The organism is Streptomyces sp. AC1-42W (genome assembly GCF_003248355.1).
In the GTDB taxonomy this organism is placed as follows: domain Bacteria; phylum Actinomycetota; class Actinomycetes; order Streptomycetales; family Streptomycetaceae; genus Streptomyces.
Genome location: NZ_QKWY01000002.1, coordinates 1 through 57671 on the forward strand (window position 1 = coordinate 1; position 57671 = coordinate 57671).

The 57671-nt window shown below is 70.7% G+C and carries 29 protein-coding genes, 2 tRNA genes and 3 pseudogenes (1 of these 34 running past the window's edge); 13 read left to right on the forward strand and 21 right to left on the reverse strand.

From position 1 onward, the window contains the following. Positions 1-1666 (reverse strand): annotated as a pseudogene (locus DNK56_RS18030) (PAS domain-containing protein); the annotation flags it as partial. Between the two features lie 204 nt (positions 1667-1870). Further along, positions 1871-2312: pseudogene (locus DNK56_RS36040) on the reverse strand (SSI family serine proteinase inhibitor). Between the two features lie 196 nt (positions 2313-2508). Between DNK56_RS36040 and DNK56_RS18040 the strand changes: the two are divergent. Continuing rightward, positions 2509-2599: transfer RNA gene (locus DNK56_RS18040), tRNA-Ser, on the forward strand. A 160-nt stretch (positions 2600-2759) separates the two neighbouring features. Then, positions 2760-2830, forward strand: a tRNA-Arg gene (locus tag DNK56_RS18045). A 255-nt stretch (positions 2831-3085) separates the two neighbouring features. Here DNK56_RS18045 and DNK56_RS36045 read toward each other — a convergent pair. The 11 genes and pseudogenes from DNK56_RS36045 to DNK56_RS18080 all read right to left on the reverse strand — a co-directional run bounded on the left by DNK56_RS36045 (position 3086) and on the right by DNK56_RS18080 (position 8948). Further along, positions 3086-3328, reverse strand: a complete 243-nt coding sequence (locus tag DNK56_RS36045; RefSeq protein WP_241989977.1) for a tyrosine-type recombinase/integrase — start codon at positions 3326-3328, stop codon at positions 3086-3088. Continuing rightward, entirely contained in the window at positions 3325-3450 is a 126-nt protein-coding gene (locus tag DNK56_RS36470; protein ID WP_274578644.1) for a hypothetical protein, read from the reverse strand. Before DNK56_RS36470 ends, DNK56_RS36045 begins: the two co-directional genes overlap by 4 nt. Next, the gene (locus tag DNK56_RS36050; RefSeq protein ID WP_241989978.1) at positions 3426-3683 is read right to left on the reverse strand and encodes a hypothetical protein; all 258 of its coding nucleotides are present in this window, start codon (positions 3681-3683) and stop codon (positions 3426-3428) included. The genes DNK56_RS36470 and DNK56_RS36050 overlap by 25 nt, the downstream gene beginning before the upstream one ends. Next, complete coding sequence (locus DNK56_RS36055) at positions 3680-3931, reverse strand: N-terminal phage integrase SAM-like domain-containing protein (RefSeq protein ID WP_241989979.1); 252 nt, start codon at positions 3929-3931, stop codon at positions 3680-3682. Before DNK56_RS36055 ends, DNK56_RS36050 begins: the two co-directional genes overlap by 4 nt. A 259-nt stretch (positions 3932-4190) precedes the next feature. Continuing rightward, positions 4191-4373 carry a helix-turn-helix domain-containing protein gene (locus DNK56_RS18055; RefSeq protein WP_111329475.1) on the reverse strand — a complete coding sequence of 61 codons (183 nt, stop codon included), beginning with the start codon at positions 4371-4373 and terminating at the stop codon, positions 4191-4193. 214 nt (positions 4374-4587) lie between these two features. After that, positions 4588-5814: pseudogene (locus DNK56_RS36785) on the reverse strand (replication initiator); the annotation flags it as partial. 145 nt (positions 5815-5959) lie between these two features. Next, entirely contained in the window at positions 5960-6736 is a 777-nt protein-coding gene (locus tag DNK56_RS18065) for a DUF2637 domain-containing protein (protein WP_111329469.1), read from the reverse strand. Positions 6737-6778: 42 nt separating this feature from the next. Next, positions 6779-6931, reverse strand: a complete 153-nt coding sequence (locus tag DNK56_RS35015) for a hypothetical protein (protein WP_158558500.1) — start codon at positions 6929-6931, stop codon at positions 6779-6781. Positions 6932-6964: 33 nt separating this feature from the next. Next, positions 6965-8386, reverse strand: coding sequence for a cell division protein FtsK (locus tag DNK56_RS18070; protein ID WP_111329464.1), 1422 nt, complete (start codon positions 8384-8386; stop codon positions 6965-6967). Further along, entirely contained in the window at positions 8383-8592 is a 210-nt protein-coding gene (locus tag DNK56_RS18075) for a hypothetical protein (protein ID WP_111329461.1), read from the reverse strand. The genes DNK56_RS18070 and DNK56_RS18075 overlap by 4 nt, the downstream gene beginning before the upstream one ends. Continuing rightward, positions 8589-8948: a hypothetical protein gene (locus tag DNK56_RS18080; protein WP_111329459.1), complete on the reverse strand. Its 360-nt coding sequence runs from the start codon at positions 8946-8948 to the stop codon at positions 8589-8591. Before DNK56_RS18080 ends, DNK56_RS18075 begins: the two co-directional genes overlap by 4 nt. 186 nt (positions 8949-9134) lie before the next feature. On the opposite strand from DNK56_RS18080, the gene DNK56_RS18085 reads away from it, so the two are divergent. Continuing rightward, positions 9135-9548, forward strand: a complete 414-nt coding sequence (locus DNK56_RS18085; protein WP_111329456.1) for a GntR family transcriptional regulator — start codon at positions 9135-9137, stop codon at positions 9546-9548. Here the strand turns inward: DNK56_RS18085 and DNK56_RS34740 are convergent. Together DNK56_RS34740 and DNK56_RS18095 are read right to left on the reverse strand one after the other, a co-directional pair. Next, a complete protein-coding gene (locus DNK56_RS34740) occupies positions 9517-9702 on the reverse strand; it encodes a hypothetical protein (protein ID WP_146610455.1) in 186 nt (61 codons plus the stop codon). The genes DNK56_RS18085 and DNK56_RS34740 overlap by 32 nt on opposite strands. Before the next feature lie 1185 nt (positions 9703-10887). Further along, positions 10888-12231 carry a tetratricopeptide repeat protein gene (locus tag DNK56_RS18095; RefSeq protein ID WP_241989703.1) on the reverse strand — a complete coding sequence of 448 codons (1344 nt, stop codon included), beginning with the start codon at positions 12229-12231 and terminating at the stop codon, positions 10888-10890. 149 nt (positions 12232-12380) lie between these two features. Here DNK56_RS18095 and DNK56_RS18100 point away from each other — a divergent pair, with 149 nt between their 5' ends. The 4 genes from DNK56_RS18100 (at position 12381) to DNK56_RS18115 (ending at position 16646) form a co-directional block, all read left to right on the forward strand. Further along, on the forward strand, positions 12381-12608 hold the full coding sequence (locus tag DNK56_RS18100) for a hypothetical protein (RefSeq protein ID WP_111329451.1): 228 nt from the start codon (positions 12381-12383) through the stop codon (positions 12606-12608). Positions 12609-13053: 445 nt separating this feature from the next. After that, complete coding sequence (locus DNK56_RS18105; protein WP_241989702.1) at positions 13054-14547, forward strand: asparagine synthase-related protein; 1494 nt, start codon at positions 13054-13056, stop codon at positions 14545-14547. After that, complete coding sequence (locus DNK56_RS18110; RefSeq protein WP_241989701.1) at positions 14544-15287, forward strand: class I SAM-dependent methyltransferase; 744 nt, start codon at positions 14544-14546, stop codon at positions 15285-15287. The genes DNK56_RS18105 and DNK56_RS18110 overlap by 4 nt, the downstream gene beginning before the upstream one ends. A gap of 189 nt (positions 15288-15476) precedes the next feature. After that, a complete protein-coding gene (locus DNK56_RS18115) occupies positions 15477-16646 on the forward strand; it encodes a restriction endonuclease (RefSeq protein ID WP_199563670.1) in 1170 nt (389 codons plus the stop codon). A 716-nt stretch (positions 16647-17362) separates the two neighbouring features. On the opposite strand, the gene DNK56_RS18125 is transcribed toward DNK56_RS18115, so the two are convergent. Beyond that, the gene (locus tag DNK56_RS18125; RefSeq protein WP_111329449.1) at positions 17363-18526 is read right to left on the reverse strand and encodes an IS4 family transposase; all 1164 of its coding nucleotides are present in this window, start codon (positions 18524-18526) and stop codon (positions 17363-17365) included. A 22-nt stretch (positions 18527-18548) separates the two neighbouring features. Continuing rightward, complete coding sequence (locus tag DNK56_RS18130) at positions 18549-19631, reverse strand: IS630 family transposase (protein WP_241989981.1); 1083 nt, start codon at positions 19629-19631, stop codon at positions 18549-18551. 87 nt (positions 19632-19718) lie between these two features. Between DNK56_RS18130 and DNK56_RS18135 the strand changes: the two genes are divergently transcribed. Then, a complete protein-coding gene (locus DNK56_RS18135; protein WP_111330414.1) occupies positions 19719-20048 on the forward strand; it encodes a hypothetical protein in 330 nt (109 codons plus the stop codon). A 47-nt stretch (positions 20049-20095) separates the two neighbouring features. Here DNK56_RS18135 and DNK56_RS18140 read toward each other — a convergent pair whose 3' ends face one another. After that, positions 20096-21262 (reverse strand): IS30 family transposase, encoded by a 1167-nt coding sequence (locus DNK56_RS18140; RefSeq protein WP_446750474.1) that lies wholly within the window; start codon positions 21260-21262, stop codon positions 20096-20098. Between the two features lie 751 nt (positions 21263-22013). Between DNK56_RS18140 and DNK56_RS36065 the strand changes: the two genes are divergently transcribed. Next, positions 22014-23615, forward strand: a complete 1602-nt coding sequence (locus DNK56_RS36065) for an IS1634 family transposase (RefSeq protein WP_241989718.1) — start codon at positions 22014-22016, stop codon at positions 23613-23615. Positions 23616-23801: 186 nt separating this feature from the next. Then, positions 23802-25016 carry a helix-turn-helix domain-containing protein gene (locus tag DNK56_RS18150; protein ID WP_111336015.1) on the forward strand — a complete coding sequence of 405 codons (1215 nt, stop codon included), beginning with the start codon at positions 23802-23804 and terminating at the stop codon, positions 25014-25016. Between the two features lie 433 nt (positions 25017-25449). On the opposite strand, the gene DNK56_RS18160 is transcribed toward DNK56_RS18150, so the two are convergent. The 3 genes from DNK56_RS18160 to DNK56_RS18170 are packed head-to-tail and all read right to left on the reverse strand — an operon-like array spanning position 25450 to position 27975. Continuing rightward, a complete protein-coding gene (locus DNK56_RS18160) occupies positions 25450-26205 on the reverse strand; it encodes a thioesterase II family protein (protein WP_111336018.1) in 756 nt (251 codons plus the stop codon). A gap of 8 nt (positions 26206-26213) precedes the next feature. Further along, entirely contained in the window at positions 26214-26414 is a 201-nt protein-coding gene (locus DNK56_RS18165; RefSeq protein ID WP_111336021.1) for an acyl-CoA carboxylase epsilon subunit, read from the reverse strand. A gap of 1 nt (position 26415) precedes the next feature. Beyond that, a complete protein-coding gene (locus DNK56_RS18170; RefSeq protein ID WP_199564799.1) occupies positions 26416-27975 on the reverse strand; it encodes an acyl-CoA carboxylase subunit beta in 1560 nt (519 codons plus the stop codon). 316 nt (positions 27976-28291) lie between these two features. Here DNK56_RS18170 and DNK56_RS18175 point away from each other — a divergent pair, with 316 nt between their 5' ends. The 3 genes from DNK56_RS18175 to DNK56_RS18185 all read left to right on the forward strand — a co-directional run. Then, positions 28292-44680 (forward strand): SDR family NAD(P)-dependent oxidoreductase, encoded by a 16389-nt coding sequence (locus tag DNK56_RS18175; protein WP_446750469.1) that lies wholly within the window; start codon positions 28292-28294, stop codon positions 44678-44680. 26 nt (positions 44681-44706) lie between these two features. Continuing rightward, entirely contained in the window at positions 44707-55116 is a 10410-nt protein-coding gene (locus tag DNK56_RS18180) for an SDR family NAD(P)-dependent oxidoreductase (protein WP_342211089.1), read from the forward strand. Positions 55117-55356: 240 nt separating this feature from the next. After that, positions 55357-57671 carry the 5' portion of a type I polyketide synthase gene (locus DNK56_RS18185; protein WP_111336027.1) on the forward strand. The gene runs 1048 nt beyond the window's last position, so only the first 2315 of its 3363 coding nucleotides appear in the window; its start codon is at positions 55357-55359; the stop codon falls past the right edge of the window.

Genomic DNA, 57671 nt, shown 5'->3' on the forward strand with positions numbered 1-57671 from the left:
CGCCACCGTCCCCGCACCCGCGCCGATCGGCACCTCCAGCACGTACGCACTGCCGCTCATGCCCGGCATCTCGTGCGTCTGGAGCACCCGCCGTGCGCGCGGACGATGCCGCTCACGATCGGCACATGCACCGGGTCGCCCCCGGCGAACGGCCCGCGCACCTCGATGCGCACGACGTCACCGCGCTGAGCGGCGGCGACGACGATGGGAATCCACATAGCCGCCACCCGGCACGAGCCGGGCCTTGCCGGTCGAATCGACACCGGCGACATCCGCCACGAGATGGGCGACGGCGGTCACCAGACGCCCGGCGTCGACCTCCGCTCGATCGGCGGAGCGTGCACCGCGAACTGCGCGCGGCCGGGCCCGATCAGCTCGACCGCAGCGTCGATACCGGCGGTGACGACCCCGTCGAGCAGCACCCGCGACTTGATCAGCTCTTCCGCGCCGCTGTCGAGGCGCTGGTAGCCGAGAACGTTGTCGATGAGCGTCGTCATGCGCGCATAACCGGCGGCCAGGTGGTGAAGGATCTGGTTCGCCTCGGGCCACAGCTGGCCGGCGGGGTCGGCGGCGAGCGCCGACAGTTCGCCGCGCAGTTCCTCCAGGGGCCCGCGCAGCGACTCGCCGAGCACGGCGGTGAGCTGGGCGTGCCGGGCGGTGAGGTCCGTCAGCCGCTCGGTCTGCTTCTCCAGCTCGGAGGCGTAACGCTCGGTGCGGTCGGCCAGCTCGGCGGCGTGCGCCTCCTTGAGGGCGGCGGTCTCGGCGGCGTGCCGTTCGGTGAGCTCGGCGACGGCGGCGGTGTGGTTCGCGGTCAGCTCGGCGATCTCGTCCTTGCGCCGCTTGTCCAGCTCCTCGTAGGGGCGACGGTCGGTGAACGTCATTACGGCGCCGACGAGCTGGTCACCGTCGCGGACGGGCGCGGTGGTCAGGTCGACCGGCACCTGTTCCCCGCTCTTGGCCCACAAAACCTGGCCGCGCACCCGATGCTTGCGCCCCGACTTGAGCGTGTCGGCGAGCGGCGACTCCTCGTACGGGAAGGGCTCGCCCTCCGCGCGCGAGTGCAGGATCAGCGGGTGCAGCTCCTTGCCGCCGAGATCGCTGGCCCGGAAGCCGAGGATCTGCGCGCGGCGGGGTTGACGAGGACGACGCGGCCGTCCGTGTCCGTGCCGACGACACCCTCGGCCGCGGCCCGCAGGATCATCTCGGTCTGGCGCTGCGAGCGGGCCAGCTCGGCCTCGGTGTCCACGGTGCCCGAGAGGCGCACGACGAGCATCAGCAGCTCGTCGCCCGTATAGCCGCCACCGCCGCCGTACGAGCCCTGGACGTCCTTGTACGCCGCCTGCCCGTCCTCCAGGCTGGCGCTCGTCACCTCGACGGGTACTCGTGGCCGTCGGTGCGCCGCGCGACCATGCGCGTGGGCTTGGTACGGCCGCGCTCGTCCGCAGCCTCCGGCCTGCGCATCGACCCGGGATCAGCTTGGAGTCGAACTCCGGCAGCAGATCGAGCAGCCCGCGACCGACGAGCGCGGTGCCCGGCGTCTCGAACATCTCGAGGCGATGGTGTTGGCGTTGACGACCGTACCGTTGCAGTTGACGAGCAGGAGCCCGTCCGGAAGGGCATCGATATGGCTGCGAGGCGAGCAGCGCTCGGATGGCCTGCTGCTCACGACGACGGTTCCTCCCTGATTACTGCACTTGCCGACAGCGGCCCATCTTGCCCCTCGGGCCCCGGGCTGTCACTGAAGGAGTCTAAAGGCAGGGGCGGGCGCGGGACTGCGGATGAGGGGAGCTCTCACCAAGGTGTGATGCACGGCTTGTACGGCTCCGACCCTCGTCGAACCCGTGCGGACCGGCCGCCGGGTCCGGGACGGTCACCTCACGTTCGGCAGAACCGGGCGGCGCCGTTCCATCGGGCGATCTCGCACCCGTTGGTCCGCGCGAACCGGGCGTCGATGCGGTGCCCGTGCCAGGTGCCGGTGACACGGGCGGTGCTTCCCCGCGTACTGCTGCGTACACATCGCGTTGCGGGAACGGGGCGAACGGGTTCCTGCCCTGCAGCCTCAGCTGCTCCAGCCGCTCGCAGGCCTGCGCCGCGGCCGGGTGGCTCCCGCCGGGCCGCACTCCAGCTCGTACGTCCCGTCCGCTTCGGGTTCCGGAGCCGGCCACGACCACGGTGAGCCGGGTGTCGTCGCCGGGGCCCTGCAGCAGCGGCAGCGACAGAGGCAGCGGCAGCGGCCCGCCGGGAGGCGGCGGGCGCGGCGGCGGACAGCGCGGCGAGGGACGCGACAGCGGTGAGGCGAGACGGCGCATCATTTGCGGACTCCTGTGGCGCTGAACCTGCGGGGGCGCGCCCGCCATGCCTAACGCGCCACTCGGCCCGGCGTTGCGCGCGGCAAACCGCTTTGCCCTCGCGGCCGACTCCCTAGTACCGTAGGCCGCGATTGGTGGCACAGCGTGTTGCTGTGTTCATCATCTGCATGCACCACTCGCGCTCGCGCGGATGTGCGCTGAGGCGTCGCCTAGTCCGGTCTATGGCGCCGCACTGCTAATGCGGTTTCGGGGTAACCCCTGATCGAGGGTTCATAATCCCTCCGCCTCCGCACCACCACCGAAGCCCCGTCCCCCAGGACCGGGCTTCGCCGTTCCCGGCATCTGCCCAGCTCAGGCAGGGTCCGGACAATGGATTTCGCGTCCGGCGCAGGTCATGTAATGTTGTTCTCGCAACGCCGACAGGGCAGAAAAAAAGCCCCGAAAGCACAAGCACTCGTAGCTTAACGGATAGAGCATCTGACTACGGATCAGAAGTTGCAGTTCGAATCCTGCCGAGTGCACAGCAGCCAGAGGCCCTGTGAGTGATCCACAGGGCCTCTGGCTTTTGTCTTGACGCAGTGTTTGACGGCAACCGCTTCGGGAGCCGATCAGACGGCTACGAGGGCACCGGCCGCGCCGTCGTCATCGTCCGGCCCGTTGCCGTCACCCCTCAGCGCGTCCCCGACGCGGTCGAAGCGGAGCGCTGGGAGTCAGCCGCACGAAGGTGTAGATGTCCATGGTCACGCGGATCGAGCTGTGGCCCAGAACCTCCATGATCATGCGGGCGTCGGCGCCTGTTCGTGGAGCAGGGACGCGCACGTGTGACGCAGGTCGTGGAAGCGGACCTTACGGACGCCGGCGCGGACGGACAGGGCCTCGAAGGACCGGTTCAGGTTGCGCGGCTCGATGGGAGTCCCGTTCTTCGTCGTGAAGACGAGCCCTTCCCCGTTCCCTTCCAGTTGTGGCCGCGCCTTCTGGTCGGCGATCTGCTGGACGCGCTGGGCACGGAGCGCGGTCACGCATTCGGCCGCAGTGCCACGCGCCGGGCCGAGCGCTGCGTCTTCGGCGCGACGATCAGCAGCTCGCCGCCCACACGCTGAAGAGCCTGCCGGACGGTCAGAACCCCGTCGAGAAGATCCACGTCCGACCAGCGCAGCCCCAGCAGCTCACCCCGCCGGAGCCCGATACGGACCGCCAGCTCGTACGCGGCCAGAGCCGGTTGTCCCGGGCCGCCGTCAGGAGCCGACGCCCTTCCGCAGCGGTGAGCGGTTCGATCTCGCGTTTGGTACCCATGCTCAGCTCCACGTTCCGGGCCACGTTGCGGGGCAGCTCGTCCTCCCGTACGGCGTGCTGGAGAGCCGCACGCAGGATCACCAGCAGGAAGCGGACGTCCGGTCCGAGGGGAGCTTCTTGCAGCACTTGCCGAGGGCGCAGCAGCGCCGCTTGTGCTCCGGCCGCTTCTTGTCCTTCCCCTGAGCGCAGCACTGGCAGGTCGCCGCCGTCTTCATGAGGAAGGCCCGGATGTCACGGGCGGTGAGCCGGACCAGCTTCTTCTTGCCGAACTCCGGGGTGACGTAGTTCCGGACGAGGGATTCGTAGTTGACGTAGGTCGTCGGGCGCACCTTGGTCTTGGCGACGCTCGCCAGCCAGTACGCCAGTACTCGGCGATCGTCATCTTGTTGGTGGCCACCGGAAGGCCGCTGAGCGAGTCGGCCTTGAGCTTGGTCAGCTTCTCGTGCGCCTCGTCCCAGGTCTTGCCGTAGACGCTGCGCCGCTTGTGCGTGCCGTCCGTCGTCAGGACGTACGCGCTGCCCTCCCAACGGCCGTCCTTGCGCGGGTAGATGGTGCCCTCGTTGTTGGCGTTCTTCTTCGGCTTGGCCATCAGGCGGCTTCCTGTTCGGTGCGGAGGGATACGTAGGCGGCAAGCGCGGCTTCGCTGATGCGGCGGCAGCGGCCGATCTTGAAGGAGGCGAGTTCGCGCGAGCGGATCAGGTCGTGGACCTTCCAGCGGCTGATGCCGAGACGCTCGGCGACCTGGTCCACGGTGAGTACGGCGGTCGTCATGCAGGCACCAGCCTTCGTGCTTGAGGCGTGCGGTGTGGCTATGTCGTGGCGGACATGGCGGCGAGGAGTTCTTCGCCGGGGCGGTAGCCGCTGGCGAGGTAGGTCCAGGAGGAGGTGGTGACGAGGGTGGTCTCGTCGGTGGCGGGTGGCCGGCGCGGGTGCGGGCGGCTTCGGCCTGGGCGAGGCGCCAGTCACGGCGTACGTCGCGCAGGGCGCCGAGGGTGGTGGAGTAGGCGCGGGACTTGCTGGAGAAGTGGCCGCGGAAGCCGAGCATGTGGGCCCACTTCCAGAGCTTGAGGTGGGCGAACTCCGGCAGGCCGCCGAGGTCCCAGGCGGTGCGGATCATCTGCCGTACGTGCTGCTGGATGGGCAGGGCCTTGATGGGTTCGGCTGTCCGGTGCCGTCGCAGTCGGCGCACACGTCGTGGAAGTCGTCGGGCCGCGCAGGTGGCCGCGTCCGGCGCAGGTGCGCACATGAGGGTGCGGTCCACGGTGCCGGTGCCTTCGGCGTTCTTGGTGGCGTACTTGGCGACGTATCCGGCTACGGCGGCGTCGGTGAGTTCGCCGTCGCCCAGGGCGGTGATGGGGTCGACCTTGTACCGGCGGCCCCAGGCGATGACGCGTTCGCCGATGGCGTCGGAGGCGATGGTGAGCCGGGCGCGTTCGACGGCCAGGCCCACGGCGGCGCTCAGGGCGTCGAAGGTGGCCCAGGGCGGGGGCGGCTGGTGTGGCCGTCGGGGCCGTCGAAGCGGATGACGGCGTGGAAGTGGACCAGGCCGCGCTTCTGGTACTCGGCGACCTTGGCGAAGGAGACCCGCAGGGCCGAGTTCAGGCCTTCTGCGTCGTGCCGAGGTGTTCGGCCAGGGCGCGGCGCAGGTAGGTGGTGAAGCGTGCCCAGAGCTGTCCGGCGTGGGCGTTCCAGAGCACGGCGCCGGTGTAGTCGTAGGTGGCCGGGTTCAGTGGGGTGCCGAGTTCGGGGGCGTCTTCGGCGTGGGTGTCGCCGCAGGCGCAGGGGCGGGTCTGTCCTGCGTTGGTGGTGGGCGGTTGTGGACGGGGCCGAAGGAGGGGCGGTGAGGGTGACGAAGGCGCGGGGTGGTCGCGGACGGTTTCGGCGACGTTCTTGCCGCCGGACAGTCCGGCCTTGATCAGGTGGTAGGTGTCGGCGGCGTAGAGGCGGGAGCAGGCGGGCAGCGGGAAGTACGGCGGTTGCCGCAGGTGGTCAGCAGGCGTCCGGAGGGTTCGTCTTCGGAACGGTAGGAGCGGACCACTTCCTTGGTGGCCGTGTCGGTTGTGACGGTGAAGCCGTGGAGGTTGATGGGGCTGGTGCAGCCGCGCAGGTCGCGGATCTGCTGCTGTACGCGGTCGAAGTCGTGGGTGTTGGCCAGCTCGATCAGGTCCCGCAGGCCGGGGCTGATGACGTGGCGCAGGTCGAGGGTGCGCATGAGTGGCGGGGTCTCCCTTCTGGCGCGAGGTGGACCTGCGGGCAGCAGTGATCAGCGCTCGGGCTGCTGCCCGCAGGCATGACGGGTCGGCCCAGGGCCGGGCGAGGGCGGGGTGGTGCCGGGAAGGCCGGCGGAGGGTGCGGAGCTACAGGGCGGTGTAGAGGGCGGTGGCCATAGGCAGGCCGATGCCGAGTCGCCTCTTGAGCTGGGCCGCCGTGATGGGTTCGCCGTGCTCGGCGTGGTGGGACGCGGCGATGGAACGTGCTTCGGCGAGTAGCGGTTCAGGCACGTTGACCGCAGGAGCCGCCGCGACGGGCGCAGGCGCGACGGGGGCCGGCGCGACGGGGGCCGGGGTGGTGACCGGCAGCACGACGGGGGCAGGGTCCGGCGCCACAAGCGGGGTGGGCGACGGGTCGGGTTCCGTCTCGGCCAAGGCCGGCGCAGGTGCGAAGGCCGGTTCCGCGTCGCCGACGGGAGCCGGGGCGGTCACCGGAGCCGGGGCCGGGGACATGGCCGGTGCGGTGACGGCGTGGAAGTGGCGCAGCAGCGCGGGGCCGACGGCACCCCAGCCGAGGAGGAGCAGCGGGGCCACGGCATCGACGCAGGCGCGGCCGTAGTGCCCGGCGATCACGGGTTCGGCGATGTTGAGGGCGAGGGTGAAGAAGCCGGAGGTGTGCATCAGCCTGTTCGCGCCCTTGAGGTCTTCGGCGGCCACGCCGTGCAGGGACAGGTACCGCAGGGCGACCAGGAGGCCGAGGACGGACAGGTCCACCATCGGCGCGATCAGGGGCGCGACCGGGTCGGGGACGCCCAGACGCAGGGCCAGGCTCCAGACGTTGCCGAAGGAGAAAACGAAGGCCAGCAGGGCGATGACCGCCATGACCACGGTCACGGTGCGCTGAGTGATCCGGTCTTCTGACATGAGGCAATTCACCTCCTTCCAGGGGGTGTTGGGGTCGTGGGGTCAGACCTTGGGGGTGAGGCCGGCCCGGCGGGCGACGTTCGGGCCGAGGTAGGTCTGAAGGACCTGGCGTTCGTGGGCGTTGGCGACGCGGTAGGCGGCGATGCCGATCCGCTCGGCGCGGTCGAGGTCCCCGGCGGTGATGGCCTTGCGCATGTGTCGGATGTAGATCCGCATCGAGGGCGCATGTCAGGCTGCCTGCGCCGGGGGCTCGGGGTCCTCCTTGGTGAGGTCCACGACCGTCCATCCGGTCAGGCCCTCCAGGAGCCGGGCCGGGTGGCGCACGAGGTGGGTGGTCCGCTCGGCGACACGGGCGGCGTCCTCGTCGGCGACGTAGGGGGTGCGGATGCGGACGAAGCCGGGACGGCCGTGCTGGGACATGACCGCCACGCCGACGTAGGCGGGATCCTGAAGGTTGACCGGGCTGGCGTCGGGCCACTCGCGGATGTCGTCGCCGAGCGCGGCGACGGCGGCGTCGGCGGTCTTCTGCGCGAAGGACAGCCCGACCGGGCACACGTCGCGGATGAAGGTGGGGATCGCGTCTCCGGTGGTCTTCTGCGTGGTCAGGAAGGTCAGGAAGCCGACCGAGCGGCCCTTTTTCACCAGGTCCTCCACCAGGCGGGCGTTCTCCGCCGCGAGCGCGGCCAGCTTCTTGGTGGCCGGGTCGGAGCCCTTGTAGTCGCGGAAGTAGGTGTGGGCCTCGTCGATGACGATGACGATGAGCGGCCAGTCCTCCGAGGGGCCGACGTGCCACATGTTCTTCACGCCCAGCACGCGGCGGATGGACGCGGAACGGGCGCGGCGCAGCTGCACCAGTTCCTTCAGCTTCTTGTTCGCCTCCTCCAAGTCGTCACCGCAGAACTCGAACGCCCGCTGCACGAGGTCGGCGTAGTCGCCCTCGTAGGCGTGGGAGACCTTGCCGTCGAAGAAGACGAACTGGATGGCCGGCGAAGGTGCCCAGTCACACACGAGCCGGTTCACGCACGAGGTCTTCCCGAATCCCGGCAGGCCGCCCATGGCCACCCCAGGGACCTCCTTCAGGGGCACGACCACGGGCAGGCCGTACTCGTCCACCCCCAGCTCCCACACCGCGCACTCCTCCGGCACGCGGCCGGTGGGCGCATGAACGGTCGGCACGATCAGCGGATCCACCCGCACCCCGCGCAACGTCACCTGCCCCGGCTTCTCCCCTGGCAACACGGACACGCGGGCCATACGCCAGGCGTCCGCCAGATAGGGAGCGGCCTTCTGGAACTCCGCCAGACCCACCTTCGGCAGGCAGGTCGCCTCCGCCATCACCCCGAAGGCGTCCGGGGTGACCTTCAGGGCCGGGACCAGGACTCGGGGCTTGGGTTCCTTGCCGTCCGCGGCCGCGAGCGAGGCCAGGGCGGTCGGCATCTTGTCCGTGACCGACAGCCCGCACATTCGCGCCAGCCGCTTCCAGCCCCAGCGGATCCGAATCGCCTGCCGGATGGACCGCCGGGTCATGGCATCGGCCCGCAGGTAGCGCACCACCCACCACACCGACCAGCCGCCCAGTACGGCCAGAGCCACGCCGACGACCAGGAGGCCATAGCCGAAGGCCCCTCCGGTCGGGTCGTTGTCCTTCATGTGTTGCTCTCCTGAGAGTTGTAGACGAAGGCCACCAGGGCCGTTTCGAGGGCGGCCCGGTCCTGGGCCGTCAGGCGGGGAAGGCCGTAGCCGACGAGCACACCGGCCACCGAGCTGATGAGGGAGTCACCGAGCCGGGCATCCGGCCCGGCGTGAGGCAGCGGGTAGCTGCACTCGACGCCGGGCCGGAAAGCAGTGCGGCTCACGCCGCCTCAGCGGCCGAAGCCGGACCGCCGACCAGGTCCAGGCGCTCCGCGCGGTAGGCGATGCCGTCCGAGAGCGAGCCGTTGAAGATCCGGGCCCACGGGGTGGCGAACAGCTCCACAGGCATGACCGGCACACCCGGCTTCAGCCCGTTGGGCAGACCGGTCTCCGGAACGGTGATCTTCATAGCCTCCGCACGCTCCTCCTCCATGAAGAAGAGGGTGATCGTGAACAGCTTCGCGCCGGTCTCACGGTCCACCGCGAACTGGGTCTTCTCGGCGTCCGCGTACTTCGGAACCGCCAGGTTGCCGGCCACGAACGACGAGGACGGGAGCAGGCCAACACGGATACGAGCCATGGGTGTTACGTCCCTTCGGTAGTGCTTCGCCGGGGTGGCGAAGCGAGATCAACAGTGCACTACCCGCCATCAGTGCGTCAAGCGCTTAGCGCACATCGCACCTGAGGTGGGGTGGGCCCGTCGGAAAATGGGAGGTGCAACAGGGTCTTACTGCGGTAGGCGGGCCAGGCCCGCTACCCTCGGGCTATGAAGCTGCCCAAGGATTCCGACACCCCGCCGTACCGTCTGGTCGCCGAGGAGCTGCGGCGGCAGATCCGGTCCGGCCGACTCAAGCCGGGAGAGCGGGTTCCTTCGTCTCGCGACCTAGAGGCGACGTACGAGATCGCCAACATGACCGCGCGTTCCGCCCTGCGCATCCTGCGCGACGAAGGACTCATCAACACCATGCCGGGCCGGGGCAATTTCGTCGCCGATCCCCTACCGGAGGCCGACCCGAAGGCCGGCACTCCCGAGGCGGCGAGCGGCGGGCAGATGCCCACGCCGGAATATGTCGAACTGTCCGAACGCCTGGATGCCATAAATGCCAGGCTGGACACCCTGTTCCAGGTCTTCGGGCAGCTCGGTGGCATCACCGAGGCGAAGAACCCGCCGAAGAAGTAGCGCGAGCGTTTTCGAGCATCCGGCGCGTCAGATCTTCGAGTCGCGCCACCTTGTCTTCGACTTCCTTGAGCTTCGCCGCTATCAGCTCTGCCTCGCGCTCGTTCATTTCCACCCGTTCGTTGTCGCGCCGTTGTTGCGTGTCGAGTTCAGCCAACCGCCGGGGGCTTGCCCGAAGGCTTGCCCAGCGATGATCCACCGGCGGATCAGGGCTTGCCCGTGCCGTAAGGCATGCCGTCACCGCGGTTGTTGAGCCAGGTCTACCGGCCGAACCGGACAGGTTCGAGAGCCATGGCCCAGCGCTCCCGCCGGGCGGGCAGAAACCTTCCTTCGCGTCCCGCCTCACGGGACGGCGCCCCTTCTGTGCGCTCATGCTGCTTGTCCTTCCAGTCGTCCGGGCAGTGCATCAAGGGTCTGGAGAAGCGCCGGTTTGACTAACCGGCGATCGTCGGCTATGTTCCGCCGCCCCGATTTCAGGGATCGCCTATAGAGGTCGGTTTTCCGGGGTGTGTGTGACCCTGATCAAATGTGACGCCGGTCACTTCCGCCCCCTTCCGCGCCTGACATCTTCGGACCCTCCGGCGTGCGCGACAGCGGATCATCGAGAGCGGACACCACCGCCGCGACGAGTCGCCCCCTGCACTTGGAACAGGTGCGGAAGAACCCCGTCGGTGTGACACCGCCCCCTCGTGACCTGGCTCACATATCGCCAGATAAGCCGTCGACTTTTCCACAGCCCCACCATGCAACGGTTCGCCTGTGGATACTTTTCTGCGATCCCGCGAACAGACCGTCATGAAACAGGCTGATCATGCGGTGAGTTGGGCGAGACATGGCAAAACAGCCCACTCCCTACCGGCCGGAGCCGCCGAAGGGGTGAGCTGTCCAAAGTTTCTTTACTGGATCAAGGCGGCCCGCTGACGCGGGCCGCGCGGCGCGGCGGCCCCAGGCCGCCGCCGGCTCCATGTCTCCGCCACCGCCCGCGACGGCCCCCGCCCGCTCGCGCCGCAAAAGCCCGAGAAGCGGGCAGCCAGACCCGTGAAGAACCCCGCCAGCCGCCCCACGACGAGCACGGCCAGCAGGAGCGGGATGCATGCCAAGTCCGCACCGGTCACCGCGGATTGCCGTTCATCCAGCCGTGCGCCGGGCAGCCGGCCCTTGCCCATTCGTCAGGCGAGGCCGGCGGCAGCGCTCAGGCCGGGACGGGGTCGAGGCCGTGACGGATTGGGGAAGCGTGGCTGGGGCCGGTGGGTGGTTGCTGGAGACACACGTGGCGGGTGATCGGTCGGCGCACCCGCCGTCGTGGCTGACTTTCTGTGGCTGAGGTCGCCAACGGCCCAAGTCAGATGGCCAGGGAAGGCGGGGCGACCGTTCGTGCGCGGTCGTAGAGGTCCTTCGCGGTCGTGTTCTTCAGGTGCGGCCGGAGGAGGCCGAACATGGTTCTGACGCGGTCGTCGGCTCGGCCGGACTGCACCATGGGGTAGTCGTCGAGCGCCTGGTGCCAGGTGTCGCAGGCCGCTTCCAGGTGGCCGACCTCCAGTTGCCGTTCGGCCAGCATGGCGCGGTGTCGGACGCGCGCGCGGCGGTAGACGCTGTAGCGCACCTTGTCGGACTGCTGCATGGCCTCGATGGCGCCGGAGACGTCGCCGAGTTCGTAACGAACCTGGCTGATGTGGTAGTTGAGCGACGCCGGGTCGTACGAGCCGAACGCCTTGCCGCGCGACTCGGCACGGTCCATGGCGGTCTCGGCCTCCCGGATGTACCGCAGCGCCCGAGTCCGATCGCCGGTCTGCGCGGCGGCGTGTGCTTGCTGGCCGGCGAGGAAGGCAAGCATGCGAGGCCCGGCCTTCGGGGAGGCCGCTGCTGCGGCGTCTGCCAGCTCCATGGCCTTTCCCCCGTGACGGAGATCGATCGCCTGGACGCTCATGCCGCGCAGAGTCGTGCAGTAGGTCAGGTGGTCCTCGGCGGCGCCCGCCAGTTCCAGTGCCTTGACGTAGTAGCGCTGCGCGAGGCCGTGCAGCCCCTCGTCCACGGCCATGTAGCCGGTCAGGTACAGCAGGTCCGAGGCCGCGGACAGCATGGCCTTCCGCACGTCGTCGGGGGCGTCGGCGCGCAGGTAGGACGCCACGGTGTTCACCATGAACGAGGCCGCCATGGGGCGCGCGTGGCGACCGCCGAACTGGTCGTCCAGTTCCGAGACGCGCTCGGTCATGGCGACGACCATGCCCACTTCGTTCATGCCGATCCGGCGGGCGCGGCCGGACTGGACCGCTTCGGCACGGCCGATGACATCCGGCCACCCGGGAATCGTGAGGGCGACAGAGAACAGGCCGGCCCCCAGGACACTGCGGCGCGATGGGTCCATGTCCTGCCTCCCGAGGTCGATCAGCCCCTCCACGGTATCCGCGGCTGTCGAGGAGGAGTGATCGCGGGGAACAGGCAGACCGGCCTCAGCGTGCGTCACGGGCCGCCCCAGACGCCGAGAGAGGGCTTCCAGGACACACACCCGCACGGCCCCGCGCGGCACGGTGCCGCCCAGCCAATGGCTCACCGCCGACTCGTCGTATCGCAGGGGCGTGCCCAGCTCGGTGCCCACGCGGTTCACCGCCCGCGCGAACTGGCGATAGGTCCAGCGACTCTCGGCGAGCAGGCGCCCGAGCGCCCCGTTCGGTTCACGCGTGGCCATGCCCTCAACTCCCCGTGCCCTTGCGAACTTTCAAGGCTTTGAAGTCCCGGCGCTGCTGCAACGGTACCGCTGTGCGTGGCCACGCGGTTGCGTAGAGGCAGCAGGGAACGGCGAGACCTCGCCGCAGCCATCGTCTGAGGGACTGAGGGATGAAAAGCGAAGCGCGGGCCCGACTGGCCCAGTTGACCGAAGAGCGGGGCGCGGACGGGGTGCTGAGGATCGACACCTACGAGGGCGCGGACCCGCCGCCGGGCTCGAACCTGTTCCCGCCGTGTGAGTGCCCGCAGCACAGCCGTCCCGAGCCTCAGGACGCCGCGGCCGAGATGAGCGCCGCCGTGCGCAGGGCGAACGAGCGCAGTCGCGGAGAGCGTCTGTGAGGCGGTTAGTCGCAGTCGTCGGCCGTTACGCCGGACTGCTGCTGATCATCACCATCTCTGCATCGAGCGGCTTCGTCCTGGGAGTGGCCGCCGCCTCCACCCCCACCTGACTTCTCCCTGCCACATACAACCCCACGTGTGGCGAGGGAGGGCCTACCGCCGGAAGCGGTGGGTACCCGTCCGGCCGCCTTCTTCGTAAGGGCCGGCAGCCGGACGGGATCAACTCCGCAGCATCAGCCGCGGGGTCCGTTTCAACCGTAAGAGGAGAACACGATGAACGTGGACGAGCTGTTCACCGGCGACCTGATCACCGGCGTCCCGGCCGTCGAGGCCACGCTGCTCGACAAGATGCCCGGCGGTGGCGACAACAACGGCGACCACTGCTCCAAGTGATCCAGGGCTGGCGCCAGGCGGGGCGGGGTCGTTCGCGGCCCCGCCCCGCCGCATGACTTCGGAAAGGGACGACATGCTGTCGATGCGTCTGCGCCTGGCCGATCTCCAGGAGCCCCGATGGAGGCCGGAAGGAGGTCGCTGGGTCAACGGCGAAAGCTGGATCGAGCCCGCGAACGTGTCCACGCTGGTCATGGAGGCCCGCGACGACCAGGCGCCATATGTGCGGATGAGGGTGAAGGAGTGCAAGCGGGGCGAGGCCGACTTCGTCGAGGTCGTCATGACGGCCGGGGAAGTCCGTCTCACGGCGGGCGTCTTCGGCACGGCTCCGCTGTATCTGATGGAGAAGTCCGGCGAGCTGTACGCGTCATGGGACGTGGCAGCACTGGGGCCGCATCTATCGGCTGACCGCCTGGCGCCGCGTGTCGTGGCGCGGACGCTGACCAGGCAGCATCGCTACACCTCCGAGACGTTGTTCGAGGGCGTCTACCGCCTCACTGAGCGGGCGTCCGCCACGTTCACCGCCGCCGGACTCGGCATCCACTACCCGGAGCCCGCCGAACACGTCCTGTCGCCGCGCACGCTGCGTCCCGGTGTCGATCCACTCGCCATGCTCGACGAGTTGCTGACCGACGTGATCCGCGAAGCGCCGAGCGCTACGGGGTGCGTGGGCGTCGAACTGTCGGGCGGCGCGGACTCCGGGAACGTCGCCCTGGCCGTGAAGGCAGCGCGCTTCGCGCAGGTGCACAGCTTCGGCTTACTGGTCGGGGGAAGCATCGGCAGGCAGCAGCGCGAGCGCCGCCAGGCGTACGCGGATCACTGCAGCTTCCGAGACGTGGCCATTCCCGCCGTGCAGCACCCGCCGTTCTGCCCCGGTGGCGTGCGCGCTCTGCGCCGACCACATGATCCGGCGGGGGCGTTCTACCAGGAAGCCTTCGACGTCGTACGCGAGCAGGCCGCCGCTCGACGGTGCGAGGTGATGTTCACCGGCAGTGGAGGGGACGAGGTGAACGCCCACCACTCCAGGACGGATGCGGAACTGCCGACGCCGGAACCCGTTCCGTGGCTCGGGCCGAAGGCGGTTCGGGCCCTGGCCGAGGTGAACGAGCACCTGGCGCCCATTCCCGTCCTGCCGGTGCCGACCCTGATGGCGTTCGGGATGCACAATCCCGGCTTTCTGCGGGCCGGCGTCTGGCCGGTGAGCCCGCTCGTGCACCCGCGGATCGTCCGGTTCATGGAGCAGCTGCCGCACGAGTACAAGCGAGGCAAGGCGCTGTTCCGTGAGCGGATCAGGCGGGCGGGACTGCCGGACTCGGTGGCGTCGCCGGCCGAACCGGAGAACTTCCTGGCCGTCCTGGAGAAGGGGCTGCGCTCCTACGGCTTGCCCGTACTGGACGACATGCTGAAGGAGTCCGTCCTGGTCGATCTCGGCTACGTTGACGGCAAGGCACTCGCTCAGGCCCGCAAGGACGCCGACGCCGCTCCGACCGTCCCCGATCTGCTGTGCGATGTCCTCGCGCTTGAGGTCGGACTGCGGAGCCTGATGTGACCGGCTACGACACGGAAGCGGAACCAGTGGAAGCGACGAACCTCCTCTACCGGGACCCGGCCCTGTACGACGTGATCCAGTCCGACAGCACCGGTGCCGGGATGTGTCAGACCCTGATCGAGACGCACCGGCCGGACGCCCGGACGCTGGTCGACTTCGGATGCGGCACCGGAAGGGATCTGGAGATCCTGGCCAAGCGCTTCGAGTGCATCGGCTTGGACCTTCAGCCCGGCATGGTCGACTACGCCCGCCAGGCCCGGCCGGAGCTGGACATCCGCATCGGAGACATGCGCACCGCGCGACTCCGGCGGTGCATGGACGTGGTGACCTGCATGGGCAACACCCTCGCCTACGTCCACGACAACAACGAGATCACCCAGGTCTTCGCTACGTTCGCAGCCCACGCCAGACAAGGCAGCCTGCTCATCCTGTGCTCCCCCGTCGCACCCATCACGGGGACCGAACTGATGACCGCCACGGTCGACACCCCGAGCGGCCCGGCGACCGTCACGATCCGCCACGAGTGGGACCTGCGAACGCAGATCAACACCATGCGCCGGCACTGGGCACTCCCCTCAGGGGACGAGGCCCAGGACGAGATCCGCAGACGCGTCATCTTCCCGCGCGAACTCGAACAGTACGCGCAGCGCGTCGGCTTCGGGATCCTGGACATGACCGACAGCTCCAGAGGCAGCACCCTCACCGGTCCGACCGCGTACACGGTGGCCCGGTACACCTGACAGCCAGGGTGCCGCTGGGCCAGGTGTGGACCGACAGAGGTCGTGAGGGCTCTCAGGGCAGGGAACGAGCAGGTCAGGAGCGCCGGACTGCCAAGCGTTCCCCACGCGCGCGACACTCATCCCGCGCATGTACCGCCTCCTGATGCGAGAAGATCCCACGCCCCGAGTGAGGAGTGCGAGTCTGTGAGCATGGACCTCGAAGAACTACTGCGCGCCATGGACCGTACGGCGGCCAACCTGAGAAAAATGGACAGCGTGTGGGAGCGTGCAAAGCCGTTCATCCCATCCGGCCCGCAACGCGGCTCAGATGTCCAGTACGACGCCCTTCGGGCGGCCTGGGCGGATTTGCTCCCCGGGCTCCCGCGAATTGATGGCTGGACCATCACTGAGCCGCTCCCGGACATCGACGAAATGGGCCAAGCCTTCATCGACTACCTCGACATCGGCGAGCACCCCACCGCCGTACATGCTGCCGGGGAGAAGCCCGGAGCGGATCTCGCCGCCTATCGATACCGCCTGGACCGGGCTCGCCGACGTGCGGCACGGAGTCGACTGGAGCAACTCGTCTCGACAGTCGACGCAGCGCTCCCCCTCGCTTTGGGAGACACAGCGCGAGACGCCGTTGAACGCCTGGAAAACGAACAGACCGAAGAGGTCGAGACTGCGATCGGGGAAATCGCAAGGCTCCTGGGCGAAGACGCCGAAAGCATTGATCGCTGGTGGGATCTGCAGCGGCACATGCGCTTCAGCCAGGGGCACGACTGGCAGGACATCGTTGAATTCGACTGGCCAGCTGTACGTGCCGGCATCGAGGCCAAGTCTCTCGGCGACAGCGATCCGCTACCGGTCCCGGACATCGATCTCGGACAGGCGGCGTCGGGCAACCTCACAGGGGCGGCCACGTTGGCGCTTCGTTGGGAGTTGCTGAACGACGACGGGTTCGAACGGCTCCTCTACGATCTACTGCGAGACATCCCGGAGCACCAGAACGTCGAGTGGCTGATGCAAACCCGTGCCCCCGACCGAGGGCGTGACCTTTCCATGGACCGGGTTCTTCGAGACGGTTCCGGTGGCGTCCGCACCGAGCGTGTCATCGTTCAGGCCAAGCACTGGCGCAGCCGCTCGGTCAACGCGGCCGCCGTTAGCGAGACGGCAACGGCAGGAAAGCTATGGGGACCCCCGCTCGTGCGAGGGATTGTCATCGCTACCAGCGGCAGATTTACTGCTGATGCGGTGTCCTGGGCGGAGCGGCACAACTCGGAGGGCACCGCGCCCTACATCGAACTCTGGCCTGACAGCAGACTGGAGACCCTCCTCGCGCAGCGACCACACATCGCGGCTGCGCACGGCCTCAAATAGGTGCACGGCGCGCTGACGGCAGCCCTGACGGCAACGACGGCACACAAGGGCCATTGATCACGACCATCAGCGGTCAGTTGGGAGGAGGGCGGAGCCCTCGCCCCACAGCCTGCCCGATCCTACGGATCAGAAGGTTGCAGGTTCGAATCCTGCCGAGTGCACAGCAGGCCAGAGGCCCCCGGGAGAAGGCGAATTCAAGGGGTCGTGGCAACACCGCTGATCATGCGGCTGTTGTGAGGAGCTTAGTGGTCGGCTCCGTAAGTCCTTCGGGGGTTGATCATGGTGCCGGGGCGGCGGAGGATTCTTCGTGTCGGCCGGCGGGGTGCTGGTCGAGTCTGGCCAGCAGATCGTCCAGGTCGGAGGTGGTGAACTTCCACTGGAACGGCTGTGCCGTGGCGTTGTAGCGGTCTTCGAATTCTCGGAGCCGGTCTGTGACCTGGGCAACGTCGCTCTATTAGATGGCCGTCGCCATGTCTTTGAGTGTCGGTGACGTCGTTTCCTGCGGGGCGAGTTGCAGGGGTCTCGGCTTCGCCCGCGGCTTGCGTGGTCGTCGTTCTTCGGGGAAGAGCGAGAGGCTGATCGTGTGGGTGACCTTGGTGGTGGCGGGCTCGTCCGGTTTGAGGGTGCGGTATCCGGTGGTGCTGCGTTTGGTGGCGCGGGGTGCGGCACGTCCGGGGCGGGGACGGACGGCCTCGCGGGTCAGGTCGGCCTGGATGTCACGGATCCTGGCGGCCAGTTGCCGAGGGGGGAAAGTCCGCGCCGACGGAACGTCGGGCGGCGGCGAGGGTGTTCTTGAAGCTGATGTGCGAGACGGGGAGGTTCGCGTGGTGGGCGGCGTCCACGGCCAGGTCGTGTACGGCCTGGTAGACGCAGAGCATGGCCCACAGTTCCTGCTCGACCATGGCGGGACTGTTGGACCGGAGGGTCGCGGTGCGTCCTCCCCGCTGTTCGATCTTGATGTGCTTGAAGATCGTCTCGCTGGTCCAGCGGGCGGTGTACAGCTCTGCCAGCTCTGCGGCGGGTGCCGCCTCGGGGTCCAGGAGCGTGGTGATCAGGCAGAACAGCTCCGAGGTCTCCTCACTGTCGCCGTCCGCGCCGATCGTGGTGGTGACCACGGTGTACTCCACGGCGCGCACGGTGATCCGGGCGCCGCGCGGCCCGTTCAGGCGGGTGAGGAAGGTGCCGTCGGCCAGAACCTCATGCGGCCGCAGGGTGAAGGAATCCGAGACCCGCCACAGGAGTTCGGCCCCGGTGACCGCGGCTGCCCGCCACAGCTCATAGGCTGGAAAGCCCCGGTCGGCCATCAACAGGATGCCTTCCCGCAGGTGCACCAGGAGGCGGGCGGCCAAGGTGCGCTCGCCGACGGCGAAGGAGTCGAAGACCGCACCGATCAACGCCTTCGTGCCGCACTCCACCAGCGCGAGGAGCCTCACCTGCGGGTACGGTCCAGGCCGATTTCCGTTGGAGGCACGGGTGTAGGCGGCAGCGTTCGCCTCGCTGTCAGGAACGTCCAGCAGTGTGCCGTCCATGGAGGTCAGCCGCAGCCCGCGCCAGAAAGCCCCCGGCGTGGCCGCAGTGCCGGTGCAACCGGCGACCCGGTCGAAGAGCAGTCGCAGCGGCCCCGCACCCAGCCGGGCCCGCGCCGTTGTCAGAGACCCCGTGCGCGCCGGACGCCACACCTCCCGCGCCCGGCGCGGCCAGTGCTCCACCAACTCCCGCAGCACCAGGCCGTATCCGTCACCGCTGAACAGCCACATCGTCAGGACGAAATACACCATCAGCCGGGCCGGCAACGACCGGGTCCGCTCCTCGCGCGCCCCCGCCTCATCGACCACGAAGTCGACCAGCTCGGGCGTGAACGTACGCGACAGCACCCCCATCCGGACCCGCTCCGGGTACGTCTCACCAACTATGTGATCTCTCGGCACAAGACCGAGACTCTACGCGATCATGAACTAAGCGAGCGACGTTGGTGACCTGGGTGAGGTCGGTGAAGTCGTTGGGCGAGACGACCTTGCGCTGGACGACGGAGAAGTAGATTTCCACTTGGTTCAGCCAGGAGGCGTGCACCGGGGTGTGGACCAGGACCGCGTTCGGGAACGCGTCCGACAGTCGGTCGGCGGCCTTCTTGCCGCGGTGGGAGGAGCCGTTGTCGACGATCCAGAACACGCGTTTCGCGCTGGCGTAGGGCTCGCGGGTCATGACCTGGGTGACCAGGTTCATGAACGGGGTGATGCCGGTGGTCGGCTCGCAGCGGCCGGACACTTTCGCGGAGTGGACGTCGTAGGCGGCCAGGTAGGCCAGGGCGCCGCCGCGCCGGTAGGTGTGGTTCACGCGCATCGCGCGGGCCCGGCCGGGCGGCAGGGTCGGATGACAGCGGCAGCGGGCCTGGATGGAGGTCTTCTCGTCCGCGCTGATGACGTACTCGTCGTCGCCGAGCGGGACGCCCCGCCAGGTACGGGCATACAGGTCCAGTACACGCTCGGCCTTCGGGCGGAAGTCCGGGTCGGTGACGAAGATCCAGGATTGGTACTGCCACGGTTTGATCGCGTCGTCGCCCAGCCAGCGACGGACAGTGGAGGCGGAGATCGAGCTGGCGATGGACCGGGCGACGACTTCGCGGGCAAGCTCCGGGCACGACCAACGCGCCAGCGGCACCCCTGTCTCGGCGGGCAGCCGGCAGGCCAGAGCCTTGACCTGGGCGGCCTGGAGCGCGGTGAACGAGGGGGGCCTGCCCGACCGGTCGAGGTCGCCCAGCCCGGCGAGCCCGTGCTCGGCGAACCGGCCGCGCCAGCGGCGGACCGTGTCCAGATGCAGACCCGTCTCCCGGGCGATGCGCGCGTTGGCGCGTCCGCGCGCCGCGTGCAGCACCACCTGCGCGCGCATCCGCAGCCGGTACTCGGTCTTGTGGCCGTAGGCCATCAGCTTCAGTCGCTCGCGCTCGGCGGCGCGCAGGGTGATCGTGCGGGCGACGGCAACAGGCAATGCAGGCGGGCCAATCCGGAGAAGTGGATCACAACAGGCCGAAGCTTGCCGTATCCGGTCCGTGGCCCCTCGGGCAGGATGGGCGCCATGCCCACGCCCTCGGAACACACCCGCCTCTCGCTGGAAGCCCGCCTCGGCGAGCAGGCCCGCGCCGTCTGGCCCCAGATTGCGCAGTTGCATGTCCGACACCGCGGAGCGTTCGCCTACGTGGAGGCCGAACTGGCCGACGGCGAACGGGTCAAGCTGATGCGACTGCGCTACACCGGCACCGTCAGCAAGAGGTGGGGCTTCGCCCCCTACTACGCCAGTGGCGACCGCTACGAAGACTCCCTGCTGCCCACCGGCAGCCCCACCGGCACCCCCGCGGAGGCGCTCGACTGCGCCTGCGAGCTCCACATCGCTGCAGTCGACATCTGACCCACTACCAGGCACAACGCCGGATCCGAAGTCAACCCCCGAAGGACTTACGGAGCCGACCACTTAGCGAGGCGCTCGGCTGGGGTTTCCCAGTCCAGCGTTTTGCGTGGGCGGCCGTTGAGTTCGGCGGCCACTGTGTCGAGGTGCTCGCGGCTGTGTCGGGACAGGTCGGTGCCCTTCGGGAAGTACTGTCGCAGCAGCCCGTTCGTGTTCTCGTTCGAGCCGCGCTGCCAGGGGCTGGAGGGGTCACAGAAGTAGACCGGCATGCCTGTGGCCATGGAGAACTGGTGGTGCAGGCCCATCTCCGAGCCCTGGTCCCAGGTCAGCGAACGCCGCAGGTGGGCCGGGAGGGTGCTGACCGTGTCGATCAGCGCGTCGCGGACGGTCAGGGTGTCGCGGTTGCCGGGCAGGTGGACCAGCATCACGTAGCGGGTGGTCCGCTCGACCAGCGTGCCGATCGCGGAGCCGTTGTCCTTGCCGATGATCAAGTCTCCCTCCCAGTGGCCGGGAACGGCCCGGTCCTCGACCTCGGCCGGCCGGTCGCTGATCATCGCCATCGGGGCCGGAAAGCGCGGAATCCGCTGGTCGGGACGGCGTTGAGGCTTGCGCAGGGTTCGGCCGGTGCGCAGTGCCTTCGTGAGCTCACGGCGCAGCTCGCCCCGGCCCTGGACGTAGAGCGCCTGGTAGATCGTCTCGTGCGACACGTGCATCTCCGGCTGGTCGGGGAAGTGCAGACGCAGGCTCCGGCTGATCTGCTCGGGACTCCACTTCAGCCCCAGCCATGACTGGATGGTGTCACGCAGCGGCAGACACGCAGCGATCTTGCCGCCCTTGGGGCGGGGCCGCCTGGCCCGTGCGCGGGCGTGCGCGGCGTGTGGCCGGTACTGGCCGTTCACGGGGTGCCGGTTGCGGCGGATCTCCCGGCTGACGGTCGAGGGGCTGCGGCCCAGCTCGGCCGCGATCGCTCGGACCGTCGCCTTCTCCCGCAGCCGGTCGGCGATGTGTATTCGCTCGTCCTCGCCGAGGTAGCGGGAGTCGCCACGGACCTCGATCAGGCGTGTCCTGGGCGCTTTGACACCGCGGACCGCGACCGCGGGCGCATCCTTCGCCCGCGGTCGCGGTCTTTTCGCCCGGCCTTCCGGCCGTCCGTAACGCCACTCCCTGCCGGTCCGCTCGTGCACTCCCACGATCCGGCATGCCTGCGCGTTGCCCATTCCTTGATCCACAAGGGAAAGGTAGAGCTCACGCTCCTTCAGGAGCTTCCTGGGCCCCTGCGGCCTCCGGTCCTCACGGATCTCGAAGTCCACTGCAACTCCCTACGGACGGGGTGTTGCAACGACCTCTTGAACTGAAGAGAAATCCCGGGGGCCTCTCGCGTTGCCCGTACAGCAACCGGGCCAGCCGGTACCTGGCGAAGAATCCGCTGAGCGAGCTGCGTGTGTGCCCGCAGCCTTCAGGTCGCCGATCAAGGGGCGACGCTGGTGGGGTGATCTCTACGAGCTCTGTCCCGACGATCTTCTGGCAGAGCTGAACAGTCGCGCCGATCCTGACAAGATCACTGCTCTCCTGAAGCGCTGCCGCGCGCTGAAGCGGTAGCCGTCATCCGCCTGTGCCCTGTCAAGTGAGTGTTGATGTACCAACCCCAGCGCGGCGCCCTGACACTGCTGTTCCGTGGCGGTGCCATCCGCTGGTCCTTTGGAGGATGAGAGGGGCGGGGTCGACGGTCTGCTCATAGTCCCGAGGTGGCTCCCGGGGACCTTTGTGCCCGCCCCTCTTGACCGCGGACCTCGAAGGTTCTCTGACCGGTCTCTAGTCCCGTACTTCGCGGGTCGTTGATTCGTATGGTGTGACCGGTCTGGGAGTGTCCCGGGCCGGTCGTATGGCGTTGGTCCGGATGTGTCGATGACTTCCCGGTCCCCGCGGCCACGATCTGAGCGTCAGCGCCTTGAAGTGGTGGTGACGTCCGTGGTGGAGAAGCGTCTGGGCGCTCTGCCTGTCGCTGCCGAGTTTCTGCGCCGGCTGGACGTCGCGGGGATCGTCGACGAAGTGTGTCCAGGCGGTGCGAGCGCCCATCTGACGCACGGGCAGGTCATCGAGGCACTGGTGGCCAACCGGCTGACCTCGCCCGCACCACTGGTGCGCGTCGGGGACTGGGCGAGGACCTGGGCGGTGGAGGAGGTCTTCGGTATCACGCCGGACCTCCTCAATGATGACCGCCTGGCCCGCGCCCTGGACGCGATCGCTCCGAAGCTGGAGGTCATCGCGGGCACGGTCGGCGCTCGGGCGATCACCGAGTTCGGGATCGATGTCTCGCGGCTGCACTGGGACATGACCAGCATGTCCGTCCATGGCGCTTTCCCTGCCGAGGAGCAGGACGAGCGGTACCCGCTCATCGCCTGCAACGGGCATCCAAAGGACCGGCGCGTGGATCTGAAACAGATCCAGTCCGGGCTCGCGGTCTCGGCCGACGGCGGTATCCCCGTCCACTCCCGGGTCTTCGACGGCGCCGCGGCCGAGGCCAGCCAGGTCGTCGGGGCGATGAAAGACCTGCGGTCGATGGCCGGCACCCACGAGTTTCTGATGGTCGCCGACTCCAAACTGGTGTCCTACTCCAACATCACCGCCCTGCTTGAGGCCGGTGTGGAGTTCATCGCGCCCGTCCCGGCCGCGCAGATCAAGGACGAGGTCTACGCGGTCCTGGATCCCCAGCAGGCGCAGGCCGTCGACTGGGTGCCCGGGCGGGACGAGAGGAAACCGGAGACGGAACGGGAGACCTACCGAGTCCTGGAGGACATTCACACGCTGACCGGGCGCCGCAAAAGCGACCCGTCGCTGACGGTGCGCCGGATCCTGGTGCATTCCACCGCCGTCGCGGCCGGCCAGCGGGCGGCCCGGGCCAAGCGACTGGCCAAGGCCGCCGAAGACCTCGACAAGCTCGCCGGTGCGGCAGGCGGACGGCACTACAAGACCCGGGAGAAGATCGTCGCCCGGATCGGCGTCGTCACCGCCAAGCGCCGTGTCACCTCCTGCCTGCGCTGGCAGATCACCGCCGACGAGCAGGGCACCCCGGGCCTCACCTGGCACTTCGACCAGGACGTGCTGGAAGCCGAAGCCGCCGTTGACGGCTGGTGGGCGTTGATCACCAGCGTCCCGGCCGAGAAGGCCGGACCCGCCCACGTCCTGATTCAGTACAAGGGCCAGGGCACCGTCGAGCGGCGCTACCACGACTTCAAGGGCCCCCTCGCGGTCGCACCGGTCTTCGTGCAGCACAACCGGCGCGTCGCCGCGCTCATCCAGGTCATCTGCCTGGCCCTGCTCGTCTTCTGTCTGATTGAGCGGCAGGTCAGACGCGCTCTGGGCCCCGACGAGACCATGGCCGGCCTCTACCCGGACAACCGACGGGTCCGCCCTACCGGCCGCATGATCCTCTACCACCTCGGCGAACTCACCCTCCGGATCGGAAACGTCACCGACCCGCCAACCGTCCAGATCAACCGCGGCGTCCAACTCCACCTCCTCGACCTCCTCGACACCGACATCGGACAAACCCGCTGGCCACAGACCTGAAACGGTCACCCGCGAAGTACGGGTCTAGTCGCCGGTCAACCTAGCAAGTGACTGTGACAACGCTCCGGGCGCATCGTCGGGGACGGGGGCATGGCCGGCCGACGCGTCGTGCGTTGTTGATCGGTGAGGGCGCTGGACCGCGGTGGAGTTCGATGTACGTGAGGCTCGCGCGCGTACGGTGGCTGGGTGGCGAATGACGATCTGGGGCGGACCTTGCGGCGGCTTCGGCGGCTGGCTTCGCTGACGCAGGAGGAGCTGGCCGAGCGAGCCGGTGTGTCCGTTGATGTGGTCAGGCAGCTTGAGCAGGGGCGGAAGCAGTCGGCTCGGCTGCCTACGTTGCACGCACTGGCGAACGGGCTCGGTGTGGAGCTGACCACGTTGTTGGGTGACCCGCCTGCTGTGGCCTCCTCCGGGGAGAACGACGGGCCGCGCTTCGTGGCCGTACGTCGCGCCATCATGCCCGCGCTCCGGGGTCCGAAGCCGGTGCCGCCCGCTGACGGCTTCTCGTTGGAGCGGTTGCGCGAACAGATCGCCGAGGGGTGGACGCAGTACCACTCCGCCGAGTTCGACGCGGTGATGAAGAAGCTGCCGGACCTCGTTGCCGACGCGCGGACGGCGACCGCTTCCGGAGAGGGAGAGGTGCGGGGTGCTGGGTTCGGTGCCCTGGGCAAGGCTCTTCAGCTCGCTGGGCATGTTGCCGTGCGGATGGGGAAGACCGATCTCGCGCTGATCAGTCTGGAAAGGGCGATAGATGCTGCGGAGCAGTCCGGAGATCCGCTGCTCGTGCCGATGGTCGTCAACTCGATGGCGTGGACCTATCAGCGGCAGGGGCGTCTGGAGGACGCACTGCACATCGCACGGCGCACCGCCGACGCCATGGTGAGTGAGGGGCGCGTCGACACCACTGATGGGCTGAAGGTGTGGGGAGCGCTGACCATGAGCGCCGCCACATCCGCTGCGCGGAGTGGGGACTACGAGCGTGCGGCGTCGATGATGGGCGCGGCGGAGGTCGAGGCCGCACGCGTCGCGAAGCTGCCTGACGGTGGTGACAACCGGATGGTGAGTGTGTTCAGCCCGTCGTCGGTGCGCATCGAGCGTGTTCGCTTGGCCGTCCAGTACGGACACCCGCAGGATGCTCTGGCCCTGGCCAAAGGGATGCGGCTGAGCAAGGACACACCGCCGTCCTGGCGGACGTGGCTGCTTCTGGACGTGGCGCGTGCTCACACGGATATCGGGGACGCGGCCGGCGCCGTAAAGACTCTGGAGTCGTTGCGTCGGGTCGCACCGACGTGGATGCAGCACCACACGTTGGCCGTAGCGATTGTCCGCGACCTCTGGAGTCTGCCCAACCCTCCTGCCGGACTGCGGTCGTTGGCAGAGTTTCTGGGCGTCTGCGAATAGCGTGGTGAAAGTGGGACGTTGCGTCCCTGTCACCCCATTTCGCGTGGCGCTTTCATGAGCGGGCAGCGCCTCGGCAGCCGTACGACCGGTTTCGGGGCTCGACCCCGATTCCGAAAGCGCGGACCGACATGCCGCACGCTGAAACACAGGCTCGTCCGACCGGGCCGCCGGGCTACAGCCAAACCCTGCGGCGCAGGTCGAGAGTGCTGCCGCGGCCAGGCGTTTTCGAACTCTTCCCAGGTGGCGCCCACGGAGCGTCGAGCGGACGTAGGCGGAGGACCACTCGTGACCGCCGAAGAACCCCGTTCGCAGTGGGGCCGCCCGGACGCGTCTTTCCCAGTTGATCGACATGTTCGGCACTGACGGGGCGCGTTCGGCTGGTTGAGGGTTTTCGGCTCCCAGGCAGGCTGCTGGCTGGGAGCCGTTGGTGGGTTTACGTGAGGCGGGTGCGGATCAGGTTGATTACTTCGGGGGCGTGGTCGGTCAGGTAGAAGTGGCCGCCCTTGTAGGTGTGGAAGGTGGTCGTTGACGTGGTGTGGGTGGTCCAGGCTTTGGCTTCCTCGGCGGTCACTTCGGGGTCCTCGGTGCCGTTCAGGACCTCGATGGGGCACGTCAGGGGCGGGCCGGGTTCGTAGCGGTAGGTTTCCGCGGCTTTGTAGTCGGCTCGGATGGCCGGGAGGATGGAGCGGAGGAGCTCTTCGTCGGCCAGGACCGCGGGGTCGGTGCCGCTCATGCGGCGGATGGTCGTCAGGAGTCGGGCGTCCGGGGACAGGTGGACGTTTTCGTTCTCGCGGGGGCGGGAAGGGGCGCGGCGGCCCGAGGCGAAGAGGACGCGCGGGGTCGTGCCGGCGGCCTCCAGGCGGAGGGCGACCTCGAAGCCCAGGGTCGCGCCCAGGCTGTGGCCGAAGAGGGCGATCGGGCGGTCGCACCACGGCAGCATTTCGGCGGTGACCAGGTCGGCCAGGCGGCGGACGTCGTCCACGCACGGTTCGGTGCGGCGGTCCTGGCGGCCGGGGTACTGGGCCGCGATCACGTCGATGGCCGGGGCCAGGGTGCGGGAGACCGGGAAGTAGTAGCTTGCCGAGCCCCCCGCGTGGGGCAGGCAGAAGAGGCGTACGGGGGCCTCCTCCGAGGGGTGGAAGCGGCGCAGCCAGGCGCTGGTGGCCTTCCGTGTGGTGGGCGTGGGCATGGAGTTCCTTACGCAGTCGGTTGCGGGGCCGGCCAGGTGCCCGGGGGGCGCCAGCCCCGGGCCGGGCCCCAGTTGGACCGGGGTGGGGCGGCGGCGGGGGCGCCGGGCGCTTCCTGGACGCGCGTCGCGGTGAGCAGGACCAGGAGGACGGCCGCCAGTTCGGTGGGGGTCGGGGTTCCGCCTTCGATGCGGATCGGGGAGTCGGTCATGTCAGAACGGAGGGTTGCCGTGCTTGCGTTCGGGTAGCGGCACGTGCTTGGCGCGCAGTACGTCCAGGGCGTCGGCGAGGACCTGTCGGGTGGCGGCCGGGTCGATGACGTCGTCCACCAGGCCGCGCTCGGCCGCGTAGTACGGGTGCATCAATTCCTGGCGGTACTGCTTGACGCGCTGGGCGCGGGCCGCTTCCGGGTCGTCGGCGGCGGCGATCTCGCGGCGGAAGACGACGTTCGCGGCGCCCTCCGCGCCCATCACCGCGATCTCGTTGGTGGGCCAGGCGAAGGACAGGTCCGCGCCGATGGAGCGGGAGTCCATGACGATGTACGCGCCGCCGTACGCCTTGCGCAGGATCACCTGGACGCGGGGGACTGTCGCGTTGCAGTACGCGTACAGGAGCTTCGCGCCGTGCCGGATGACGCCGTTGTGCTCCTGGTCGCTGCCGGGCAGGAAGCCGGGCACGTCGACCAGCGTGACCAGCGGGATGCTGAACGCGTCGCAGGTCTGCACGAAGCGTGCGGCCTTCTCGGAGGCGTGGATGTCCAGGACGCCGGCGAGGGAGGCGGGCTGGTTGGCGACGATGCCGACGACGTGGCCGGCCAGCCGGGCCAGACCGCAGATGATGTTGGTCGCCCAGTTGGCGTGCACCTCGAAGAGGTCGCCGTCGTCCACGATCTCCTCGATCACCGCCCGCATGTCGTACGACAGGTTCGGATCGGCGGGGACCAGCCGGGCCAGGGCGTCGCCGGGCCGGTCGACCGGGTCCTCGCAGGGCACGGACGGCGGCAGCTCGCGGTTGTTGGACGGGAGGAGGGTGAGCAGATGGCGTACCTCCTCCAGGCACTCCTCCTCGGAGTCGTACAGGAACGCGCTCGCGCCCGACACCGTGGAGTGCACCTGGGCGCCGCCGAGGTCGTTGTGTGTGATCTTCTCGCCGGTGACGGCCTGCACGACGTCCGGGCCCGTGATGTACATCTGAGAGATGTCGCGGACCATGAACACGTAGTCGGTGAGGGCGGGGGAGTACGTCGCGCCGCCGGCGCACGGGCCGAGCATGACGCTGATCTGCGGGATCACCCCGGACGCGGCCACATTGCGGCGGAAGATACCGCCGTAACCGGCCAGAGCGGTTACGCCTTCCTGGATGCGGGCGCCCGCGCCGTCGCTGAGCGACACCAGCGGGGCCCCGGCCGCCAGGGCCAGGTCCATCACCTTGTGGATCTTCTGGGCGTGCGCCTCGCCGAGCGAACCGCCGAAGATCCGGAAGTCGTGGGCGTACACGAACACCCTGCGGCCCTCGACCTGGCCCCAGCCGGTCACCACACCGTCGGTGTGCGGCCTGCGGTCCTCCAGGCCGAATCCGGCCGCCCGGTGGCGGCGCAGCTGTTCGATCTCGCGGAAGGTCCCCGGATCGAACAGCAGGTCCAGCCGTTCGCGCACGGTCAGCTTGCCCCGCGCGCGCTGCGCCTCCGTGGCGCTCGGCGAAGGACCAAGCTCCACGGCCTCCTTGATGGCTCCTCGTTCGGCCACTCGGACACTGACATCGGCAACGGTCATGATCCACCCGTCTCTTCGGCCATCGGGCCCGCCGTTGGCGGCGCCCTGGGCAGTGCGTGTCATTGAAGGGGCCGGGGGCGCGCGCGGAGAACACCGACCACCCCCCTGACCGCTCCCCGACCCGCCGGAACCCCGGCCCAGCAGGCATCTCGTCCGCCGTCACCCCTGTCACCGGCGGTTTCACCAGGGCGCGAGGGGCGCGCGGGCAGGGTCAACACCTGGGGGGATAGGGGTGTCGCCGCCCTTCGGGGGCGACCTAGCGTGCGGACACCCCGTGGCTGGAATGACTCGGGGCTTTCGTTACGAGCTTGGGAGCGTGCAGATGTCCGCGGGCTTCGATCCTGTCGCTGATGACATGTCCGGCGCGGAGGTCCGCCCGGGGGGACGCTCAGCGGGCCGTCCGGGCGAGGACCCCGGCGCCGCCCTGGCCGGCCGGCTCTCGGGCCTCCCGCTGTCCGAGCAGACCCGGCTGCTGACCGACCTCGTCTGCGAGCACACCGCCGCGTGCCTGCGCAAGGTGCGCCCCGACACCGAGCCGGTGGTCGTCGCCCAAACCCCGTTCCGGGAACTCGGGCTGGATTCCATCGCCCTCGTGGACCTGCACGCGCGCGTCAACGCGGCGACCGGGCTCGCCCTTCCCGTGACCGCCGCCTTCGACCACCCGAGCCCCGAACTGCTCGCGGACCACGTCCGTACGGAGCTGCTGGGCGCCCCCGCCGGACGTGCCGCCGCCCAGCCCCTCGCGGAGCCGGTGGCGGCGTTCGACGGCGAGCCCATCGCGATCGTCGGCATCGGCGGACGGTTCCCCGGCGGCATCCGCTCGGCCGAGGACCTGTGGAACCTGGTCGACGCGGGCGGCAGCGCCGTCGGGCCGTTCCCCGACAACCGGGGCTGGGACCTGGACGCCCTGTTCGCGGACGACCCCACGCTTCCCGGCACCTGCTCCACGCAAACCGGCGGCTTCCTGCACGACGCCGCCGAGTTCGACGCCGAGTTCTTCGGGATCGGGCCCCGCGAGGCCCTGGCCATGGACCCGCAGCAGCGGCTCCTCCTGGAGACGGCCTGGGAGGCGCTGGAGCGTACCGGCATCGACCCGACGTCGCTGCGCGGCAGCCGTACGGGCGTGTTCATCGGAGCCGGTCCCTCCGAGTACGGGCCCCGCGTGCAGGACGCCCCCGAGAACCTGACCGGGTACCTCGTCACCGGCGGCGCGCTCAGCGTGACCTCCGGACGGGTGGCGTACGCGCTCGGCCTGGAGGGGCCCGCGCTCACCGTGGACACCGCCTGCTCCGGCTCGCTGGTCTCGCTGCACCTCGCCGTGCAGTCGCTGCGCCGGGGCGAGTGCTCGATGGCGCTGGCCGGCGGCGTCACCGTCCTCAGCTCCCCCGGCCTGTTCACGGAGTTCAGCAGGCAGCGCGGACTCGCCCCGGACGGTCTGATCAAGGCGTTCGCGGACGGCGCGGACGGCACCTCCTTCGCGGAGGGCGTCGGCCTGCTCGTCGTGGAACGGCTCTCCGACGCGCGGCGCAACGGGCACACGGTCCTCGCCGTCGTCCGGGGCTCGGCCATCAACCAGGACGGCGCGAGCAACGGGCTCACCGCCCCCAGCGGCACCGCCCAGCAGCGCGTCATCGCCCAGGCCCTCGCCGACGCCGGGCTGACCGCGGACGAGGTGGACGCGGTCGAGGCGCACGGCACCGGCACCACCCTCGGCGACCCGATCGAGGCGAGCGCCCTCATCGCCACGTACGGCAGGGACCGGCCCGTGGACCGGCCGCTGTGGCTCGGCTCGGTGAAGTCGAACCTCGGCCACACCCAGGCCGCCGCCGGTGTCGCCGGGCTGATGAAGATGATCATGGCGATGCGGAACGGGGTCCTTCCCCGCACACTGCACGTCGACACCCCCAGCGGCAATGTGGACTGGTCCGCGGGGACCGTTCAGCTGCTCACCGAGCCCGTCCCGTGGCCGCGCGAGCAGGACCGGCCGCGCCGGGCCGGCGTCTCCGGCTTCGGGATCAGCGGCACCAACGCCCATGTGATCGTGGAGGAACCGCCGACGGACGACGAGCCACCGGTCGCGGAGGCACCGGCCGCGGAGGCACCGGCCGCCGGGCCCGTGCTCGTGCCGGTCGGCGCGCGCTCCGAGGAAGGGCTGCGCGCACAGGCCGCCCGGCTGGCCGACTTCCTGGACGAGCGGGGCGACCTCACGGCCGCCGACCTCGGCCACGCGCTCGGCACGAGCCGCGCCGCGCTCGAACACCGCGCCGCGGTGGTGGCCGACGGCCGGGACGAGCTGTTGGCCGGTCTGCGGGAGATCGCGGCCGGGGGCGGGGGCGGGGGCGCCGGGGCCGCCGGGGTTAAAGGGACCACCAGGGCTGAAGGGGCCGCGGGGGCTAAGGGGTCCCCCGCCATGCCCGCTCGCGCCGCCGACGTCCGTACCGGCGCACTCCCCGCCGGGCGGCTCGCCTTCCTCTTCACCGGGCAGGGCAGCCAGCGGCTCGCCATGGGCCGGCGTCTGTACGACACCTACCCGGTGTTCGCGGACGCCCTCGCCGACGCCATCGGCTGGCTCGACCTCCAGCTCGACCTCTCGCTGTGGGATGCCCTGTTTGCCGGGGAGGGCTCGCGGGAAGCGGCCCTGCTCGATCAGACGCGGTACGCGCAGACCGCGCTGTTCGCCGTCGAGGTCGCGCTGTTCCGGCTCGTCGAGTCCTGGGGCATCCGGCCCGACTTCCTGGCCGGCCACTCCATCGGCGAGATCGCGGCCGCCCATGTCGCCGGGGTGCTCAACCTGGAGGACGCGGCGATCCTCGTCGGCGCCCGCGGCCGGCTGATGCAGGAACTCCCGTCCGGCGGGGCGATGATCGCCGTCCGGGCCACCGAGGAGGAGGTCGCTCCGTTCCTCGGCGAGCAGGTCGCCGTGGCCGCGCTCAACGGCCCCGGCTCGCTCGTGCTCTCCGGCGAGGAGGCGGCCACCGTCGCGCTGGCCGAACGCTTCGCCGCGCAGGGCCGCAAGACCAAGCGGCTCCAGGTGAGCCACGCCTTCCACTCGCCGCTGATGGCGCCGATGCTGGAGGAGTTCCGCCGGATCGCCGGCGTCCTGACCTACTCCGCGCCCACCATCCCCGTCGTCTCCACCGTCACCGGACGCCTCGCCACCTCCGGCGAACTGTGCTCCCCGGACTACTGGACCGGGCACGTCAGCAGCGCCGTGCGCTTCGCCGACGCGATGGACTGGCTCGTCGGACAGGGCGGCGCCCGCACCTTCCTGGAGCTGGGCCCGGACGGTGTCCTGAGCGCCCTCGGACAGGGCTGCCTTCCCGAGGAACGCGAGTCCGACACCTTCTTCGCCCCGCTGATCCGCGCCGGCAAGGACGAGGTCAGAGCGGCGCTGGGCGCCGCCGGCCTCGCCCACGCGCGGGGCGCGCGCATCGACTGGGAGGCGCTGTACGCGGGCCACGCCACGCGCCGCGTCGAGCTGCCCACGTACGCCTTCCGTACGCGCCGCTACTGGCTGAGCCCCGAGCCGTCCGCCGCCACCGGGCTCGGCCGGCTCGCCTCGCAGCACCCCGTGCTGACCTCGGCCGGTGACCTCGCCGGGACCGGCACCACCGTCCTCACGGGACGCGTGTCGCCGCGTACCCACCCGTGGACCGCCGATCACACGATCGCCGGCGTCACCCTGCTGCCGGGAACGGCCCTCGTCGAACTCGCCCTGCGTGCCGCTACGGAGACCGGCTGCGGGCTCGTCGAGGAACTGACCCTCCAGGCCCCGTTGGTACTGCCTGCGACCGGGGGCGTGGACCTCCAGGTCGTCGTGGCCCCGGCCGACGCGTCGGGCCGCCGGAGCGTCGAGTGCTTCTCCCGCCCGGACGGTGCCGAAACCTCCGAGGACGCCTGGACCCGCCACGCCACCGGCACCCTGACCCCGGCCGCGCCCGCACCGGACACCGGCGCGCTGTCCGGTGCCTGGCCGCCGGTCGGAGCCGTTCCGCTCGACGTCAGCACCCTGTACGCCGACATGGCCGACGAAGGTTACGGGTACGGGCCCGCCTTCCACGGCGTGCGCGCCGCCTGGCTGCTCGACGGCGAGGTGTACGCCGACGTCGAACTCCCCGAGCACGTACGGGCCGACGCGCCCGGCTACGGACTGCACCCGGCACTGCTCGACGCCGCCCTGCACCCCGCCGACCACGCCCTCGCCACGGCCGGCAACCGGCCCGAGGGCACCTGGATTCCGTTCTCCTGGAACAGGGCCGCCCTGTACGCGACCGGCGCTTCCGCCGTGCGCGTACGCATCGCCGCGCGCGGCCCCGAGGAACTGGACGTGACGGTCGCCGACGCGACCGGGGCCCCCGTCGCCCGCGTCGAGTCGCTGCTGCTGCGCACGGTCACCGCCGGACAGCTCGCCGTGGACCGCTCGGACCCGCTGCTCGCCGTGCGCTGGGATACGACCGAACTCCCTTCGGGTGAAGCGGCCTTTACCGGGTTTGGCGAGGTCACGGGTGAGGAAGTCCCGCCCGTCGTCGTCTACCGCACCCCGCCCACCCCGGACGGCGACGTGCCCGCCGCCGTGCGCGCCGTCATCGCCGACGCGCTCGCCGCCGTACAGGAGTGGCTCGCGGACGACCGGTACGCCGGGGCGAAGCTTGCCGTCGTCACCCGGAGCGGGGCCGCCGTGCCCGGCACCGATGTGGACCTCGGCCAGGCGCCCGTCTGGGGCCTGGTGCGCTCGGCGGAGGCGGAGAACCCCGGCCGGTTCGTGCTCCTCGACACCGACGACGCCGCAGCCGCACACCTCGGCCGCGCCCTGGCCGCCGCCGCGTCCGAGCCGGAGATGGCACTGCGCGGCGACCGCCTGTACGTCCCCCGGCTGGCCGCCGTGCCCGCCCTGGACGAGGAACGGCCCGCGCCCTGGGACAACAACGGCACCGTGCTGCTGACCGGCGGCACGGGCGGCGTGGGTGCCGAACTCGCCCGCCACCTGGTCCGCGAGCACGGCGTACGGCACCTGATCCTCACCAGCCGGCGCGGCGCGGACGCCCCCGGCGCACGGGAACTCGTCGCAGACCTGGCCGCGGCGGGCGCCGAGGCCACGGTCAGCGCCATCGATGTCGCGGACCGGGACGCCCTCGCCGCCCTGCTCGCCGACGTCCCGTCCGCGCACCCGCTGCGCGCCGTCGTGCACGCCGCAGGGGTCATCGACGACGGACTGGTCGGCCATCTCACCGCCGACCGGCTCGACACCGTGCTGCGGCCCAAGGTGGACGCCGCCTGGCATCTGCACGAGTTGACGGCGGACCTCGACCTTGCCGCCTTCGTCCTCTTCTCCTCCGCGTCGACCGTTTTGGACGGCGCCGGGCAGGGTAACTACGCGGCCGCCAACCTCTTCCTGGACGCGCTCGCCGCCCGCCGGTCCGCCACCGGACAGGTCGTGACCTCGCTCGCCTGGGGCCTGTGGGCCGGTGGCGGCGGGATGGGCGCCTCGCTCGACGCCGCCGCGCTGACCCGCATCGAGCGCCTGGGCCTGGACTCGCTGTCCTTCGCGGAGAACCTCGCCCAGCTCGACAAGGTCCTCACCACCACGTACGAGCCGGCCGTCGTCCCCGTACGCGTCAACCAGCGCGCTGTCCGCAACCGCACGGACGGCACGCCCACCCTGCTGCGCGGCCTGGTACGCCCGCGTACGGTGCCCGCAGCGCAGGCAGCGGCCGGGGCACCCGCCGCCACCGGTGCCGGCCCGCTGGCGGCGCGTCTCGCGGAGTTGGGCGCGGCCGACCGGCTGGCATACGTCCTGCGCATGGTGCGTGCCGAGACGGCCGCTGTCCTCGGCTACCAGAGCGCCGACGAGGTCAGCGCCACCCGCGCGTTCATGGAAACCGGGTTTGACTCGCTGGCGGCCGTGGAACTGCGCAACCGGCTCGCGGCGGCGACCGGGCTGCGGCTGAGCGCGACCCTGACCTTCGACTACCCCACGGCCACGGCCCTCGCCGAGCACCTGGTGACCAAGCTCCTGGGCGAGTCCACGGCGGCGGGTCCGGTGGCTCCGGTGGCCGGCGGCGGTGCCACGGACGACGATCCGATCGTCATCGTCTCCATGGCCTGCCGCTATCCGGGCGGCGTGTCGTCGCCCGAGGAACTGTGGCAGCTCGTCGCAGAAGGCTCGGATGCCATCGGCCCCTTTCCCACCGATCGGGGTTGGGACACCGATCTGTACGACCCGGAGATCGGAAAGCCTGGACGCACGTACTCGACGGAGGGCGCGTTCCTCTACGAAGCCGCCGAGTTCGACCCGGCGTTCTTCGGGATCAGCCCGCGTGAGGCGCAGGCCATGGACCCGCAGCAGCGGCTCCTCCTGGAGGTCGCCTGGGAGACGTTCGAGCGGGCCGGGATCGACCCGCACTCCGCGAAGGGCAGCTCCACCGGCGTGTTCGCCGGGGTGATGTACCACGACTGGGGGCTGCGGCTGGGCCCGCTCCCCGACGATGTGGCCGGCTACCACGGCAACGGCAGCCTCGCCAGCGTGGTGTCGGGCCGGGTGGCGTACACGCTGGGGCTCGAAGGGCCCGCCGTCAGTGTGGACACGGCGTGCTCGTCGTCGCTGGTCGCGCTGCACATGGCGGCCCGCGCGCTGCGGGCGGGCGAGTGCACGCTCGCCCTCGCAGGCGGCGTCACGGTCATGTCCACGCCGGACACCTTCCTGGACATGGCCCGTCAGCGCGGCCTCTCCTCGGACGGCCGCTGCAAGTCCTTCGGGGCGGGTGCGGACGGTACGGGGTGGGGCGAGGGCGCCGGCGTGCTGCTCCTGGAGCGGCTGTCCGACGCGCGGCGCAACGGCCACCGAGTGCTGGCCGTGGTCCGGGGCTCCGCGCTCAACCAGGACGGCGCCAGCAACGGCCTCACCGCCCCCAACGGACCCGCCCAACAGCGCGTGATCCGTGGCGCGCTCGCCAACGCCGGCCTGTCGGCCGCCGAGGTCGACGTCGTCGAGGCGCACGGCACGGGCACCCGGCTCGGTGACCCGATCGAGGCGCAGGCGCTCCTGGAGACCTACGGCCAGGAACGGCCCGAGGGCCGGCCGCTGTGGCTGGGGTCCATCAAGTCGAACATGGGCCACACGCAGGCGGCTGCCGGTGTCGCGGGGATCATCAAGATGGTCATGGCCATGCGCCACGGCGTGCTTCCCAAGTCCCTGTACGCGGAAACCCCTTCGGACCAGGTGGACTGGTCGGCGGGTGAGGTGGAGCTGCTGACGGAGGCCCGTGAGTGGGCGCCGGCCGGGCATCCGAGGCGTGCTGGCATCTCGTCGTTCGGGATCAGCGGGACGAACGCCCACGTGATCATCGAGGAGGCGGGGGAGGAGGCGGCGCGCGAGGAGCCGGCGGCCGCCCAGACCGGTGAGTCCCCCGCACTGCTCGCGTGGCCCGTCTCGGGGGCGACTCCGGACGCGCTGAAGGCCCAGGCCGCGCGTCTACGCGATCGGCTCGACCAGCTCCCCGACGCCTCCCTGGCCCCGGCCGCCCGCATCCTCGCCACCGGCCGCGCCGCCCTGGAACACCGCGCGCTCGCACTGGGCGCCGACCGGGCGGAACTTGCCGACGCGCTGGAGTCTCTGCCCGGTGCGGACAGCGTGCGCGAGGGCAAGACGGCGTTCCTGTTCACGGGGCAGGGTTCGCAGCGGTTGGGGATGGGGCGGGAGTTGTGTGCCGCGTTTCCGGTGTTCGCGGGGGCGTTTGATGCGGTGTGCGGTGAGGTAGACGCGCATCTGGATCGTGGGTTGCGGGAGGTGGTGTGGGGGAACGACGCGGAGGCGCTGAACTCCACTGCGCATACGCAACCTGCGCTCTTCGCTTTCGAAGTCGCGCTGTTCCGGCTGGTTGAGAGCTGGGGCGTCAAGCCGGACGTCGTCATCGGTCACTCGATCGGGGAGCTGGCAGCCGCACATGTCGCCGGAGTGCTGTCCCTGACCGACGCGGCAAAACTCGTCGTAGCGCGCGGTCGGTTGATGCAGGCCCTGCCCGTCGGCGGTGCGATGGTCGCCGTGCAGGCGTCCGAAGATGAGGTCGGAGCGATTCTTACCCCCGGGGTAGAAATCGCCGCGGTCAACGGTCCTCGGTCTGTGGTCGTTTCGGGAGTGGAGTCCGAAGCGGTTGTCGTGGGCGAGCACTTCGCGGCTCTGGGTCGGAAGACAAGCCGTCTTTCCGTTTCGCACGCGTTCCATTCCTCGCTGATGGAACCGATGCTCGACGACTTCCGGGCCGTCGCCGCCGAACTGGCATTCCACGAGCCCCACACGTCTGTCGTCTCCACTGTCACTGGCGACCTGTCTGCGGATTGGCAGTTGCCGGAGTACTGGGTCGACCAGGTCCGGCGCCCTGTCCGCTTCGCCGACGCTGTAAGCGCCGCCGAAGCCTTCGGTGCTCGTACGTTCATCGAGATCGGCCCCGACGCGATCCTGACCGCCCTCGGTGCAGGCTCTGCCACCGACGACACCACCACCTTCATTCCTCTCGTACGGAAGGACCGCGACGAACCCCGCGAGGCACTGGCCGGTCTCGGCGCGGCCTGGGCGCGGGGTGCGGACGTCGACTGGGATGGACTGTTGGGGGCCGCCGGGCCGTTGGTCGACCTGCCCACGTACGCCTTCCAGCGCAAGCGCTACTGGCTCGATGTCACCGCGAAGACGGGGGACGTGGCGTCGGCCGGGCTGGATGCCGTGGAGCATCCGGTGCTCAGTGCCGCCGTGTTGGCACCGGAGTCGGGGTCGGTCGTGCTGGCCGGCCGGCTGTCGGCGGCCGGTCAGCCCTGGGTGGCGGACCACGGCGTGCACGGGGCGGTACTGCTGCCGGGCACCGGGTTCGTGGAGCTGGCCGTGCGCCTCGGCGACCAGGTCGGCTGTGACCTCCTGGAGGAACTGACCCTGGAGGCACCCCTCGTCCTGCCCGAGCACGGTGGCGCGTCCCTGCGCGTCGCCGCCGGGGCCCCCGACGCATCGGGCCGCCGTCCGCTGCACATCCACTCGCGCCTCGACGGTGCCCCCGAGAACGTCTGGACGCGGCACGCCACCGGCTTCCTTGCCACGGGCGCACCGCCGCAGGTGCCCGGTGCGGACCTCACACAGTGGCCGCCGCGCGGCGCCACGCCCGTCGAGGTCGAGGGCGCGTACGAGCGGTTGAGTGAGCGCGGGTACGGGTACGGGCCTGCGTTCCAGGGGCTGACGGCGGCCTGGCGGCGCGGCGACGAGCTGTTCGCCGAGGTCGCGCTGCCCGAGGCCGTACGTGCCGAGGCCGGCGACTACGGGCTGCATCCGGCCCTCCTGGACACCGCCATGCATGTGGACGTGCTGGTCGACCAGGGCGAGGGCGGCACCGAAGCCCTGCTGCCGTTCGCCTGGAGCGGCGTCTCCCTGCATGCGTCAGGCGCCGCCGCGCTGCGCGTGTACGTTCGGCGCATCCGGGGTGCGGAGGAGTCGGCGATGGTCGTCGCCGACGAGACCGGCAGCCCCGTGATGACGGTGTCCTCGCTGATCTGCCGTCCGGTTGCCGCCGATCAGCTGGCCCCGGCCGAAGGGCCTCTTTCGGACGCTCTGCATCACATCGAGTGGACGCCGCTCCAGCAGCCGGCCGCACCGCTGCCGTCTTCGTCCGCCGTGCTGGACGAGTACGGGCTGGCGATCCTGTCCGAGCCGTCGGCCGTCGTCCTGGCCTGCCGTCCGACCCCGGCGGGCTGGCCGGTGCCCGAGGCGACCCGCACCACCACCTCGTATGTGCTGGACCAGCTGCAGTCCTGGCTCACCGACGACCGGTTCGAGGCCACGACCCTCGTCGTCGTGACGCGAGGCGCCGTGGCCATTGGCCGGGGCGCCGCACCCGATCTCACCCAGGCCCCCGTGTGGGGCATCGTCCGGGCGGCACAGGCCGAGAATCCGGGCCGGATCGTCCTGCTGGACGTGGACCCGGCCGACGACCTCGACACGGACGGTTTCCCGGACCTCGTGGCTGCGGCCCTGGCCCAGGGCGAGCCCGAACTCGCCCGACGCGACGGCGGCTTCCTCACCCCCAGGCTCGTCCGGGCCGCCGTGCCCGAGAGCGACGCTCCCTGGGACGGCGAGCGCACCGTGCTGGTCACCGGCGGCACCGGCGGCCTCGGCGCGCGCGTCGCCCAGCACCTGGTCGAGCGCCACGGCGTCCGCCATCTCCTGCTCACCAGCCGCCGGGGCCTCGACGCTCCGGGCGCGGCCGAACTGCGCGACCGGCTCGTGGCGACCGGGGCGGCGGATGTCCGAATCGCCGCGTGCGATGTTTCGGACCGGGAAGCGCTGGCCACAGTCCTCGAAGCCATTCCGCAGGCGCACCCACTGGGCGGGGTCGTGCACGCGGCCGGTGTCGTGGCGCCCGGCCTGATCGGCGCGCTCACGCCGGACAGCCTGGACACCGTGCTGCGGCCCAAGGCGGACGCCGCCTGGCATCTGCACGAGCTGACCGCCGACCGGGACCTTGCGGCGTTCGTGATGTTCTCCTCCGCCGGCGGCCTCGTCCTTCCCGCCGGACAGGGCAACTATGCGGCGGCCAACGTCTTCCTGGACGCCCTCGCCGCCCACCGGCACGCCCTCGGGCTGCCCGCCACCTCTCTCGCGTACGGACTGTGGGCTGTCAACACCGGACTCGGCGGCGAACTCACCGACGCCGACGTGGAGAAGATGAACCGGCTCGGTCTGCCCGCCCTGCCGGCGGACCGGGGCATCGCCCTCTTCGACGAGGGGCTGCGCACCCGGCACGCCCTGGTCGCCCCGCTCCTCGTGGACGCGGCAGCCCTGCACGCACGGGGCTCCGACGTGCCGCCGCTGCTGCGTGCCGCCGCTGCCGCGGCCCGCCCGGCGCTGCGCCGTACGGCCGCTGCCGCGCCGGTCGGCGACAGCCTGGCCCGGCGACTGGCGTCCCTGACCGCGGCCGAACGCGTACGCACCCTGCGCGAGCTGGTCGCCGGGCAGGTCGCGGCCGTCCTCGGCCACGACTCGGCGGACAGCGTCGGTGTGGACCGTGCGTTCAAGGAGCTGGGTTTCGACTCCCTGGCCGCGGTGGAACTGCGTAACGCGCTCAACGCCGCGACCGGGCTCCGACTTCCCGTAACACTCGTTTTCGACTACCCCAACACGCGGGCCGTCGCCGACTACCTGGACACCGAACTCGGCGGCACGCAGGAGGAGACGATCGCCGAGCCGGCTCCGGTGGCGGCGGGTTCCTACGACGAGCCGATCGCGATCGTCGGCATCAGCTGCCGGTTCCCCGGCGGCGTCCGCAACGCCGAGGACCTGTGGAACCTGCTCGCCGAGGGGCGCGACGCCGTCGCCGGGTTCCCCACCGACCGCGGCTGGGACACCGAGGGAATCTACGACCCCGAGCCCGGCCTGCATGGAAAGACGTATGCGCGGGAAGGCGGCTTCCTTTACGACGCCGCCGAGTTCGACCCGGCGTTCTTCGGGATCAGCCCGCGTGAGGCCGTCGCCATGGACCCGCAGCAACGGCTGCTTCTCCAGTCGGCGTGGGAGGCGTTCGAGGACGCCGGAATCGACCCGACCGCCATGCGTGGCAGCCAGACCGGTGTGTACGCGGGCGTGATGTACCACGACTACGCCTCGCGCCTCCAGCACATCCCCGACGACGTCGCCGGCTACCTCGGCAACGGCACCGCGGCCTCCATCCTCACCGGCCGCGTCGCCTACACGCTCGGCCTGGAAGGGCCTGCGGTGAGCGTGGACACGGCATGCTCGTCGTCGCTCGTCGCCCTGCACATGGCCTGCCAGGCACTGCGGCGCGGCGAGGTCGGCATGGCACTCGCGGGCGGCGTCACCGTGATGTCCACGCCCGAGATCTATGTGGAGTTCGCCCAACAGCGCGGGCTGGCTCCCGACGGCCGCTGCAAGGCGTTCGCGGGCGGCGCGGACGGTACGGGCTGGGCGGAAGGCGTCGGCCTGCTCCTCGTCGAGCGGCTGTCCGACGCGGAGCGTCTCGGGCACGACGTCCTCGCCGTCATCCGGGGTTCCGCCATCAACCAGGATGGCGCGAGCAACGGCCTCACCGCCCCGAACGGCCCCTCTCAGCAGCGCGTCATCCAGCGTGCCCTCGCCGCGAGCGGCCTCACCACCGCCGACGTGGACCTCGTGGAGGGCCACGGCACGGGCACTCGGCTCGGTGACCCGATCGAGGCGCAGGCCCTGCTCGCCACCTACGGCCAGGGGCGCACCGCCGACGACCCGGTGTGGCTCGGCTCCATCAAGTCGAACATCGGCCACGCCCAGGCCGCGGCCGGCGTCAGCGGAGTCATCAAGTCCGTCCTGGCCCTGCGCCACGGCCTGATGCCCAAGACCCTGCACGTGGACGAGCCGTCGCCCGAGGTGGACTGGGAGGCCGGGCACGTACGCCTCCTTACCGAGGCCCGGCCCTGGCCGCGCCGCGAGGACCGTCCGCGTCGTGCGACCGTCTCCTCGTTCGGGCTCAGCGGTACCAACGCCCACCTGATCGTGGAGGAGGCCCCGCAGCCGCAGCGGCCCGCCTACGAGCCGCAGGCCCGCCCGGACCTCGCACACCCGCTGCCCCTGCTGCTGTCCGGCTCCGACGCGGAAGCGCCTGCGCGCCAGGCCGCCGCTCTTCGCGACCGCCTGCGCGCCGCGCCGGACCTGGACCTGCGCGACCTCGCCCACACCCTGACCACCGGGCGGGCCCGCCTCGAACACCGTGGCCTGGTCCTAGCCACGGACACGGAGAGCGCACTGCGTGAACTGGACGCCTTCGCAGCCGGCGAGGGCGTACGAGGCGCGGTGACCAAGGGACGGACGGCGTTCCTGTTTACGGGTCAGGGTGCGCAGCGGTTGGGGATGGGGCGGGAGTTGTGCGCTGCGTTTCCGGTGTTCGCGGGGGCGTTTGATGCGGTGTGTGTGGAGGTAGACGCGCACCTTGCCACGGGGTTGCGGGAGGTGGTGTGGGGGAACGACGGCGACGCGTTGAACTCGACCGCGTACACGCAGCCTGCGCTTTTTGCGTTCGAGGTGGCATTGTTCCGGCTGGTGGAGTCGTGGGGCGTCAGGCCTGACGTTGTGGTTGGTCACTCGATTGGGGAGCTGGCCGCTGCGCATGTTGCTGGGGTGCTGTCTCTGGCCGATGCGGCGAAGCTCGTCGTAGCGCGTGGTCGGTTGATGCAGGCCCTGCCCGCCGGTGGGGCGATGGTTGCTGTGCAGGCGTCCGAAGATGAGGTCGGGGCGATTCTTACCCCCGGGGTAGAAATCGCCGCGGTCAATGGTCCTCGGTCTGTGGTCGTTTCGGGTGTGGAGTCCGAGGCGGTTGTCGTGGGCGAGTACTTCGCGGCTCTGGGTCGGAAGACCAGTCGTCTTTCCGTCTCGCACGCGTTCCATTCCTCGCTGATGGAACCGATGCTGGACGACTTCCGCACCGTCGCGGCTGAGTTGACGTTCAACGAGCCGAACTTTCCGGTCGTGTCTACGGTGTCCGGTGCTCTGTCGTCGGACTGGCAGTCGCCGGAGTACTGGGTCGAGCAGGTCCGTCGCCCTGTCCGCTTCGCCGACGCCGTAAACGCCGCCGAAGTCTTCGGTGCCCGCACGTTCATCGAGGTCGGCCCCGACGCGATCCTCACCGCCCTCGGCGCCGCCTCCGCCACCGACGACACCACTGCCTTCATTCCTCTCGTACGCAAGGACCGCGACGAACCCCGCGAGGCACTGGCCGGTCTCGGCGCGGCCTGGGCGCGAGGCGCGGACGTCGACTGGGAGGCGTTCCACGCGGGAAGAGGGGCGCGGAAGGCGGACCTTCCCACGTACCCCTTCCTGCGCACCCGCTACTGGCTGGACGCTCCCGCGACTGTCGGGGACGCGGCCGGGCTCGGGCAGTTGCCTGCCGGGCACCCGCTGCTCAGCGCGGTGGTCGTCTCGGCGGAGACCGGGGCCCCGGTGCTCACCGGCCGGCTGTCGGTCGCCACACACTCCTGGCTCGCGGATCACGCCGTGCACGGCAGTGTGCTGCTGCCCGGCACCGCGTACATCGAGATGGCGCTCAGGGCCGGGCACGAGGCCGGTTGCGCCCAGCTGGAGGAGCTGACGCAGGAGACGCCGCTGCTGCTGCCGGCCAAGGGCGGCGTAGCCGTCCAGGTCACCGTGGGCGAGGCGGACGAGGCCGGGCGGCGCGACGTCGTCGTCTACTCGCGCGCCGAGGAGCTGCCGGCCGACGCGCCGTGGACCCGTAACGCGCGGGGCGTCCTCGCCGTCGAGCCCGCGCCCGTCGTCCCGGACCTGGAGTCCTGGCCCCCGGCCGGGGCGCAGCCGGTGGACGTGAGCGGGATGTACGAGGACCTGGCCGGGCTCGGGTACGGGTACGGGCCGGTGTTCCAGGGGCTGACGGCCGCCTGGCGGCGCGGGGACGAACTGTTCGCGGAGATCGGCCTGCCCGAGCACGCCCGCACCGAGGCCGCCGCGTTCGCCCTGCACCCCGCGCTGCTCGACGCGGCGCTGCACGTGGAGCGCGTCTTCGACGGGGACCACGAAGGGCCCGTCCGGGCTGCCCTGCCGTTCGCCTGGAACGGGGTTACCCTGCACGCCACCGGGGCGGCCGCCCTGCGCGTACGGCTGACGAAGCCGGGTCCGGACGCTGTCGCGCTGCGGATCACCGCTCCGACCGGCGAGCCCGTGGCCACCGTCGAATTGCTGGTCGTCCGCGAGGTTTCCGCCGCCCAGCTGGCGGGAAGCGGGAACGGCCGGGGCGCCGAGCTGTTCCGTATCGACTGGCAGGCACCGCAACCCGTCAGCGGACCGGTGGGCGGCACCGACGACTGGCTGGTCGTCGGGAGTGCGCTGCCAGGCATCCGGTCGGTCTCCACGCTTGCCGAGGCCGTCGCGGAGCCGGCGGTTCCGGGCACGGTGCTGCTGACCGCGCCGGACGTCTCCGATGTCTTCGGAACAACGGGTGGCGTGCCCGAACAGGTCCGTACGTCCGTGGGGCGGCTCCTCGACACGCTCGGACAGTGGCTGGCCGAGGCGCGGTTCGCGGACACGCGGCTGGTGCTCGTCACCCGTGACGCCGTCGTCGCGGCGGACGGGGACGCGGTGGACTGCGTACAGGCACCGCTGTGGGGTGTGCTGCGCGCGGCACAGGCCGAGAGCCCCGGGCGGTTCACCGTCGTCGATCTCGACGCGTCGCCCGAGTCCCTGGCGGCCCTGCCCGCAGCCCTGGCCACGGGCGAGACCGAGATCGCCGTACGCGGCGGAACGGTCCTCGTCCCCCGCTACGCCCCCGCCACCAGCGGCGGTACTGCCATGGAGTGGCGCCGGGACGGAACCGTCCTGATCACCGGCGGCACCGGGCTGCTGGGTGCGGTGCTCGCCCGGCACCTCGTCGCCGAACAGGGCGTCCGCCATCTCGTCCTCACCAGCCGGCGCGGCGCCGACGCACCCGGCGCGGCAGAGCTGCACGCCGAACTCATGGAGGCGGGTGCCGCGTCCGTGCGGATCGTCGCCGTGGACGCCGCCGACCGGTACGCGCTCGCCGCACTGCTGGACGACATCCCGGCCGAGTACCCGCTGACCGGGGTCGTGCACGCGGCCGGGGTCATGGACAACGCGCTGGTCGGGGCGGTCACCCCGGAGCAGGTCGGCAAGGTGCTGCGGCCGAAGGTGGACGCCGCCTGGCATCTGCACGAGCTGACCCGGAACCTGGAACTGGCGGCGTTCGTCCTGTACTCCTCGGCGGGAGGCCAGATCCTTCCCGCCGGACAGGCCACCTATGCGGCGGCCAACGTCTTCCTCGACGCCCTCGCCGCCGAACGGAGGGCCGCCGGCCTCGCCGCGACCTCGCTGGCCTGGGGTTTGTGGGAGGGCACGGTCGGGGAAGGGCCCGAACTCACCGACGCCGATCTGCGTCGGATGGGCCGCTCCGGAGTCCTGGAACTGTCCTTCCCGGACGGTCTCGCACTGTTCGACGCGGCCATGGCCCAGGACGCGGCGCTGCTCGCCCCGGTCCGGTTCGACCGCGCCGCACTTCGCGAGCGGGCCGACGAGATCCCGGCTCTGCTGCGTGGCCTGGCCGGGCTACCCGCCCGCAAGGCCCCCAAACCTGCCGCCGTACAGGCTGCCGGCGCCGGTGACAGCGGAGGTTCCCTCGTACGCGCCAAGCTGGCCGGGCTGCACACGGGACCGGAGCGGGACCGCTATCTGGAGGAGCTGGTACGCGGCCATGCCGCCGCCGTACTCGGGCACGGCGACCCGTCCGGGGTCGCCGCCGACCGGGGCTTCACCGAGCTGGGCCTCGACTCGCTCGGCGCGATCGAGCTGCGCAACCGGTTGCAGAAGGCGACGGGGCTGCGGCTGCCCGCCACCCTGATGTTCGACTACCCCAACGCGGCCGCTCTGGCCGGATTCCTGCGGGAGGAGCTGGCGCCCGAACCGGCGGCGCAGGATGCCACCGGCGGCGCCGCGGGCATGGACGACGAGGCGGTCCGGCGGGCCCTCCAGTCGATCCCCACCGCCCGTCTGCGCGAGGCCGGGCTGCTCGACACCCTCCTCGGTCTGGCGGGGGCGGCCGAAGAACCGGGTCAGGCCGGTTCGGCCGCAGAGACCACGACCGAAGAACCGGGGCAGGCCATCGAGGAGATGGCCGTGGACGACCTCGTACGAGCCGCCCTGACCGGCGGCGAACTCAGCTGATCCCGACGCTGGATGATGAGGATGACGTGACCAGCACATCGATGGAACAGGTCGTGGCGGCGCTCCGTAAGTCGCTCACGGACAACGAGCGGCTGCGCGAGGAGAACGCCCGGCTCACCGCCGAGAGCAACGACCCGATCGCGATCGTGGCCATGGCGTGCCGCTACCCCGGCGGGGCCGGCACGCCGGAGGACCTGTGGCGGCTGGTGGCCGAGGGCGTCGACGCGGTGTCCGGCTTCCCGGCCGACCGGGGCTGGGACCCGGACGTCTACGACCCCGAGCCCGGCCTGCCCGGCAAGTCGTACGCGCGGGACGGCGCGTTCCTCTACGACGCGGCGGAGTTCGATCCGGACTTCTTCGGGATCAGTCCGCGCGAAGCACTGACGATGGACCCTCAGCAGCGTTTGCTTCTTGAGGTGGCGTGGGAGGCGATCGAGCGCGCCGGCGTGGACCCGACGACTCTCAAGGGCAGCCGTACCGGCGTGTACGCCGGTGTGATGTACCACGATTACGCGGACGGGGCGGCGGGAAGCTTCGTCTCGGGCCGGGTCGCGTACACGCTTGGTCTGGAGGGCCCGGCGGTGACCGTCGACACCGCCTGCTCCTCCTCGCTCGTCGCACTGCACACGGCGGCGCAGGCGCTGCGCTCGGGCGAGTGCTCACTCGCCCTGGCGGGTGGTGTGACGGTCATGTCCACTCCCGACATGCTTGTGTACTTCAGTGGACAGCGCGGACTCGCCCCGGACGGCCGCTGCAAGCCGTTCGCGTCAGCGGCCGACGGCACGGGCTGGGGCGAGGGCGCGGGCGTCCTGCTGCTGGAGCGGCTCTCCGATGCCCGTCGCAACGGCCACCCCGTGCTCGCCCTGGTCAGCGGCTCGGCGGTCAACCAGGACGGTGCGTCGGCCGCGATGACCGTGCCGAACGGGCCCGCGCAACAGCGCGTGATCCGCAACGCCCTCGCGGATGCCGGCCTGTCGACCGCCGATGTCGACGCCGTCGAGGCGCACGGCACGGGCACCCGGCTCGGTGACCCCATCGAGGCGCAGGCGCTGCTCGCCACCTATGGCCGGGGCCGGCCGGCGGACCGGCCGCTGTGGCTGGGCTCGGTGAAGTCGAACTTCGGGCACACCCAGGCGGCTGCCGGTGTCGCGGGCATCATCAAGATGGTCATGGCCCTGCGCCACGGCGTCCTTCCCCCTTCACTCCACATCGACACCCCCTCGGACCAGGTGGATTGGTCGGCGGGGGCGGTGGAGTTGCTGACGGAGGCGCGGGAATGGTCGCCGGCCGGGCGGCCGCGCCGGGCCGGGGTGTCGTCGTTCGGGCTGAGCGGGACGAACACGCACGTGATCGTGGAGGAGGCGCCGGAGGAGGCTGTGGCTTCTGCCGCTCCTGCCGCTTCTGCGCCTGGTGAGGTGGCTGCTGGTCCGGCCGTCACGCCGTGGGTGCTGTCCGCGAAGACCCCGGCAGCCCTGTCCGCCCAGGCGTCACGGCTGCTCACCACGATTGATGAGGGCCGGGCGGAGGACATCGGGTTCTCCCTGGCCACCACTCGCACGGCGTTCAGCCATCGCGCGGTGGTGCTCGGTGATCGTGCGGGTGCGCTGGCGGCGCTGGCGGCGGGCGAGGAGCATGCGGGGCTGGTGCGGGGGGTGACGCGGGCGGTTGGTAAGTCGGCGTTTCTGTTTACGGGGCAGGGTGCGCAGCGGCTCGGTATGGGGCGGGAACTGTACGAGGCGTTCCCGGTGTTCGCGGGGGCGTTTGATGCGGTGTGCGGTGAGGTAGACGCGCATCTGGATCGTGGGTTGCGGGAGGTGGTGTGGGGGGACGACGCCGATGCGCTGAACTCCACCGCGTACACGCAGCCCGCTCTCTTCGCTTTCGAAGTGGCGCTGTTCCGTCTCGTGGAGAGCTGGGGCGTCAAGCCGGACATCGTCATCGGTCACTCGATCGGGGAGTTGTCCGCCGCGCATGTCGCGGGTGTGTTGTCTCTCGCGGATGCGGCGAAGCTCGTTGTCGCGCGTGGTCGGTTGATGCAGACCCTGCCTTCCGGTGGGGCGATGGTTGCTGTGCAGGCGACTGAAGATGAGGTTGGGCCGATTCTTACCCCCGGGGTAGGAATCGCAGCCGTCAACGGCCCCCGGTCTGTGGTCGTCTCCGGAGTGGAGTCCGAGGCGGCTACCGTGGGCGAGCACTTCGCATCCCTCGGGCGGAAGACCAGGCGCCTTTCCGTTTCACACGCGTTCCATTCCTCGCTGATGGAACCGATGCTGGACGAATTCCGGGCCGTCACTGCCGGGTTGATGTTCAACGAGCCGCGTACGCCTGTCGTCTCTACGGTGTCCGGTGCACTGTCGTCGGATTGGCAGTTGCCGGAGTACTGGGTCGACCAGGTCCGTCGCCCTGTCCGCTTCGCCGACGCCGTAAACGCCGCCGAAGCCTTCGGTGCCCGCACGTTCGTGGAGATCGGCCCGGACGCTGTCCTGACCGCCCTCGGGGTCGCCTCAGCCGCTGAGGAGGACAGCTCCTTCGTTCCCCTCGTACGCAAGAGGCGCGCGGAGCCCCAGTCCGTGGTGGGCGGGCTGGGGCGGTTGTACGTGGACGGGGTGCGGGTCGATTGGGAGGCGTTCTTCGCGGGTAGGGGCGCGCGCCGGGTCGACCTGCCTACGTACCCCTTCCAGCGCACCCGGTTCTGGTTGGACGCGGTGAAGCCGGGGAGTGCGCCCCATGCGCATCCGCTGCTCGGTTCCGTGGTCACCCTGGCTGACTCCGGGGGCGCGGTGCTGAGCGGGCGGCTGGCCGTGGCGGCTGTGCCGTGGCTCGCGGACCATGTGGTGCGTGATGCCGTGCTCTTCCCCGGCGCCGGGTTCGTCGAACTTGCCATTCGGGCCGGTGACCAGGTCGGCTGCGCGGTGCTTGAGGAACTGGCCCTGCACGCGCCGCTCGTTCTGCCCGAGGACGGTGCCGTCGCCGTACAGGTCGTCGTGGGGGCGGCGGACGAGTCCGCCCTGCGGACGGTCGGCGTGTACGCGCGGCAGGAGGGTGTGCCCGAGGCCGACTGGGTGCTGCATGCGGAAGGCGTGCTGGCCGAGGAGATCGAGGAGCCCGGCTTCGAATTGTCGGCGTGGCCGCCCGCAGGGGCGGTGCCGCTCGCGCTCGACGGCGCGTACGAGGTTCTGCGCGCGCAGGGACTCGCGTACGGGCCCGCCTTCCAGGGGCTGACGGCGGCCTGGCGGCTCGGCGGCGAACTTCACGCCGAGGTCACGTTGGGCGACGACGTACCGGGCGATGACTACGGGCTTCACCCGGCCCTGCTGGACGCGTCGATGCACGTCGCGCTGGTGGAGAGCGTGGAGGAGTCGGACGGGGCAACGGTGCTGCCGTTCGTCTGGAAGGACGTACGGCTGTACGCGGACGGCACGTCGGCGGCCCGCGTACGTCTGTCGAGGCCCACCCCGGAGTCGCTGTCCCTGGAGATCGCCGACGCGTCCGGTGCCCCGGTCGCCGCGGTCGGCGGAGTCGTCGGCCGGGCGATGGATTCGGCACCCGGCGGGACGGGTAGTGCCACGGACCCGCTGTACCGGGTCGTCTGGCAACAGGCGGGCGCCGCCACTCCCGCGTCCGGCACATTGCAGCGCTGGACCGACCTGCCCGCCGAGGGCCCCGTGACCGGCACCGTCGTCCTGGACTGCGCCCCGGTCGCGGTCGAAGCGGGGCACGGCCTGCCCACTGCCGCCCACACTGTGACGGTGCACGTCCTGGACGTCGTACGGCAGTGGCTGGCGGACCAGCGGTTCGCCGCCGCCACCCTTCTCGTCGTCACACGCGGTGCGGTCGCCGCCAAGGACGGCGAGCCGGCCGACGTACGACAGGCCCCGGTCTGGGGCCTCGTCCGGGCCGCGCAGGCGGAGAACCCCGGCCGATTCCTGCTGCTCGACACCGATGCCCCCGAGGGCCTTCCGCACACCGGGCCCGCCGATGAGCCGGAGTCCGCCGTACGCGACGGGCGTGCGCTGCTTCCTCGGCTGGCCCGCGTCACCGGACCCGCTTCGGCCGAACCGGTGTGGGACGCGGACGGCACCGTACTGATCACCGGAGGAACGGGTGGCCTCGGCGCGCTCGTCGCCCGCCACCTGGTCACCGTGCACGGCGTACGACACCTGCTGCTCGTCGGCCGCCGGGGCGCCCAGACACCCGGAGCGGACGAACTGCGGGCAGAACTGGCCGAAGCGGGTGCGAGCGTAAAGTTCGCCTCGTGCGATGTTTCGGACCGTGCGGCCGTTGCCGCGCTGCTGGCCGAGGTGGACTCCGCGCACCCGTTGCGGGCCGTCGTCCACGCGGCCGGTGTCCTGGACGACGCGATGCTCACCTCGCTGACCGCCGACCGTCTCCGAGCTGTCCTCGCACCCAAGGCGGACGCCGCCTGGCACCTGCACGAGCTGACCCGCGACCTGGACCTCACCGCGTTCGTCCTGTTCTCCTCCGTCGCCGGCACCCTCGGCTCCACGGGGCAGGCCAACTACGCGGCGGCCAATGCCTTCCTCGACGCGCTCGCCGCCACACGTCATGCCGAAGGCCTCCGCGCCTCTTCCCTGGCCTTCGGGCTGTGGGACACCCCCGGCGGCATGGGCACCGGGCTCGGCGCGGCCGAACTGGACCGCATGCGCGACGCCGGCACCCCCGCGACCCCCGCCGACCGGGGCCTCGCCCTGTTCGACGCCGCCGTGCGACCGGGCCTGCCCGCCTCGGTTCCCGTACGCCTCGACCTCACCGTCCTGCGTGCACACGCCGATGACACCCCCGCCATGCTGCGTGGCCTCGTACGCGGCCCCGGCCGCCGGGCTGCGCGTGGCGGGGGCACGTCGGTCCTGCGTACCCGTCTCGCGGGACTGACCGGCGATGCCCGGGCCGAGGCCGTCCTGGAACTGGTGCGGGCGAAAATTGCGGCCGTCCTCGGGCATGCGTCGGGCGAGGCCATCGAACCGGGGCGCGCCTTCGACGAGCTGGGCTTCGATTCCCTGACGGCCGTGGAACTCCGCAACCGGCTCGACGCCGAGACCGGGCTCAGGCTGCCCGCGACTCTGATCTTCGACCACCCGACCGCCGAGGCCGTGGCCTCGTTCGTCCTGGAACTCCTCGACGGCACTCCGGACGCGAACCGCGAACCCGCGCAGGCAGCCGCCGTGCGCGCGGGCGCCGACGATCCGGTCGTCATCGTGGGTATGGCCTGCCGCTATCCGGGCGGGGTGACCACCCCGGACGAGCTGTGGCGCTTGGTCGCGGACGGAGTGGACGCCATCGCCCCGCTTCCCGGCGACCGGGGTTGGGACCCGGACGTCTACGACCCGGAGCCCGGTGTTCCGGGTAAGTCGTACGCGCGGGACGGTGGATTTCTTTACGACGCGGCGGAGTTCGATCCGGACTTCTTCGGGATCAGTCCGCGCGAAGCACTGACGATGGACCCTCAGCAGCGTTTGCTTCTTGAGGTGGCGTGGGAGGCGATCGAGCGCGCCGGCGTGGACCCGACGACTCTCAAGGGCAGCCGTACCGGGGTATACGCCGGTGTGATGTACCACGATTACGCCGGGGGTACGGCGGGAAGCCTGGTGTCCGGCCGGGTCGCGTACACGCTTGGTCTGGAGGGCCCCGCGGTCACCGTGGACACCGCCTGCTCCTCGTCGCTCGTCGCACTGCACACGGCGGCGCAGGCGCTGCGCTCGGGCGAGTGCTCACTCGCCCTGGCTGGCGGTGTGACGGTCATGTCCACCCCCGACATGCTCGTGTACTTCAGCGAGCAGCGCGGACTCTCGCCGGACGGCCGCTGCAAGTCCTTCGGGGCGGGTGCGGACGGTACGGGGTGGGGCGAGGGCGCGGGCGTGCTGCTCCTGGAGCGCCTGTCGGACGCCCGGCGCAACGGCCACCCCGTGCTGGCGGTGGTCCGGGGTTCGGCGCTCAACCAGGACGGCGCGAGCAATGGACTCACGGCGCCCAACGGGCCCGCCCAACAGCGCGTCATCCGCCAGGCACTGTCCGACGCGGGGCTGACGGCTGCGGAGGTGGACGCGGTGGAGGCGCACGGCACGGGCACGCGCCTCGGTGACCCGATCGAGGCGCAGGCGTTGCTTGCCACGTATGGGCAGGGGCGTGCGGAGGGTCGGCCGCTGTGGTTGGGGTCGGTCAAGTCGAATATGGGTCACACGCAGGCGGCTGCTGGTGTTGCGGGGATCATCAAGATGGTGATGGCGATGCGGCACGGTGTGCTGCCGCCCACCCTGCACGCCGGGGAGCGTTCGGACCAGATCGACTGGTCCGAGGGTGACGTGGAGCTGCTGACGGAGGCGCGGGAATGGGCGCCGACCGGGCACCCGCGTCGGGCCGGGGTGTCGTCGTTCGGGCTCAGTGGGACGAATGCGCACGTCATTGTGGAGGAGGCGCCCGAGGCGCCCATGGGCTCCGTGGCTGACGAGCCGGGGAGCGAACTGGCTTTGACCCCCTGGGTGGTGACCGCGAAGAGTGCGGGAGCCCTGACCGCGCAGGCATCCCGACTGCTGTCCGTCACCGGTGACCACGAGGTAGCGGACATTGGCCACTCGCTGGTGGCATCGCGGTCGGTGTTCGAGAACCGGGCCGTCGTACTCGGTGACCACGTAGACGCGTTGGCGGCGTTGGCGGCCGGCGAGGAGCACCCGGCGGTGGTTCGGGGAGTGGCCGCGAAGGGTAGGACGGCGTTCCTGTTTACGGGGCAGGGTGCGCAGCGGCTCGGTATGGGGCGTGAGTTGTGCGCCGGGTTCCCGGTGTTCGCTGAGGCGTTTGATGCGGTGTGCGGTGAGGTAGATGCGCACCTGGATCGTGGGTTGCGGGAGGTGGCGTGGGGGAACGACGCGGAGGCGCTGAACTCCACCGCGTACACGCAGCCCGCACTGTTCGCCTTTGAGGTGGCGCTGTTTCGGCTGGTGGAGTCGTGGGGCGTCAAGCCTGATGTGGTGGTGGGGCACTCGATCGGGGAGCTGGCCGCCGCGCATGTCGCCGGGGTGTTGTCTCTGGCCGATGCGGCGAAGCTCGTTGTTGCGCGTGGTCGGTTGATGCAGGCGCTGCCTTCCGGTGGGGCGATGGTTGCGGTGCAGGCGACTGAAGATGAGGTTGGTCCGATTCTTACCCCAGGGGTAAGAATCGCCGCCGTCAACGGCCCCCGGTCCGTGGTCGTCTCCGGAGTGGAGTCCGAGGCGCTCAGCATCGGTGAGCACTTCGCCGCGCTCGGGCGGAAGACCAGCCGTCTTCCCGTCTCGCACGCGTTCCATTCCTTGCTGATGGACCCGATGCTGGACGACTTCCGGGCCGTCACTGCTGAACTGTCCTTCAATGAGCCCCGTATATCCGTCGTCTCCACCGTCACAGGGCTCGTCTCGTCCGACTGGCAGTCACCTGGGTACTGGGTCGACCAGGTCCGCCAACCTGTCCGTTTCGCGGATGCCGTAAACACCGCCGAGGCCCTCGGAGTTCGTACGTTCGTCGAGGTCGGTCCGGACGCTGTGCTCACAGCCCTCGGTGCCGGCGCGGCCGGTGAGGGGACCAGCGGATTCGTACCGTTGGTGCGCAGGAGCCGGCCCGAGTCGGAGGCCCTGGTCGGCGGCCTCGCCCGGGTGTTCGTGGGCGGCGGGCGGATGGACTGGAAGGCGTTGTACGCCGGTGCCAAGGCGCGGACCGTCGAGTTGCCCACGTACGCCTTTCAGCGTTCCCGATACTGGCTTGAGGCGCCCACGTCCGAGGGTGGGGCCGTCGCCGCTTCCGGACAGGTTGCGCTCGACCACCCGGTGCTCCGCGCGGCCGTCGTTCTGCCCGACGACGGCGGGGCCGTGCTCACCGGCCGACTGTCCGCCGGGACGCACGGCTGGATCGTGGACCACAACGTCCTCGGGAGCGTGCTGCTGCCCGGCACCGGGTTCGTGGAACTGGCCGTCCGGGCCGGCGAGCAACTCGACTGCGGGCTGCTGGAGGAGCTGACGCTTCAGGCCCCCCTTGTGCTGAATCCCCTCGGCGGCGTCGCTGTCCAGGTGGCGGTCGGGGCGGCCGACGAGACCGGACGCCGCAGCGTGTCGGTGCACTCGCGCGCCGACGATCAGCCGGACATGCCGTGGACCCGCCACGCCGAAGGGGTCCTCGCCCCCGTGGCTGACGAAGCCGTGGCGGACGCGCTCATGGAGTGGCCGCCGGCCGGGGCCGAGGAACTGGCCGTCGAGGGCGCCTACCGGGATCTCGCGGAGGCGGGCTACCACTACGGGCCGGTGTTCCAGGGCCTCACCGCGGCCTGGCGCCTCGGTGAGGAGCTGTACGCGGAGGTTCGCCTGCCCGAGTCCGCCCACGAGGACGCGGCACGTTTCGGCCTGCACCCCGCCCTGCTGGACGCGGCGATGCATGTCGGCCTGCTGGCCATTCCGGGTCGTGAGGACGGCGGGCAGACCCTGCTTCCCTTCGCCTGGAACGGCGTCGCCCTGCACGCGGCCGGGGCCACCGCGCTCCGGGTGCGGGTTCGGCCCGTCGCCCAGCAGGACGGGCTTTCGCTGACCGTCGCCGACGAGCACGGCGCGCCTGTGCTGTCGGTGGAGTCCCTGCTCTCCCGGCCCGTCTGGGATCAGCAGTCGGGCTCCGGAGCCGCTGACTCGCTGCTCGCGGTGGACTGGCAGCCCGTGGCCCTGGGCGACGGGGCGGACGATTCACCCTTGCCCGAGGTTTACGAGTGCGTGGTGGAGGAAGAGGTCGCCGCTGATGTGCCGGGTGCGGTACGCGGCGTGTTGGGCCGGGCACTGGAGGCCGTGCAGGACTGGCTCGCCGTGGACCGGCCGGAGGGTGCGGTGCTGGCGGTCGTCACACGGGGCGCGGTGGGAGCAGGGACGGCGGATGTCAGGCAGGCTCCCGTGTGGGGGCTGGTCCGTGCCGCGCAGGCGGAGAATCCGGGCCGGTTCGTGCTGATCGACTCCGATGGCTCGGTCCCGCTGAGCCGACTGGTGGCCCTGGGCGAGCCGGAGTTGCTGGTGCGCGACGGCGAGGTACGGGTGCCGCGTCTGGTCCCGGCGGCGGTTCCGGCCGATGAGACAGGTACTGCCGTGTGGGACGTCGATGGAACGGTGCTGGTCACCGGCGGTACCGGTGGGCTGGGCGCGCGCGTCGCCCGGCATCTGGTGGCCGCGCACGGCGTGCGGCATTTGCTGCTGGTCGGGCGCCGGGGCGCGGAGGCACCGGGTGCCGCCGAACTGGTCGCGGAACTGACCGGCCTCGGTGCGGCGGTCGCTGTGGCGGCTTGCGACGTGGCGGACCGGGACGCCTTGGCCGACGTGATCGCGTCCGTGGACCCGGCGTACCCGCTGTCCGGTGTCGTGCATGTGGCCGGTGTCGCGGACAACGGGATGGTGGGGGCGCTGACGCCCGAGCGCGTGGATACGGTGCTGCGGCCGAAGGTGGACGCGGCCTGGTATCTGCATGAGCTGACCGCTGACCTGGGGCTGTCGGCGTTCGTGATGTTCTCGTCGGCCGGTGGTCTCGTGCTGGCGGCCGGTCAGGGCAACTACGCGGCGGCCAACGTCTTCCTTGACGCGCTCGCCGCCAAACGTCACGCCGAAGGACTTCCGGCGACCGCCATGGCCTTCGGGCTCTGGGCCGTGGACACCGGCATGGCCTCCCACCTGGCCGATGCCGACCTGGAGCGCATGCGCAGGGCCGGGACGCCCGCCCTGTCCGAGACGGAGGCCCTCGCCCTGTTCGATGCCTCTCTCGCTTCCGGTATCGCGGCCACCGTTCCCCTCCGGGTCGATCAAGGCGCCCTGCGCGCCCGTACCGACGAACTCCCCGCTCTTCTGCGGTCCATCGCACCGCCTGTTCGAAAGCGGGCCGCAGCCGGTACGGCGAAGGGGGCCTGGCTCGCCGCGCGAGTGGCGGGATGCGACGAGGACGAGCGGACCGGGATCGTCCTGGATGTCGTACGAGGGCACGCGGCGGCGGTCCTCGGGCATGCCTCCGGGGAAGCGATCGAGCCGGACCGCGCATTCGGGGAGCTGGGTTTCGACTCCCTGGGTTCGGTGGAACTGCGCAACCAGCTCTCGGCGGTCAGCGGGGTGCGACTGCCCGCGACGCTGATCTTCGACTACCCGAGCGCGGCGGAGGTCGCCGCGTACATCGCCGCCCGTCTGGTCCCGGCCGTGCCCGTGTCCAGGGTGGAGACGGACCTCAAGAAGCTGGAGGCCCTGCTCACCACCGACGCACCACCCGCCGGACCCGAACGCGCCAAGCTCGTACAGCGGCTGCGGGAGCTCGCCGGCCGCCTCGACGAACCGCAGCCGGGCACGGACGTGGAAGCGGGCGACGGGCAGGACCTGGACTCGGTCACCGCGGACGAGCTGTTCGACATCCTCGACAACGAGCTGGGAACCCCCGCGACCCCCTGACCCCCGGCACCGCTTCACCGGGCGGAACGGGGCCCCGGCCGGGGTGCGTGGCGGCTGTACGGCAGCCGCCACGCACCCCGGCTCTTCACGTGTCGGTGCCCCGTCGTACAGGGGCCCGCGGCAGGGGTGGGCTAAGGGTAGGCCGCCCCTCGGAGCGCTCAGTAGCGTTCGAATCCGATCAACGTTGGACGCCGCGTGAGTGAGTCGCCACGGATCGTCTACCAGAGGGAGTGAGTCTCTGTGAGCAACGAAGAGCGACTTCTCGAATACCTGAAGCGGGCTACGACCGATCTGCGCGACGCACGCCGGCGGCTGGCGGACGCGGAGCGCCGCCTCGAAGAGGCAGGGCCTTCCGGACGCGGTACCCACCACGACGACCCGATAGTCGTCGTCGGCATGGGCTGTCGCTATCCGGGCGGGGTGACGACGCCCGAGGAGTTGTGGCGGCTCGTCGCGGACGGTGTGGACGCCATCGGCGAGTTCCCCACGGACCGGGGCTGGGACGAAGGTGTGTACGACCCCGAACCGGGGAAGCCCGGCAAGACGTACGCGCGCGAGGGCGGCTTCCTGTACGAGGCCCCGGAGTTCGATCCGGTGTTCTTCGGGATCAGCCCCAACGAGGCCGTGGTGACGGACCCGCAGCAGCGGCTGCTGCTTGAGGTGTCGTGGGAGGCGATCGAGCGGGCCGGGATCGATCCGACGACGCTCAAGGGTTCGTCGACCGGTGTGTTCGCCGGGGTGATGTATCACGACTACGCGCTCGGCGCGGAGCCCGGATCGACCACGGCCGGCAGTGTGGTGTCGGGCCGGGTGGCGTACACGCTGGGGCTCGAAGGGCCTGCGGTCAGCGTGGACACGGCGTGCTCGTCGTCGCTGGTGGCGCTGCACATGGCGGCGCAGGCGCTGCGTTCCGGTGAGTGCTCGCTCGCCCTGGCCGGCGGGGTGACGGTCATGTCGACGCCCGACATGTTCGTCTACTTCAGCACGCAGCAGGGCCTTGCCTCCGACGGCCGGTCCAAGTCCTTCTCCGCTTCGGCGGACGGCGTCGCCTGCTCGGAGGGCGCGGGCGTCCTGGTCCTGGAGCGGCTGTCCGACGCACGGCGCAACGGTCACCCCGTGCTCGCCGTGATCCGTGGCTCCGCGCTCAACCAGGACGGCGCCAGCAACGGCCTCACCGCCCCCAACGGACCCGCCCAGCAGCGCGTGATCCGCCGGGCCCTGGAGGACGCGGGCCTGACAGCCGCCGAGGTTGACGCGGTCGAGGCGCACGGCACAGGGACGACGCTCGGTGACCCGATCGAGGCGCAGGCGCTCCTGGAGACCTATGGGCAGGAGCGGCCGGCCGACCGTCCGCTGTGGCTCGGGTCGATCAAGTCGAACATGGGCCACAGCCAGGCGGCGGCGGGTGTCGCGGGCATCATCAAGATGGTCATGGCGATGCGCCACGGCGTGCTTCCCAAGTCCCTGTACGCCGAAACGCCTTCGGACCAGGTCGAGTGGGCGGACGGCGCCGTCGACCTGCTGGCCGAGTCACGACCCTGGGTCTCCGGCGGTGCGGTACGGCGGGCCGGGGTGTCCTCCTTCGGGATCAGCGGGACGAACGCCCATGTGATCGTCGAGGAGGCGCCGGAAGAGGCGGGGGAGACGGTCGTGCGGGCCGCGCTCCCCGTAGTTCCTTGGGTGGTGTCGGCAAAGTCTGAGCAGGCCCTCAGCGCTCAGGCCGCCCGCCTGCGGGAACAGGTCCTGGGAGGGCCCGACCACACCGATGCGGCGGACATCGGGCTCTCCCTGGCCACCACACGGACCGCCTTCACTCATCGGGCGGTCGTCCTCGGACACGAGGGGGCCGACCACGCGGAGGCGCTGACCGCGCTGGCGGAGGGGAACGACCACCCTGCGGTGATCGTGGACCGGGCTCGCCGGGGCGGGAAGTCGGCGATTCTGTTTACGGGTCAGGGTGCGCAGCGGCTCGGTATGGGGCGTGAGCTGTACGAGGCGTTCCCGGTGTTCGCGGAGGCGTTTGACGCGGTCTGCGGTGAGGTAGACGCGCACCTCGCCACGGGGTTGCGGGAGGTGATGTGGGGGAACGACGCCGATGCGCTCAACTCCACCGCGTACACGCAGCCCGCCCTCTTCGCCTTCGAAGTCGCGCTGTTCCGGCTGGTCGAGAGCTGGGGCGTCAAGCCGGACGTCGTCATCGGTCACTCGATCGGGGAGCTGGCCGCCGCACATGTCGCCGGAGTGCTCTCCCTGACGGACGCGGCGAAGCTCGTCGTTGCTCGTGGTCGCCTGATGCAGGCCCTGCCCGCAGGTGGCGCGATGGTCGCTGTGCAGGCGTCCGAAGATGAGGTCGGGCCGATTCTTACCCCCGGCGTAGAAATCGCCGCGGTGAACGGACCCCAGGCCGTCGTCGTCTCCGGAACCGAAGCCGAAACGCACACCATCGCCGAGCACTTCACCGCCCTCGGACGCAAGACCAGCCGCCTTCCCGTCTCACACGCCTTCCACTCCTCCCTCATGAACCCGATGCTCGACAACTTCCGAGCCATCGCCAC

Coding starts and splice junctions, on each gene's coding strand:
- DNK56_RS18055 (WP_111329475.1), bottom strand. CDS start 4,373: ATGACGACCGCCGTACTCACCGTGGACCAGGTCGCCGAGCGTCTCGGC.
- DNK56_RS18065 (WP_111329469.1), bottom strand. CDS start 6,736: ATGTCAGAAGACCGGATCACTCAGCGCACCGTGACCGTGGTCATGGCG.
- DNK56_RS35015 (WP_158558500.1), bottom strand. CDS start 6,931: ATGCGCAAGGCCATCACCGCCGGGGACCTCGACCGCGCCGAGCGGATC.
- DNK56_RS18070 (WP_111329464.1), bottom strand. CDS start 8,386: ATGAAGGACAACGACCCGACCGGAGGGGCCTTCGGCTATGGCCTCCTG.
- DNK56_RS18080 (WP_111329459.1), bottom strand. CDS start 8,948: ATGGCTCGTATCCGTGTTGGCCTGCTCCCGTCCTCGTCGTTCGTGGCC.
- DNK56_RS18085 (WP_111329456.1), top strand. CDS start 9,135: ATGAAGCTGCCCAAGGATTCCGACACCCCGCCGTACCGTCTGGTCGCC.
- DNK56_RS18095 (WP_241989703.1), bottom strand. CDS start 12,231: ATGGCCACGCGTGAACCGAACGGGGCGCTCGGGCGCCTGCTCGCCGAG.
- DNK56_RS18100 (WP_111329451.1), top strand. CDS start 12,381: ATGAAAAGCGAAGCGCGGGCCCGACTGGCCCAGTTGACCGAAGAGCGG.
- DNK56_RS18105 (WP_241989702.1), top strand. CDS start 13,054: ATGACTTCGGAAAGGGACGACATGCTGTCGATGCGTCTGCGCCTGGCC.
- DNK56_RS18115 (WP_199563670.1), top strand. CDS start 15,477: ATGGACCTCGAAGAACTACTGCGCGCCATGGACCGTACGGCGGCCAAC.
- DNK56_RS18125 (WP_111329449.1), bottom strand. CDS start 18,526: ATGGGGGTGCTGTCGCGTACGTTCACGCCCGAGCTGGTCGACTTCGTG.
- DNK56_RS18135 (WP_111330414.1), top strand. CDS start 19,719: ATGCCCACGCCCTCGGAACACACCCGCCTCTCGCTGGAAGCCCGCCTC.
- DNK56_RS18140 (WP_446750474.1), bottom strand. CDS start 21,262: ATGGGCAACGCGCAGGCATGCCGGATCGTGGGAGTGCACGAGCGGACC.
- DNK56_RS18160 (WP_111336018.1), bottom strand. CDS start 26,205: ATGCCCACGCCCACCACACGGAAGGCCACCAGCGCCTGGCTGCGCCGC.
- DNK56_RS18165 (WP_111336021.1), bottom strand. CDS start 26,414: ATGACCGACTCCCCGATCCGCATCGAAGGCGGAACCCCGACCCCCACC.
- DNK56_RS18170 (WP_199564799.1), bottom strand. CDS start 27,975: ATGACCGTTGCCGATGTCAGTGTCCGAGTGGCCGAACGAGGAGCCATC.